The organism is Lentzea roselyniae (assembly GCF_039537795.1).
In the GTDB taxonomy this organism is placed as follows: Bacteria; Actinomycetota; Actinomycetes; order Mycobacteriales; family Pseudonocardiaceae; genus Lentzea; species Lentzea atacamensis.
The window spans coordinates 113822-170580 of sequence record NZ_BAABBE010000007.1 but is presented as its reverse complement, the minus strand read 5'-3'; the positions used below and the strand labels follow the sequence as shown (position 1 = coordinate 170580).

56 protein-coding genes (2 of these 56 running past the window's edge) are annotated in these 56759 nt (G+C 68.8%); 29 read left to right on the top strand and 27 right to left on the bottom strand.

The features are described from left to right. Nucleotides 1–210: the 3' portion of a nickel/cobalt transporter gene (locus ABFX45_RS14790; protein WP_346130362.1), read on the top strand. 1254 nt of this gene lie to the left of the window's left edge; the window shows 210 of its 1464 coding nt (coding positions 1255–1464); its start codon lies off the left edge, out of view; the stop codon is at nt 208–210. A 62-nt stretch (nt 211–272) separates the two neighbouring features. Here ABFX45_RS14790 and ABFX45_RS14785 read toward each other — a convergent pair whose 3' ends face one another. Together ABFX45_RS14785 and ABFX45_RS14780 are read right to left on the bottom strand one after the other, a co-directional pair. Further along, nucleotides 273–1037, bottom strand: a complete 765-nt coding sequence (locus ABFX45_RS14785) for an anti-sigma factor family protein (protein ID WP_109635946.1) — start codon at nt 1035–1037, stop codon at nt 273–275. A gap of 206 nt (nt 1038–1243) precedes the next feature. Continuing rightward, the gene (locus tag ABFX45_RS14780) at nt 1244–1996 is read right to left on the bottom strand and encodes a TetR/AcrR family transcriptional regulator (protein ID WP_170154890.1); all 753 of its coding nucleotides are present in this window, start codon (nt 1994–1996) and stop codon (nt 1244–1246) included. A 101-nt stretch (nt 1997–2097) separates the two neighbouring features. Here ABFX45_RS14780 and ABFX45_RS14775 point away from each other — a divergent pair, with 101 nt between their 5' ends. Both ABFX45_RS14775 and ABFX45_RS14770 read left to right on the top strand, forming a co-directional pair. Continuing rightward, nucleotides 2098–3036 carry an ATP-binding cassette domain-containing protein gene (locus ABFX45_RS14775; RefSeq protein WP_346130359.1) on the top strand — a complete coding sequence of 313 codons (939 nt, stop codon included), beginning with the start codon at nt 2098–2100 and terminating at the stop codon, nt 3034–3036. Beyond that, nucleotides 3033–3821 carry an ABC transporter permease gene (locus ABFX45_RS14770; RefSeq protein ID WP_109635937.1) on the top strand — a complete coding sequence of 263 codons (789 nt, stop codon included), beginning with the start codon at nt 3033–3035 and terminating at the stop codon, nt 3819–3821. Before ABFX45_RS14775 ends, ABFX45_RS14770 begins: the two co-directional genes overlap by 4 nt. Here ABFX45_RS14770 and ABFX45_RS14765 read toward each other — a convergent pair. Next, nucleotides 3738–4478, bottom strand: coding sequence for a lipopolysaccharide core heptose(II) kinase RfaY (locus ABFX45_RS14765; protein WP_170154889.1), 741 nt, complete (start codon nt 4476–4478; stop codon nt 3738–3740). The two genes, ABFX45_RS14770 and ABFX45_RS14765, sit on opposite strands and share 84 nt — an antisense overlap. A 169-nt stretch (nt 4479–4647) precedes the next feature. On the opposite strand from ABFX45_RS14765, the gene ABFX45_RS14760 reads away from it, so the two are divergent. After that, entirely contained in the window at nt 4648–6096 is a 1449-nt protein-coding gene (locus ABFX45_RS14760) for a M28 family metallopeptidase (RefSeq protein WP_346130356.1), read from the top strand. Here the strand turns inward: ABFX45_RS14760 and ABFX45_RS14755 are convergent. Together ABFX45_RS14755 and ABFX45_RS14750 are read right to left on the bottom strand one after the other, a co-directional pair. Next, the gene (locus tag ABFX45_RS14755; RefSeq protein ID WP_346130354.1) at nt 6093–7535 is read right to left on the bottom strand and encodes a carboxylesterase/lipase family protein; all 1443 of its coding nucleotides are present in this window, start codon (nt 7533–7535) and stop codon (nt 6093–6095) included. The genes ABFX45_RS14760 and ABFX45_RS14755 overlap by 4 nt on opposite strands. 34 nt (nt 7536–7569) lie before the next feature. Then, on the bottom strand, nt 7570–8436 hold the full coding sequence (locus ABFX45_RS14750; RefSeq protein ID WP_233439442.1) for a bile acid:sodium symporter family protein: 867 nt from the start codon (nt 8434–8436) through the stop codon (nt 7570–7572). 324 nt (nt 8437–8760) lie between these two features. On the opposite strand from ABFX45_RS14750, the gene ABFX45_RS14745 reads away from it, so the two are divergent. Both ABFX45_RS14745 and ABFX45_RS14740 read left to right on the top strand, forming a co-directional pair. After that, nucleotides 8761–9870, top strand: coding sequence for an MFS transporter (locus tag ABFX45_RS14745; protein ID WP_346130352.1), 1110 nt, complete (start codon nt 8761–8763; stop codon nt 9868–9870). Nucleotides 9871–9874: 4 nt separating this feature from the next. Next, the gene (locus tag ABFX45_RS14740) at nt 9875–10576 is read left to right on the top strand and encodes an LLM class flavin-dependent oxidoreductase (RefSeq protein ID WP_346130350.1); all 702 of its coding nucleotides are present in this window, start codon (nt 9875–9877) and stop codon (nt 10574–10576) included. Here the strand turns inward: ABFX45_RS14740 and ABFX45_RS14735 are convergent. From ABFX45_RS14735 to ABFX45_RS14695, 9 genes are all read right to left on the bottom strand, one after another. Further along, the gene (locus tag ABFX45_RS14735) at nt 10495–11523 is read right to left on the bottom strand and encodes an MFS transporter (protein ID WP_325051043.1); all 1029 of its coding nucleotides are present in this window, start codon (nt 11521–11523) and stop codon (nt 10495–10497) included. The two genes, ABFX45_RS14740 and ABFX45_RS14735, sit on opposite strands and share 82 nt — an antisense overlap. Nucleotides 11524–11659: 136 nt before the next feature. Then, complete coding sequence (locus ABFX45_RS14730) at nt 11660–12991, bottom strand: cellulose binding domain-containing protein (protein ID WP_346130348.1); 1332 nt, start codon at nt 12989–12991, stop codon at nt 11660–11662. A 123-nt stretch (nt 12992–13114) separates the two neighbouring features. Then, the gene (locus ABFX45_RS14725) at nt 13115–13423 is read right to left on the bottom strand and encodes a hypothetical protein (protein ID WP_109635920.1); all 309 of its coding nucleotides are present in this window, start codon (nt 13421–13423) and stop codon (nt 13115–13117) included. A gap of 4 nt (nt 13424–13427) precedes the next feature. Further along, a complete protein-coding gene (locus tag ABFX45_RS14720) occupies nt 13428–14684 on the bottom strand; it encodes a choice-of-anchor P family protein (protein ID WP_346130346.1) in 1257 nt (418 codons plus the stop codon). Then, complete coding sequence (locus tag ABFX45_RS14715) at nt 14681–15334, bottom strand: ABC transporter ATP-binding protein (RefSeq protein WP_346130344.1); 654 nt, start codon at nt 15332–15334, stop codon at nt 14681–14683. The genes ABFX45_RS14720 and ABFX45_RS14715 overlap by 4 nt, the downstream gene beginning before the upstream one ends. After that, entirely contained in the window at nt 15331–16023 is a 693-nt protein-coding gene (locus tag ABFX45_RS14710; protein WP_346130341.1) for an ABC transporter ATP-binding protein, read from the bottom strand. Before ABFX45_RS14710 ends, ABFX45_RS14715 begins: the two co-directional genes overlap by 4 nt. Beyond that, nucleotides 16020–17837: an ABC transporter permease gene (locus tag ABFX45_RS14705; protein WP_346130339.1), complete on the bottom strand. Its 1818-nt coding sequence runs from the start codon at nt 17835–17837 to the stop codon at nt 16020–16022. The genes ABFX45_RS14710 and ABFX45_RS14705 overlap by 4 nt, the downstream gene beginning before the upstream one ends. Further along, a complete protein-coding gene (locus ABFX45_RS14700; protein WP_346130337.1) occupies nt 17834–19237 on the bottom strand; it encodes an ABC transporter substrate-binding protein in 1404 nt (467 codons plus the stop codon). Before ABFX45_RS14700 ends, ABFX45_RS14705 begins: the two co-directional genes overlap by 4 nt. Before the next feature lie 175 nt (nt 19238–19412). Then, a complete protein-coding gene (locus ABFX45_RS14695; protein ID WP_346130335.1) occupies nt 19413–20171 on the bottom strand; it encodes an SGNH/GDSL hydrolase family protein in 759 nt (252 codons plus the stop codon). Nucleotides 20172–20298: 127 nt separating this feature from the next. On the opposite strand from ABFX45_RS14695, the gene ABFX45_RS14690 reads away from it, so the two are divergent. The 5 genes from ABFX45_RS14690 (at nt 20299) to ilvD (ending at nt 26800) form a co-directional block, all read left to right on the top strand. Continuing rightward, nucleotides 20299–21198 (top strand): DUF4142 domain-containing protein, encoded by a 900-nt coding sequence (locus tag ABFX45_RS14690; protein WP_109635902.1) that lies wholly within the window; start codon nt 20299–20301, stop codon nt 21196–21198. A gap of 85 nt (nt 21199–21283) precedes the next feature. Then, on the top strand, nt 21284–22744 hold the full coding sequence (locus ABFX45_RS14685) for a DUF1996 domain-containing protein (RefSeq protein ID WP_346130333.1): 1461 nt from the start codon (nt 21284–21286) through the stop codon (nt 22742–22744). 98 nt (nt 22745–22842) lie between these two features. Further along, nucleotides 22843–23892 carry a DUF7638 domain-containing protein gene (locus ABFX45_RS14680; protein WP_346130331.1) on the top strand — a complete coding sequence of 350 codons (1050 nt, stop codon included), beginning with the start codon at nt 22843–22845 and terminating at the stop codon, nt 23890–23892. Between the two features lie 36 nt (nt 23893–23928). Then, complete coding sequence (locus ABFX45_RS14675; protein ID WP_346130329.1) at nt 23929–25101, top strand: alginate lyase family protein; 1173 nt, start codon at nt 23929–23931, stop codon at nt 25099–25101. A gap of 19 nt (nt 25102–25120) precedes the next feature. Beyond that, nucleotides 25121–26800 carry a dihydroxy-acid dehydratase gene (gene ilvD, locus ABFX45_RS14670; RefSeq protein WP_109635894.1) on the top strand — a complete coding sequence of 560 codons (1680 nt, stop codon included), beginning with the start codon at nt 25121–25123 and terminating at the stop codon, nt 26798–26800. On the opposite strand, the gene ABFX45_RS14665 is transcribed toward ilvD, so the two are convergent. Beyond that, on the bottom strand, nt 26777–27640 hold the full coding sequence (locus tag ABFX45_RS14665; RefSeq protein ID WP_112226012.1) for a LysR family transcriptional regulator: 864 nt from the start codon (nt 27638–27640) through the stop codon (nt 26777–26779). The two genes, ilvD and ABFX45_RS14665, sit on opposite strands and share 24 nt — an antisense overlap. Before the next feature lie 93 nt (nt 27641–27733). Here ABFX45_RS14665 and ABFX45_RS14660 point away from each other — a divergent pair, with 93 nt between their 5' ends. Both ABFX45_RS14660 and ABFX45_RS14655 read left to right on the top strand, forming a co-directional pair. Continuing rightward, a complete protein-coding gene (locus ABFX45_RS14660; RefSeq protein WP_346130327.1) occupies nt 27734–28450 on the top strand; it encodes an SDR family oxidoreductase in 717 nt (238 codons plus the stop codon). Nucleotides 28451–28578: 128 nt separating this feature from the next. Beyond that, the gene (locus ABFX45_RS14655; RefSeq protein WP_346130325.1) at nt 28579–29310 is read left to right on the top strand and encodes a DUF2382 domain-containing protein; all 732 of its coding nucleotides are present in this window, start codon (nt 28579–28581) and stop codon (nt 29308–29310) included. 47 nt (nt 29311–29357) lie between these two features. On the opposite strand, the gene ABFX45_RS14650 is transcribed toward ABFX45_RS14655, so the two are convergent. Further along, nucleotides 29358–30953, bottom strand: coding sequence for an AMP-dependent synthetase/ligase (locus ABFX45_RS14650; RefSeq protein ID WP_346130323.1), 1596 nt, complete (start codon nt 30951–30953; stop codon nt 29358–29360). Nucleotides 30954–31002: 49 nt separating this feature from the next. On the opposite strand from ABFX45_RS14650, the gene ABFX45_RS14645 reads away from it, so the two are divergent. Next, entirely contained in the window at nt 31003–31542 is a 540-nt protein-coding gene (locus ABFX45_RS14645) for a TetR/AcrR family transcriptional regulator (RefSeq protein WP_346130321.1), read from the top strand. On the opposite strand, the gene ABFX45_RS14640 is transcribed toward ABFX45_RS14645, so the two are convergent. Further along, complete coding sequence (locus tag ABFX45_RS14640; RefSeq protein WP_170154887.1) at nt 31539–31709, bottom strand: hypothetical protein; 171 nt, start codon at nt 31707–31709, stop codon at nt 31539–31541. The genes ABFX45_RS14645 and ABFX45_RS14640 overlap by 4 nt on opposite strands. A 66-nt stretch (nt 31710–31775) precedes the next feature. Here ABFX45_RS14640 and ABFX45_RS14635 point away from each other — a divergent pair, with 66 nt between their 5' ends. Beyond that, the gene (locus ABFX45_RS14635; RefSeq protein WP_346130318.1) at nt 31776–32384 is read left to right on the top strand and encodes an alpha-ketoglutarate-dependent dioxygenase AlkB; all 609 of its coding nucleotides are present in this window, start codon (nt 31776–31778) and stop codon (nt 32382–32384) included. Here the strand turns inward: ABFX45_RS14635 and ABFX45_RS14630 are convergent. Next, nucleotides 32381–33982: a PHP domain-containing protein gene (locus tag ABFX45_RS14630; protein ID WP_346130316.1), complete on the bottom strand. Its 1602-nt coding sequence runs from the start codon at nt 33980–33982 to the stop codon at nt 32381–32383. The genes ABFX45_RS14635 and ABFX45_RS14630 overlap by 4 nt on opposite strands. A gap of 72 nt (nt 33983–34054) precedes the next feature. Beyond that, nucleotides 34055–35440: a PP2C family protein-serine/threonine phosphatase gene (locus ABFX45_RS14625; protein ID WP_346130314.1), complete on the bottom strand. Its 1386-nt coding sequence runs from the start codon at nt 35438–35440 to the stop codon at nt 34055–34057. 137 nt (nt 35441–35577) lie between these two features. On the opposite strand from ABFX45_RS14625, the gene ABFX45_RS14620 reads away from it, so the two are divergent. Next, nucleotides 35578–39726: a hybrid sensor histidine kinase/response regulator gene (locus ABFX45_RS14620; RefSeq protein ID WP_109635870.1), complete on the top strand. Its 4149-nt coding sequence runs from the start codon at nt 35578–35580 to the stop codon at nt 39724–39726. A gap of 335 nt (nt 39727–40061) precedes the next feature. On the opposite strand, the gene ABFX45_RS14615 is transcribed toward ABFX45_RS14620, so the two are convergent. Beyond that, on the bottom strand, nt 40062–40430 hold the full coding sequence (locus ABFX45_RS14615) for an STAS domain-containing protein (RefSeq protein WP_233439440.1): 369 nt from the start codon (nt 40428–40430) through the stop codon (nt 40062–40064). 95 nt (nt 40431–40525) lie between these two features. Here ABFX45_RS14615 and ABFX45_RS14610 point away from each other — a divergent pair, with 95 nt between their 5' ends. Both ABFX45_RS14610 and ABFX45_RS14605 read left to right on the top strand, forming a co-directional pair. Further along, entirely contained in the window at nt 40526–40921 is a 396-nt protein-coding gene (locus ABFX45_RS14610) for an ATP-binding protein (RefSeq protein ID WP_109635868.1), read from the top strand. Nucleotides 40922–40940: 19 nt separating this feature from the next. Beyond that, nucleotides 40941–41171 carry a DUF6480 family protein gene (locus ABFX45_RS14605; RefSeq protein WP_109635865.1) on the top strand — a complete coding sequence of 77 codons (231 nt, stop codon included), beginning with the start codon at nt 40941–40943 and terminating at the stop codon, nt 41169–41171. Between the two features lie 4 nt (nt 41172–41175). Here ABFX45_RS14605 and ABFX45_RS14600 read toward each other — a convergent pair whose 3' ends face one another. After that, nucleotides 41176–41406 carry a hypothetical protein gene (locus ABFX45_RS14600; RefSeq protein WP_109635862.1) on the bottom strand — a complete coding sequence of 77 codons (231 nt, stop codon included), beginning with the start codon at nt 41404–41406 and terminating at the stop codon, nt 41176–41178. 126 nt (nt 41407–41532) lie between these two features. On the opposite strand from ABFX45_RS14600, the gene ABFX45_RS14595 reads away from it, so the two are divergent. Then, entirely contained in the window at nt 41533–41883 is a 351-nt protein-coding gene (locus tag ABFX45_RS14595; RefSeq protein WP_109635859.1) for an STAS domain-containing protein, read from the top strand. Here the strand turns inward: ABFX45_RS14595 and ABFX45_RS14590 are convergent. Continuing rightward, complete coding sequence (locus tag ABFX45_RS14590) at nt 41880–42764, bottom strand: Ppx/GppA phosphatase family protein (RefSeq protein ID WP_346130310.1); 885 nt, start codon at nt 42762–42764, stop codon at nt 41880–41882. The two genes, ABFX45_RS14595 and ABFX45_RS14590, sit on opposite strands and share 4 nt — an antisense overlap. 112 nt (nt 42765–42876) lie before the next feature. Between ABFX45_RS14590 and ABFX45_RS14585 the strand changes: the two genes are divergently transcribed. Next, entirely contained in the window at nt 42877–43854 is a 978-nt protein-coding gene (locus ABFX45_RS14585; protein WP_346130308.1) for an alkaline phosphatase family protein, read from the top strand. Nucleotides 43855–44022: 168 nt separating this feature from the next. Then, nucleotides 44023–45228, top strand: a complete 1206-nt coding sequence (locus ABFX45_RS14580; protein ID WP_346130306.1) for an AGE family epimerase/isomerase — start codon at nt 44023–44025, stop codon at nt 45226–45228. A 61-nt stretch (nt 45229–45289) separates the two neighbouring features. Here ABFX45_RS14580 and ABFX45_RS14575 read toward each other — a convergent pair whose 3' ends face one another. Continuing rightward, on the bottom strand, nt 45290–45469 hold the full coding sequence (locus tag ABFX45_RS14575; protein WP_346130304.1) for a hypothetical protein: 180 nt from the start codon (nt 45467–45469) through the stop codon (nt 45290–45292). A gap of 145 nt (nt 45470–45614) precedes the next feature. On the opposite strand from ABFX45_RS14575, the gene ABFX45_RS14570 reads away from it, so the two are divergent. From ABFX45_RS14570 to ABFX45_RS14540, 7 genes are all read left to right on the top strand, one after another. Further along, nucleotides 45615–45863, top strand: coding sequence for a hypothetical protein (locus ABFX45_RS14570; RefSeq protein WP_109635847.1), 249 nt, complete (start codon nt 45615–45617; stop codon nt 45861–45863). A gap of 6 nt (nt 45864–45869) precedes the next feature. After that, nucleotides 45870–46535, top strand: a complete 666-nt coding sequence (locus tag ABFX45_RS14565; protein WP_109635844.1) for a response regulator transcription factor — start codon at nt 45870–45872, stop codon at nt 46533–46535. Beyond that, nucleotides 46532–47815, top strand: coding sequence for a HAMP domain-containing sensor histidine kinase (locus tag ABFX45_RS14560; protein ID WP_346130301.1), 1284 nt, complete (start codon nt 46532–46534; stop codon nt 47813–47815). Before ABFX45_RS14565 ends, ABFX45_RS14560 begins: the two co-directional genes overlap by 4 nt. A gap of 424 nt (nt 47816–48239) precedes the next feature. Then, nucleotides 48240–48863, top strand: coding sequence for a DUF4360 domain-containing protein (locus tag ABFX45_RS14555; RefSeq protein WP_109635839.1), 624 nt, complete (start codon nt 48240–48242; stop codon nt 48861–48863). Between the two features lie 201 nt (nt 48864–49064). Beyond that, nucleotides 49065–49577: an ATP-binding protein gene (locus tag ABFX45_RS14550; protein WP_301325422.1), complete on the top strand. Its 513-nt coding sequence runs from the start codon at nt 49065–49067 to the stop codon at nt 49575–49577. 413 nt (nt 49578–49990) lie between these two features. Continuing rightward, nucleotides 49991–50620, top strand: coding sequence for a DUF4360 domain-containing protein (locus ABFX45_RS14545; protein WP_346130298.1), 630 nt, complete (start codon nt 49991–49993; stop codon nt 50618–50620). Between the two features lie 340 nt (nt 50621–50960). Continuing rightward, nucleotides 50961–51521, top strand: a complete 561-nt coding sequence (locus tag ABFX45_RS14540; protein WP_346130296.1) for an HAD-IA family hydrolase — start codon at nt 50961–50963, stop codon at nt 51519–51521. Here ABFX45_RS14540 and ABFX45_RS14535 read toward each other — a convergent pair. From ABFX45_RS14535 to ABFX45_RS14520, 4 genes are all read right to left on the bottom strand, one after another. Next, nucleotides 51480–52307, bottom strand: coding sequence for an extensin family protein (locus ABFX45_RS14535; protein ID WP_346130294.1), 828 nt, complete (start codon nt 52305–52307; stop codon nt 51480–51482). The two genes, ABFX45_RS14540 and ABFX45_RS14535, sit on opposite strands and share 42 nt — an antisense overlap. A 129-nt stretch (nt 52308–52436) precedes the next feature. After that, complete coding sequence (locus tag ABFX45_RS14530) at nt 52437–53339, bottom strand: SRPBCC family protein (RefSeq protein WP_346130292.1); 903 nt, start codon at nt 53337–53339, stop codon at nt 52437–52439. A gap of 25 nt (nt 53340–53364) precedes the next feature. After that, nucleotides 53365–53625 carry a winged helix-turn-helix domain-containing protein gene (locus ABFX45_RS14525; RefSeq protein ID WP_346130290.1) on the bottom strand — a complete coding sequence of 87 codons (261 nt, stop codon included), beginning with the start codon at nt 53623–53625 and terminating at the stop codon, nt 53365–53367. Between the two features lie 408 nt (nt 53626–54033). Further along, a complete protein-coding gene (locus tag ABFX45_RS14520; protein WP_346130288.1) occupies nt 54034–55296 on the bottom strand; it encodes an NAD(P)/FAD-dependent oxidoreductase in 1263 nt (420 codons plus the stop codon). Between the two features lie 58 nt (nt 55297–55354). Between ABFX45_RS14520 and ABFX45_RS14515 the strand changes: the two genes are divergently transcribed. After that, nucleotides 55355–56759, top strand: the 5' portion of a protein-coding gene (locus tag ABFX45_RS14515) for an FAD-dependent oxidoreductase (RefSeq protein ID WP_346130286.1). The gene runs 74 nt beyond the window's last position; only the first 1405 of its 1479 coding nucleotides appear in the window; the start codon lies at nt 55355–55357; its stop codon lies off the right edge, out of view.

Below are 56759 nucleotides of genomic sequence, written 5' to 3'. Positions count from 1 at the left end.
ACGTGGTTCGGCGTCCTGCTGGTCCTCGGTTACGGATTCGGCATGGCCGCGACTCTCACGGCTGTCGGATTGCTGCTGGTGAAAGCCCGTGAGCGCATCGAGAAAGTCCTGGACGGCCGTGCCACCCGCGTGCTCTCGCATTACGCACCCGTCGGCACAGCCGCGATGGTGATCGTGGTGGGAGCATGGCTCACATTGCAGGCGGTCTGAATTACACCAATGTAAGAAGGGCCCGGATTCCACTGGAATCCGGGCCCTTGTCCGTTCTGCCCCTACTTCTGCAGGTTCGCCGCCACGAACGTCTTGCCCTCGGCGTTCTCGACCACGACCGACTTCACCTGGTCGGGCGGCACACTCACCAGACCCGACACCTTGGCACCCTCGACCCTGCCCTTCTCGGACGAGGTCCAGACGTGAGCCTCGGTCTTCGTGCCGTCCGTCCCGACCACGATCAGCTTGCACCTCTGCGCGGCCGGCAGGCCGTTGATCTCGGCCTTGACCAGGTAGCGGTCCTGCGACGACTGCGTCATCTCCGCCACCAGCCTGATCCCGCCGGCCGCTGTCGCCTCGCCCGTGTAGGACGCGGCGGTGCTCGATCCAGGTGACTGGTTCTGCATGAACACAGCACCACCCCCGAACGCGACCACCGCGGCGACAGCCGCGGCGGCGAGGTAGCCCGGCCAGCGCCGGGGCTTGGCGTGCTGCGGTTCGGGTAGTTCCTCCACCGGCCGCGGACTGGCTCTGGGACGAGACTCCGCGACCCGCTGCTGCGGGACGGCGGACTCGTTCCTGATCTGCCGCAGCGCACGCTGCAGCACCAGGTCCGACGGCTTGGGCAGGTCGGCTTCGAGCTCGTGCAGAAATGCCTCACGAGGCACCTCGTCGAGCACCTTGCGGATCCGATGGAAGTCGGCGACCTGCGCACGGCAGGACGGACAGCCCCTCAGATGCTGCTCCACGCCAAGACTCTCGTGCGCGTCCAGAACGCCGAGCGCGTAGCAGCCAAGGGTGACCGCGTCGTGCGCGCCAGCTGTCATACGACCTCCTCGTCGTCCCGATTCGACCCCCGCGGCGAAACGGTGTCACAAGGGAAAACGCGGAGATAGGAGTGGTTGGTTCAGGTCGCGAACGAGTTCATTCCGATTGCTCATAACAATGGCATTACGTAACCGCGCCACTACGGTTCATGGGCTGTCTGAGCTGCGCATTTCACTCGATCGGCGGCTCAAGTCGTCTCGAATGGCTACAGGCACGTCTCTCGACGAACCAGCGGTCGATCCTCTGACTCGATGAACACCGCGAGCCCGTCCAGCACCCGCGCGAGACCGAACTCGAACTCGTCCAGCGGCCGTTCGAACCCACCCGTGGTCCAAATGTGCGTCATCATCGGCAGCCGTTCGGGGGTGAAGTGCGCCCACAGCGCGTCCTGGCCGTCCCACCAGGCCTCCTCGGTCATGCCGGTCTCCCGCTCGGCCTTCACCCGGTCCGCCATCGTCCGGCCGACGCCGTCGACGAAATGACCGACGGCGGTCACCACCGCGACCATCTCCTCCGCCGTCAACCCCAGCTCGGAGACCACCGCGAGAGCCGCGTCGAAGCTCGCCATCGTGCGCGGGCCCGGGGTTCGCCGCGAGTGCGGGAGCTGCAGGATCCACGGGTGTGCGCGGTACATCTGCCACATCTGACGTGCGTAGAACTCCAGCCCCTCGCGCCACGGCCCCTTCGGCACGCAGGCGGTCTCGCCCCACGCCGCGTCGACCATCAGGTCCAGCAGCTCGGACTTGCCCGGCACGTGCCGGTACAGCGACATCGTGGTGAAGCCCAGCGTCTCGGCGACCCGGCGCATGGTCAGCGCCTCGACACCCTCGGCGTCGGCCACCTTCATGGCCGCCTCGACCACGCGCGACTGACTGAGCGCGGCCTTGGGTCCCCTGGTCGGCTCGGGCGGCGGCTCCCACAGGAGTCGGACCGCCCGGTCCCGGTCGCTCTGCTTCAACCAAGCCCCCTCTGCGCCACTCGCTTGCATGTGAATCCTAAAACCGTGTACAACGTACACCCAGTGTACGACGTAAGCAGTTAAGCCACGGGGGTGAAGTCGTGGGACACGCGGTGCTCGCGGAAGGCCTGCGGAAGAGATACGACAAGAAGGCGGCGCTGGACGGGTTCGACCTGGCCGTACCGGCCGGAACGGTGTGCGGGCTCCTCGGCCCGAACGGCGCGGGCAAGACGACCGCGGTGCGCATCCTGGCCACGTTGCTGCGCCTGGACGGCGGCCGCGCGGAGGTGGCGGGCTTCGACGTGGCGCGGGAGGCGCCGCAGGTGCGCAGGCAGGTGGCGTTGAACGGTCAGCAGTCGACGGTCGACGACGTGCTGACCGGCAAGGAGAACCTGGTGATGTGGGGGCGGCTCTACCACCTCTCGCGGCGCCAGGCGGAGTCGCGTGCGGACGAGCTGCTGGAGCAGTTCGGCCTCACCGACGCGGCGGACAAGCGGGCCAAGCACTACTCGGGCGGCATGCGGCGTCGCCTCGACCTGGCGTCGAGCTTCATCATGCGGCCGTCGGTGCTGTTCCTCGACGAACCGACGACCGGCCTCGACCCGCGCAACCGCGGCGAGGTGTGGCGGGAGGTGAAGCGGGTCGTCGCCGAGGGGACGACGGTGCTGCTCACCACCCAGTACCTGGACGAGGCCGACCAGCTGGCGGACCAGATCGTCGTGCTCGACACCGGCCGGGTGGTCGCGCAGGGAACTCTGGACCAGCTCAAGTCCAAGCTCGGCGGTGACCGGATCGAGGTCGTCGTGCGGACTTCCGAGGAGCTGCCGGTCGTCCGGGACGTGCTCGGGCCGGACGCCGAAGTCGATCCCGACGGGTTCCGGGTCAGCGCGGCGGTGGCCGACCGGGTGGCGGCGCTGACGCGGATCACGTCGGCACTGGCGGCCAAGGGTGTGGAAGCGGAGGACATCGCACTGCGGCGACCAACCCTGGACGAGGTTTTCCTTGCCATCACCGGACACAAAGCAGAGGAGCGGGCGTGAGCGCGGTCAGGTTTGCCGTGGTGGACTCGTGGGTGGTCGCCAAGCGCGACCTGATCCACTGGCTGCGCGAACCGGTCAGGGTGTTCGCGAACCTGGCCTACCCGATCATCTCGGTGCTGATCTTCGGGCTGGTGTTCGGCAGCGCGATGAACGTCTTCGGCGGCGGTGACTACATCGAGTTCCTGCTGCCGGGCATGTTCGGCCAGACCATCGCGTTCGGCGTCGGCACCACGCTGATGATGGTGTCGATGGACGCCGATCGCGGCGTGACCGACCGGTTCCGCGCCTCGCCGATGTCGCAGACCGGCGTGGTGGCCGGGCGCAGCATCGCCGACCTGGTCAACTCCTCGCTGGAGCTGCTGGTGCTGGCGTTGTGCGGCCTGGTGATCGGCTGGTCGTTCCACGACGGGCTGTTCAACGCGCTGCTGGCGTTCGCGCTGTTCCTGTGGCTGCGGTTCGCGCTGGTGTGGATCGGCATCTACCTCGGTCTGCTGGTCAAGCCCGAGGCCGCGCAGGCGTCGTGGATGTTCCTGTTCCCGCTGACGATGTTCGCGAACACGTTCGTCTCGCCGGAGCTCATGCCGGGCTGGCTGCGCGTGGTGGCCGAGTGGAACCCGCTGTCGTCGACGGTGGCGGCGGCGCGGGAGCTGTTCGGCAACCCCGGTGTCGGCGGCGACTCGTGGGCGGCCCAGCACTCGCTGCTACTGGCCGTGCTGTGGCCCGCGCTGTTCGTGGCGATCTTCTGGCCGCTTTCCGTGCTGAAGTACCGCAACCTCAGCCGTTAGGAGGTCGGTCCGGAGCTGGTCGGCCAGCCACTGCGCGAGCAGCTTCCGCCAGTTCCGGACCCTCTCCAGCAGTTCCGGCCGCAGCGACCGGTCGTCCTCCCACTCGCGCCAGTCCTCGCTCGCGAGCCATCCGATGCAGCCCGCGATCCGGTGCACGCGCAACAGGTTCAGGTCCGGGGTGTGGCCGTAGCCGGCCCAGAAGGCCTGTGGCAGCACGGTTCCGTGCAGGTAGAGGTGTTCCTCGAACGCCGCGAGCTCGTCGAGCGGGTTGCCCTGACCCGGGTTGTCCCAGTCGATCAGCGTGGCCCGGTGCTCGCTGACGATGATGTTGTAGAGGTTCACGTCGTTGTGCAGCAGGCCGGCCCGGTGGACCTTCCGGAACGCCTCGCCGATGCTCCGCCAGACCTCGTCGGACACCGGCAGCGCGTCCGCCAGCGTCACGCCCTCGACGTACTCGACGAGCACGTCGCCGCGACCGTTGTGCGCGAGGACCTCCGGCGCGCCGGGCACCACGAACTTCGGCAGGTCGCGCGCGATCTTCGGTTGCCGCAGCACGGCCTTGCGCCCGTCGGCCAGCGTCACGAGGTGCAGGACGTTGGTGAGACCGTCTCCTTTCAGGGGTTCGATGCGGATGGCGGTCTCCAGCAACCGGAACAAACACCCACCTCCAGTAGCAAAGGTGTAACACAGGACACATCGGACGACGAGAAACCTCAGGGGATGCATTCGGCGGCGATGTACGCATGGAGGCAGACCGATGGTTCAACGAACTCGGCGCAGATGTCTCGCGCTCCTCTCGACAGTGGCCCTGGTACTGCCACTCGCCGTGACCAGCCAAGCACTCGCTGATCCCAACAACAACTCACCGGCCAAGATTGCCAAGGCCGTCACGCTGAACAACGTGCTCCGGCACCTCGACGCGTTCCAGGCGATCGCCGACACCCACGGCGACCGTGCGGCCGGACGTCCTGGATACCAGGCGTCGGTGAACTACGTGGTCAACCGGCTCAACGCCGCCGGCTACACACCGACGGTGCAGGAGTTCCAGTTCGAATACCTCGAGGACAACTCGGTGCTCGACGTACTGGCGCCGACCCCGATCTCGTACCGCCAGGACCTCGACTTCACCTACACCGGCTTCGTACCCAGGGCGGAAGGGGACGTCACCGGGCCTCTCCAGGCGGTCGACCTGGTCCTGCCTCCCGGCCCGGCGGCCAACACGAGCTCGAGCGGCTGCGAGGCGGCCGACTTCGCCGGGTTCGCGGCCGGCAGCATCGCGCTGATCCAGCGCGGCAGCTGCAACTTCACCGTCAAGGCGCTCAACGCCCAGGCTGCGGGGGCGTCGGCGGTCGTGCTGTTCAACGAGGGACAGCCCGGCCGCACCGGGCTCGTCTTCCCGACCGGTGACGCGACGGGCCTGACGATTCCGGTCGTGTCGGCGACGTTCGCCGTCGGCGAGCAGCTCGCCTCGATGCCGTTCGCCACGGTCCGCGTGAAGGTCGACGTCAACACGGACACGCGCACCGCGTGGAACGTGTTCGCGGAGTCGCGGCACGGCGACGCGAACAACGTCGTGATGGCGGGCGCGCACCTCGACAGCGTCCAGAACGGACCCGGCATCAACGACAACGGCAGCGGTTCGGGCGCGTTGCTGGAGACCGCGATCCAGATGTCGAAGGTCAAGACCAACGCCAAGGTCCGCTTCGCGTGGTGGGGTGCCGAGGAGCTGGGCCTGCTCGGGTCCGAGCACTACATCGCCACGCTGTCGCAGGAGGAGCAGGACAAGATCGCGCTGTACCTGAACTTCGACATGGTCGGCTCGCCGAACCACTTCTTCGGCATCTACGACGGTGACGACTCGAGCGGCACCGCGCCGGTCCCGATTCCGCCGGGTTCGGCGGAGATCGAGGACGTGTTCGAGAAGTTCTACGCCGACCGCGGCCTGCCGTCCGAGGACACGGAGTTCTCCGGGCGTTCGGACTACGGCCCGTTCATCGCCGTCGACATCCCCGCCGGCGGCCTGTTCACCGGCGCGGAAGGCGTGAAGACGCCCGAGCAGCAGGCCCGCTACGGCGGTACCGCGGGCATCGCCTACGACCCGTGCTACCACCAGCCGTGCGACGACAGGTCGAACCTGAACCTGTTCGCCCTCGACACGAACTCCGACGCCATCGCGGTCGCGGTGATCACGTTCGCGTTCGACACGTCGACGGTGAACGGCGTGCGCGCGCCCGGCAAGTCGCACGGACGCGCGCCGCGAGGCGTGCTGTCCTAGGAGGACCAGAGGTCGCACCGGTGGTCCGCCGGTGCGACCTGCTCGGTCGCGAACAGCCGGACGTCCTGGCGTGACCAGCCGGGATGTCCGGTCCTCGCGAACCGCGTCCACGCCCTGACCATCTCGTCGGACAGCTTCCGCTGCCCGGCGTCGAGCGTTGCGCCGCCGTACCTCAGCAGGAACGGCAGCTCCGAGCCGTGGTAGGCGCCGTACGGGAACTCCGGCATGCCGGGGAAGATCATCGGCGGCTCCGGCTCCGCGAACTCATAACCGAACGCGTTGGTCTGGCTCCTGAGCTCGTCGGTCGTGCACGCCGACGTCATCGCGGTGAGCGCCTTCGAGAGCTGCACCCGCTCGTCGCCGCCCTTCGGCGGGTAGTGCTCCACGATCCGCTTCGCCTTGGCCGCCCCGAAGCCTTCGACGAGGGCTAGTTCGTACCCGCCGGCGTCGAGCCGCGGGTAGTACATCGCCACGAACACCGTCAGCTCATCGCGCGTGGTGCCGGTGAGGACGGGGATCCGGTGGAAGCGACCTTGTCGTAGCGCCGTGATCGGGTTGTCCGGCAACGCTTCCGTGTCGTACGCGGGCGCGGAGAACAACGGTGTCAGCGCCTTGACCTGCTGGACGCTCAGCTGCCGCAGACACGCGATGTCCGTGCAGCCGTGCGATGCCTTCGCGCCGGCCTGTTCGACGTCCGCGCGTGCGGCCCACGTGTGGTGGACCTGGTTCTCCCCCGCCGGAATCCCCAGCTGGCACGGTCCACTCTGGATGATCGCCCGGTGGAACAGGCCGCGCGTCCTGGGCGATGTCAGCTGCGCGCACGTCGACAGCCCGCCCGCCGACGCCCCGAAGAGCGTGACGTTGCGCGGGTTGCCGCCGAACTGCCTGATGTTGCGCTGGACCCACTCGAGGGCCTTCTGCTGGTCCTTCAGCCCGAACGCACCGGATCCCGCCAGGCCCGGGAACCCGAAGTACCCGAACGCGCCGAGCCGGTAGTTGATGGTGACGACGACAGAACCGTTGCGCACCAACTGGTCCACGCCGTAGTCGGACCCGGCCCCGCTGGTGAAGCTGCCGCCGTGGATCCAGACCATGACCGGCCGGTTCACGGCGTTGGGCGGTGTGGTGACGTTGAGGTACAGGCAGTCCTCGGCGTCGCTGGCCGGGCTGCCGAGCCCTTCGTCCTGCGCGCAACGCGGCCCTGGCCGCGTGGCTTGGCGGACGCCCTGCCAGGGCTTCGCGGGCTGCGGATCGCGCCAGCGGTTCTCACCGGTGGGCGGCGCGGCGAACGGGACGCCCTGGAAGGTGCGCTGGGCGTTGGTGATGGTTCCCGACACGAATCCGGTGTCGGTGCGGACGGTGGTTCCCGCGGCATGGGCGGGAACGGCGCTTGCGGCAACGAAGACGGCCGCTGTCAAAAGGGTTGTGGTTGAACGCATGTCGCTGATCAACCTAACTGCATGCGCAACCGCTTTAGACAGCCAGCTTCTTCCGGGACAACAAACGCGCCGCCACAGCCGCCGGCAGGTACATCAGCACACCGTAGACCGCGGGCGGAATCGCCATCGTCTCGTCGTTGAGCACCGTCAGCGCCAACGTGATCGCGATCGTGGCGTTGTGGATGCCGATCTCCATCGCCGACGCGATGGCCTCCTTCTCGTTGACCCGGAACGCCCGCGGCACGTAGTACCCGATGAGCAGGCTGAGGATCGACAACAGCAACGCCACCGGCCCCAGCGTCCCGATGTTGTCGACCAGCTGCTGGAACGCCGACGCGATCGCCGCCAGGATCACCAGCACCAGCACCACGACCGACGCGATCCGCACGGCCCGCTCCATCTTGAGCGCCCACGCCTCGAACCGCCGGCGCACCCACATGCCGATCGCCACCGGCACCAGCACGATCGCGAACACCTGCACGAACTTCGCCGGCTGCAGCCCGACCGCACCCTCGTCACCCATGAAGTGCGCCATCGACAGCCCCACCACGACCGGCAGCGTGAACACCGCGAGCACCGAGTTGATCGCCGTGAGCGTGATGTTGAGCGCCACGTCCCCGCCCGCGAGGTGACTGAAGAGGTTCGCCGACGTCCCGCCAGGCGAGGCGACCAGCAGCATCATGCCGACCGCCAGCACCCCCTTCAGCCCGAACGCGAGCACGAGGCCGAGGCAGATCGCCGGCAGCACGACGACCTGGCAGACCAGCGCGATCACCGCGGCCTTCGGGTACTTCGCGACCCTGGCGAAGTCGGCGACGGTGAGCGTCAGACCGAGCCCGAACATGACCAGGGCCAATGCCAGCGGAAGGAAGATCTGGGCGACGACCACGGCGGCCTCCACGAAATGTCCGGCTTGTGGACTTTGATCTGATCGGAAGATCCTGGCGTTACTCCCCCGCCGGTGGAATCGGCCAGGTGGAGGCAACCGTTCGCCGCCGTCGAGGTGTTCGTACTCCTCGCGGGCCGAGGGTATTCGACTGGTGGGTTGTGCGGCGGCACGGCAGCCGGGTCGTGCGGCAGCCAGGTCGTGGACAGCCGAGCCACCCACCGCACCGCCGCCGGCTCACACCACCACACAACCACCGAGCCACGCCTCCGCACCTCACCCACGCGTGCGGACCGGCGCTGCCGAGCGGAATCCCCGAACCGGGCGCACCCTGTTCCGATGGCGCGCCTCCTGACCCCGCGCTTCGCCCTCCTCACCGCCGCCGACCTGGGCTACTTCACCGCGATGGGCATCGCGGTGTACGCCCTGCCCCTCTACGTCACCGGCCCGCTGCACAGCACCAACGCCGCCGCAGGCCTCGCGTTCGGCGCCTTCGCCATCTCTGCCCTCCTGCTCCGCCCGTTCGCCGGCCGCCTGACCGACCGCATCGGCCGCAGACCGCTCCTGCTGGGCGGCACCGCGCTGGCCGCCACCAGCCTCGCCCTCACCGCGCTGGCCACCGACCTCCCGACGATCATCGCCCTGCGGCTCCTGCTGGGCGTGGCCGAAGCCGCCTTCTTCGTGGCCGCGTTCGCCGCCCTGGTCGACATCGCCCCGCCGGACCGCCTCGGCGAGGCGTTGAGCCTCAACTCGCTGGGCCTCTACCTGGGCCTGGCCGCGGGCCCGCCACTGGGCGAGGTCCTCACGCAACGGTCGTTCCCCACGGCCTGGATGACAGCGGCAGTCCTCTGCCTGGCGGCCACCGCGGCCTCGGCGTTCATCGGCGAAACCGGTACACCCACCACCACGAACACCAAGCTGATCCACCGCCCCGCCATCGCGCCGAGCATCGCGCTCTGCACCTCGCTCGCTGCGGCCGGCGGTTTCCTGGCGTTCGCGGCACTGCGCGCCCAGGAGGAGGGGCTGGAGAACACCAGCCTCCCGCTCTTCCTCTACGGCGCCACGGTCGTCGTGTCCAGGGCGGCGTTCGCCAAGATCCCGGACCGCCTGCCGCCGCTGAGACTCGGCGCTATCGCCCTGGCCGTCATCGCGGCCGGACTGGTCCTCACCGCCACCCCGCACACGCTCATCGCGGGCAGCGTCGTGCTGGGTCTCGGCGTCACGTTCAGCACCCCGGCGTTCTTCGCCGCCGTCTTCGCCACCGCCGAACCGCACCAGCGGGGCGCCGCCTCCGGGACCGCCAGCGCGTTCATCGACATCGGGCTCGGCGGCGGCCCGATCCTGCTCGGTCTCGTCGCGAACGCGAGCATCCCGGCGGCGCTCGCCACCGGTGGCGCGCTGGCCGCGGCCGGCTGTCTGTGGACGCTGAAGCTGCACCGAGCACACTGAACGAGTGCAGATCGGCGTCTTCACCGCGGGCGACCTGGAACCCGCCGAGATAGTCGCGCTGGCGGTCGCGGCCGAGGAAGCGGGCTTCGACGTCTTCGCGGTCGGCGAGCACCACAACCCGCCCTACAACTCGTCGTCCCCCACCACGCTGCTGGCGTACATCGCGGCGAAGACCAGCACCATCCTGCTCTCCACCGCCACGACGCTCATCACCACGAACGACCCCGCGAGAATCGCCGCCGACTACGCGACCCTGCACCACCTCGCGCCGGGCAGAACCGACCTCGTGCTGGGACGCGGCAACACGGCGAAGGTGTTCGGCTGGTTCGGCAAGGAGATCGAGTACAGCCTCCCGCTGACGATCGAGAACTACGGCGTGCTGCGCGAGTTGTGGCGCGACAGGCCGTACATCTGGCACGCCTGCACCCGCTCCCCCGAGATCGCCGACATTGCGGCGGAACACGACGACGGGCTTTTCGTGTTCGCCGGTCAGACCGAGCACGTCGCCAGGTACCGCGAAAGGGCCGGAAACCCGAAACTCGGCGTGCTGGCCAACGACGACGACCTCGGCGAAGCGCTGGACATCAAACCCGACCGGCTGCTGATCCACGCGAAGAGCCCCGATCACCTCCGCCAGATCACCAGGGCCACCACCAGGATCAGCACACCGACCGCCACCGCGGACCCGAGCACCCACAGCCCGTAGACCGCGAACGCCACGAACTCCGATCCGATGGCGGCGACGGAGGTGACCGTGGCACGGGCGTCGGACTCGATCCGGTGCTGCAACTCGGTCTCGATCTGCACCAGCACGAACCGGTACAGCCCGTAGAACAGTCCCAGCAGGACGATCGCCATCGGCACGGCGAGCACGGCGGCCGCGATCAGCGCCACGCCCGAGGCGAACAGCACCCAGCCGCGGAACGGCAGCCGCCCGCCGAGCGACGCACCGGCCGCGCCCAGCAACGGCACCCCGATCGTCGCGAGCGGCACCCACACCGTCGGCACCTGCCAGTCCTGCGCCAGCAGCGTGAAGTACTCCTCGAACGCGTCGATCGCGTACACCAGGGCCACCGCGATCACGGCTCGCTTGATGGGCACGGACGCCCGCAGACCGGCGCGCAACGTCGCGAAGTAGCTCTCGTGCTCCTCTGACTCACGCGGAGGCTCCGGGAACCGCAGCGCGATCACCGACGAAAGCAGGCACATCACGACGGAAACCCAGCCGGCCAGCTCGTAGCCGCCGTACGAGAACAACGCGGTGGCCATGACCGCGACGGGAACCTGCGAGATCAGCTCGATGGTGTCGACCCGCGCGTTGAGCCGGCCGTACTGCTCCTCGTCGCCGTTGGCCGCCAGCCCGTCGTACAGCAGGGCCTCGAACGCTCCTGAGGTCAGCGTTCCGCCGAGTCCCCACAGCACGAAACCGACGGCGAAACCCCAGAACGACGGGAACAGCACCCACGCCGCGTGGGCGACGGCTTGCAGCACACCGGCGGCGACGAGCGAGCTCCGTCGCGAGAACCGGTCGGCGATGGCACCGGACGGCACCTCGAACACGACCGCGGTGAACGACCAGATCGCGAGCAGCACGGAGATGGAGGCGTCCGACAGCCCGCTGTCGGCGAAGAGCAACGCGTACAGCGCGTAGATCGGGACGAGGTGCGAACACCACGCGAACGCTGTCGCGGTTCGGGACAGATCAGTTGAAGATCAATGTCGTCGTCGCATGGCACAAGGTTAAGCCGTCAGCGCCACCGATTAAATGGCGCTGACGGCTCGTAGTCGCTCAGAAACCGGCGGTGATGCGGGTGAACGCGAGGTCGGACTGCTGGATGCCGGAGCAGTGCGCGGCCACCTGGCCGTCGCAGCCACCGCGGTCGCGGTTCACCGACCAGAACGCGAGACGCCCGAGGCCGTTGGCCTTCGACCAGTCGCGGATCGCGGTCCAGTCGTCCACGGTGGTCAGCTCGCGCTGGTCGGACAGCCCGTTCATGCCGGAGATGCCGACGTGCCTGAACGCCTCGGCGTCACTCCAGCCGAAGGTCGACTTGAGCTTGTTCTTCAGCCCCGTGGCCGCGCCGATGGTGTCGGTGCGGATGTTGGAGCTGCCGAAGTCGAACGGCATGATCGTGAACACGTCGATGTTCGCGTTGAGCGCCTTGGCCTGGTCGATCAGCCGCGCGCCGTAGAAGTTCGGCCCGGTGGTGCCGGTGCCGAACGTGACGATCGTCTGGATGCCCGGGTTGTTCTGCTTGACGATCCGCAGCGCGGTGATGATCCGGTCCTGGACGGTCGTGTTCTCGAACTCGTCGGAGTTCTCGATGTCGATGTCGATGGCCTTCAACCCGTAGGCGTTGATCACCTGCTGGTACGCGGCGGCCAGGGCCTCCGGCGTCGAGCAGTTCGGGCCGAGCTTGTTGCCGCTCCAGCCGCCGAACGACGGCACGATGTCACCGCCGGCCGCGCGGATGGCGTTGATCGTCTGCTGGTCGACGCCACCGGTGAGCGGACGCTGGCTGTCCCACGACGGCGTGCACCCGCCGCCGGACAGGACGAACGCGAGCGTGAACCACTTGACGCCGGTCGAGCTCATGACCTGCGTGGCGCTCTGCGGGTTGCCCCAGCCCAGGTACAGGTAGGGCGCACCGCGGCCGGTGCCGGGCACCGGCGGGTTCGACGTGGTCGTCGTCGTGGTGGTCGTGGTCGCCGGCGGCTGCCCGGTGCCGTCGCACGCTGCCCCGTTGATCTTGCAGCCGGTCGGGCTGCCACCGGAACCGCTCACGGTGAAGCCGAAGCTCGCCGTGCCGCCGACGGGCACGTTGCCGTTCCACGTGTTGCGGACCGTGATGTGCTGCCCGCTGGCAGTGCGGCTGCCGTCCCAGAGAGACCCGATCGACTGTCCGCTCGGGAGCGTGAACTCGACGGTCCACGACGTGAGCGCGGACGGGCCGCCGTTGGAGATCGTGTACTTGGCCTCGTAGCCGCCGCCCCAGTCCGACGTCTTGGTGAACGCCGCCGTCACGCCCGTCGCGCCGCTCGCGGGAGCGGCGAGAACGCCTCCGACCACGGCCGATATCGCCAGACCGATGGTCAGGAACTGCCAGCGGAACCTCTTCATGGTGCTCCATTCACGTGCAGGGGGAACGTGATGGCGAGCACGCTAACTGGTCTGGACCACCGGTTCAAGGGTGTGAACAAGACGCATCGGCCTGCGGTTTTGTGGGAGCGCTCCCCTATGGCGCTACAACTGATCCACCCGCTCCGCGTCGCGCTCCTCCAGCAGCTGCAGCAACGCGTACGTGGTCTGCCGTTGCTCTTCGAGCAGCTTGACCAGCCAGGATCCGAAGTACAGAAATCCGCCGACCCCGATCAGCCCGACGCCGAGGATCCCGCCGGAGACCACGTACGGGATCTGCTCCCACACGTAACCCGTGTGCGCGACACCCCACCAGGCGAAGAGGATCGCCGCGATCCCCGCCGTCATCAGCATGGTGCCGACGAACCCGAGCCCGCTCTGCATCCGTGCGCGGCGCCGATCCTGCATGGTCATCGCTTCACCCGTTGCGCAGGTCTGGGACACCGGTCGGGTGTCCGGAGGGACAGGGAGCGCCGCCCAGCAGGAACGTGCCGAACGACTTCATGCCGAACGCGCCCGCCGCGGCGACACCGAGCCCGGCGAGGACCAGAAGTGCCGGCACACCGGGAAAGTCGAGCAGCGACCGGGGTTTCGCGCGCGCGGTCGCCACCGGTGTCACGGCCTTGGGCGGCGTCACCCCGGCAACCGGCGGTGAACCGGGCAGCGGGGGCGAAGCACCATCGGCGGCCGGTGGCGGCGGCACGAGAGGTGCTTGCGGCGCAGGCGCATCAGGCGGTGTGAGCGGCGCGGCGGCGGAAGCGTTCGCGGCCGCCTCGGTGTCGCCGACTATCACGACCATCTTGCGCAACGGGTTCAGCAGCGGCACGAGCTCCTTGGGCAGCAACGGCGCCAGCACGCCGTCCAGGATTCCGCCGAGGCCCAGCTTGTTGCGCAACGCCAGCACGTCGACCGTCAGCGTCAGACCGGTGCTCTTGGACGTCGCGGCGGTGCCTTCGAGCTTCGTCGCGGACGTCGGCCACGTCAGCGTGATACCCAGTGGTTCCAACGCCTTCAGCAGACCGTCCGGCGGCGCGTCCGGTGCCTTGACCGGGAACTTCTGGCCGAGCACCGTGAACTCGGCGACCGAGAACGTGCTCGTGCCGCTCCCCTTGCTGCCGTCGCTGACCGCGACCGACTCGAAGCGCACGCCCGACAGCACGACCAGGCCGGCGAGCAGCGAGAGCGTTTGCGCGGACGACACGGCGGTGGACCGCGCCTCGGAACCCGACACCGAACTAACGCTGCTCGACGCGAGACCGTCCGCGGTGAGCAGGAACGGCACCTCCTGCTTCGCACCCGCCGACGACTCGGTCTTCGCGGCACCCGCGGTGGCGCGCATGCCCGACTTCGACTCGTCCGCGGGACCACCGGGATGCGACGCGTTGGCCTGCACCGGGTACGCGAAACCCAGCAGCTGCGGCAGTCCGGTACCGACCGCCGCGCCCGGCCACAGCGAGCTCGCCAGTGACCGGCCGATCGGGCCCGAACCCAGCTCGGTCTGCGTGTACGACAGGTGCACCTCGCCCTGCGGTTCCGCGGGCACCGGGATCAGATCGGTGTGCAGCAGCACCGAGACGGGTGCGGCGCGGGCGGAGAGCGTGAACCCGCCGATGTCGGCGGCCTGCGCAGGGGCCGGGGACAGCAGCAGAAGCAGCAGTACCAGCGCGTACCTCACGATGTCCCTCCGAAGTAGACGGTGGCCAGGTCGCTGTCGGCGCTGATCTCGCCGTGCGCCATCACCACGACCTGGTCTGCCACGGCCGACGCGGTCTCCGCGAACTGCTCCACGATCAGCATCGTGACGCCGGACGAGGCCAGCTCCTTGACGACCTCGTACAGCTCGGCGACGATCACCGGCGCGAGTCCCATCGACAGCTCGTCGATCACGAGCACGGCCGGGTCGGTGATCAACGCGCGGGAGAATGCGAGCATCTGCTGCTCGCCACCGGACATCGAGCCCGCGAGCTGCTTCTGCCGCGCCTTGAGCTTCGGGAACCGTTCGTAGACCACGGCGGGATCGCCGCGCATCAGGCGCAGGTTCTCCGCGACCGTGAGGTTCGGGAAGATCGCGCGGCCCTCCGGGATCGTGCACAGGCCCGCGCGCGCCAGCTCGTCGGGAGCGGCGTCGTTGACGTGCACCCCGCCCAGGTGGACGTGCCCGCTGGAGGCGCGCAGCTGTCCACTGAGGACTTTGACCAGTGTCGACTTGCCCGCTCCGTTCGGGCCGAGCAGCGCCGTGACCGTGCCGCGCGGCACGTTGAGCGTGACCTCGCGCAGCACCTCGATCCTGCCGTACCCGGCGTGGACGTCCATCAGGTCGATCATCCGATGTACGCCTCCCGGACGCCTTCGTGCGAGCGGATCTCGGAGGGGGTGCCGGACGTCAGGAGCTGCCCGAGGTTCAGCACGTGCACGTGGTCGCAGTAGCCCATCACGAGGTCCATGTCGTGCTCGACCAGCACGACGGCGCGTCCTTCCGCGCTCAGCTCGCGCAGCAGCTCACCGAACGCGTCGGTCTCGGCGCGGTCCAGCCCGGACGACGGTTCGTCGAGCAGCAGCAGGTGGGGATCGGTCGCCAGCGCGCGAGCGAGTTCCAGCAGCCGCGCGGCACCGGTCGGCACGGTGTCGGCCTGGGCGTCGGCGAACTCGGCGATCCCGACCCGTGCCAGCAGCTCCGCGGCCAGCTTGGCCGGGCGGCGGCGGCTTTCCAGTGCCACCACCACGTTCTCCCAGACGGTCAGCGACCCGAAGACCTCGAGCCGCTGGAACGTCCGCGCCACTCCCAGTCTGGACCGCTGGTGCGGCCCCTTCGAGGTGATGTCCGCGTCGTCGAGCAGCACCCGGCCGGACGACGGCTTGCGCAGCCCGCTGATCACGTCGAACAACGTCGTCTTGCCGGCGCCGTTGGGGCCGATCAGCCCGGTGACGCCGGGATCGGCCGACAGCGTCACGTCGTTGACCGCGGTCACCTCGCCGAAGCGGACCGTCACGCCCTCCACCCTCAGCCTGCTCATGCGCGCCGCCAGGACCAAGCCCGGAAGAACCAGCTGACCAGACCGTTGGGATCACGCGAGAGCCCGGCCGCCGCCACTCCGAGCAGCACGACCGCGACCCCGGCGAACGCGGGAAACCCGCTCTGCAGCACCGGAAGCAGCATCAGCAGCATCCCGCCCAGCGCCGCGCCGGACACCGACGTCACACCGGCGATCACCGCGAACAGCAGCAGCGGCAGGTTGTTGAACAGCTGGAAGTCGCTCGCCGCCACGGTTTCCCGCAGCTGCGCGAACAAGCCTCCCGCGAGCCCGGCGATCGCCGCCGACAGCGAGAACACCCAGACCCGGATCCAGCGCACGTTCATGCCGAGCGTCGCGCACGCGGCCGAACTGTCCTTCACCGCGATCATGCGCCGCCCCAGCCGGCCGCGCCGCACCGCCAGCACACCGGCCCCGACCAGCGCGAACACCCCGGCGGCCAGGAGCAGCTGCGCCGTGGCGGACTCGAAGAGACGCGGCACCTGCAGGCTGCCCCGCACCCCGAACGCGATCGGCGACTGCAGCACGAGCTTGTCCATCAGCTGCGCGAACCCCAGCGTGGCCAACGCCAGGTACAGCCCGCTCACCCGCAACGCCGTCAACGCGATCAGCGCACCGATCGCGGCGGCGACCACCGCGCCGACCACCAACGCCAGCGGCGAGGAGCTCTCCAGCCACGCCACCGTCACCGCGCCCACGCCGACGAACGTGAACTGCCCCAGCGACACCACCCCGCCGTACCCGGTGAGCAGGACCATCGACAGCAGCACGATCCCGAACACCAGCCCCAGCGCGAGCTGCCCGGCCACCACGCCGTCCACGAGCAACGCCAGCGCGACCACGACCCCCATGAACAACGCCATCCCGACCCCGGTGGCGAGCCCGCCCGGCACCGCCACCCCGCGCGATCCCCGCACGCCACCGATGCGCAGCGGTGACTGGGGCATCGCGAGCAGCACGACGAACAGCAGCAGTGCCGGAATCGCCGCCCGGAACGCGATCCAGAACGGCGAAGACGGCAGGTACGCCACCGCGTAGGACTGCACCAGGCCGAGGCCGAGGGCACCCACGAACGTCCACGGCAGACTGCGCAACCGCCCGACCAGCGCGGCGGTGTAGGCGGTGATCACGAGCAGCGTCATCGTCACGTAGTCGAGCTGCACGACCGGGGTGAGCAGGATGCCGCCCAGCGCCGCCAGCGCCGACCCGATGGCCCAGCTCAGCGCGGACAGCCGGTGGGGACGCGTCCCGTACAACGCGGCCAGCTCCGGGGCGTCGACGCACGCCCGCATCGCGAGCCCGGTCCGCGTCCGGTTCAGCAGCAGGTAGAGCCCGCCCGCGACCAGCACCGCGCAGGCCAGCGTGACGAGGTCGTGGCCGCTGACGAACGACTGTCCGATGTGGATGCCGTACTGGTCGAGGAACGGCCGCACGGGCCGGGCCTGCGGAGGCCAGATCACGTGGGCCGCACCGATCAGCCCGACCAGCACGCCGACGCCGGCGACGAGCGTGATGCCGACCGGCGCGCCCGCGAGCCTGCGCATCACGAACCGTTCGATCACCAGCCCGAACAGCGGCGCGCAGCCGCCGACGACGATCAGCAGGGCGAGCCACTGCGGCAGGCCGCGGTTCTCGGCGAGCTCCCAGTAGAGGAACGCCATGACCATGCCGATCGCGCCGTGACCGACGTTGAACACCTTGGAGGTGCTGTAGGTCAGCACGAGACCGCCGGCGACGACGGCGTAGGCCCCGCCGGTGACGAGGCCGAAGACGGTGTAGGCCAGGAGGGCGGTCATCCACCCACCCCGGTGTCGATCAACGGGCCGCACGAGTACCCGGACGCGGGCGCCAGCCGGGTCCACGTCCCGCCCTTCAGCTTGATCAGGGACATGCACGCCGACGTCCGCTTACCTCCGACGTCCTGCGGCGCGACCATCCCCTCGGCGGTGAAGTCGTGCACCCCGCGGACCTGCTCCAGCATCGCCTTGCGCGTCAGCTGCGGTCCGATCTTCGCGGCGAGCTGGACGAACAACCGCGCGGCCGCCCACGCGAACATCCCGAAGTACGAGGGTGCCGCACCGGGCGCCACCCGCCCCAGCCACTGCTTGTACAGCGCTACCTGGGCGTTGTTCTCCTCGAACATCGCGCCGTTCGTGTAGACGACGGTGCCGTCGACCGCTGCCCCGCCCTGCCGCACGTACTGCGCGTCGTACGCGCTCGGGTCCGTGATGAACGCTTCCGGCGTGTACCCCTGCTGCCGCATGGCCTGCTGCAGCCGGACCGCGTACTGCGCCGACCCCATCCAGTACACGATCTTCGCGCCCGTCTCCTTGAGCTTGGCGACGTACGGCGCGTAGTTGACGTCCGCGATGTCGATCGCCTGCGTGTAGACGAACTTCAGTCCGCGCTGCTCCGCGGCTTTCTGCATGCTGCGCGCGTTCTGCGAGCTCGCGTCGACGTTGAGGTAGAGGAACGACGCGGCGCTCGCGGCGTTCGGAAAGCTCGACTTGACCAGGTCCGGGTACGCCGAGGACACCAGGTTCACCACGTTGGACGCGACGCCGAAGCTCACCGGGGTGCGCTGCCGCTGCACCGTGACCGTCGAGGCCCGCAGGTCCGGGATGCCGCACCCGGTGGCGGCCGGTCCACCGCCCTGGTCGAACCCCGACATCGAGCCGACGAGCGCGAACGCCTGCTCGCACGCCTGGGAGGTGGCCTGCTGGTCGCCGCCGCTGTCCGTCCGGGAGTCGAACGACACGAGCTTGAGCTTGCGGCCGCAGATCGCGCCCTGGGTGGCGTTGAAGTACTCGACGAACGCCTTCGTCCCCTGCTGCGCCGCCTGGAAGAGACCGGGCACAGGGCCGCTGATGTCCGAGATGTTGGCGATGGTGATCTCGCCGGCGGTGACGCCCTTGTCCGTGGCGCCACCGGTGCCCTGGCAGCCTCCCGCGATGCTGCCGGGCGGGTTCGGCTGCTTGTTCGGCTGCTGCGGGTTGTTGGCACCCGGCTGCCCCGCGGTGCCGTCGGTGCCGGCCACCCCGCCGTACTCGCCGCCCGGCACGGTGCCCTGCTGGGTCTCCGCTCCGCCGCCCAGAGGCACGGCGAGTGCCGCGCGTTGCTCGTCGGTGAGCCTGCTCCCGCACCCCGCGACCAACGCGCAGACCACTAACGCGATCAGCGCAACCCTGCGATGCATGCGGACGAACGCTAGGCCACTGCATCAATCCAGACCAGGCCGCTCACCAGCGATTTCACCCATGTGGCCGACACGATTTCTAGAACAAGTTCTATTGGCAAAGGAATGCGGCTAACACCGTCACCAAACCGAAGTTACGTCGTTAGACCACCTCGGGCCAAAGAACACGTTCTAGCTAGGACGGCGGCAGCAGCTCTGGCCGGCGCGGGCGGATCACGTCGCCCGACGACTCACCGCGCAGCCGTCGCATCACCCACGGCACGACGTGTTCGCGCGCCCACCTCCAGTCCTCCGCCCGCCGGATCTTCCGGTCGACCAGCGGAGCCCTGCCGAGCACCGTCCGCTCCAGGGAGTGCGCAACCCCGAGACCGTCGAGCACGGAGATGGCGACCTCGTGGTGACCCAGCTCGTTCAGGTGCAGCCGGTCCGGAGACCACATACGACGGTCACGCAGCTGCCGCATCGCCCACATGTCGACCAGCACGCACGAGTGCTCTGCAGCGATCGCGCGCACGTGCTCGTTGTAGATGGCCACGCGACCACGCATCTTGCGGAACACCGGGTCGTCGGCCCCGTCGACACCCGTGAAGAGGATGACGCGCGCGCCGGCCTCGACCGTGCGCGCCACCGCGTCGCGGTAACGGCGCATCAACGCGTCGATGTTCACCTTCGGCCGCATGAGGTCGTTGCCGCCCGCGTAGAGCGAGACGAGATCCGGGTTCATCGCGAGAGCGCGCTCAAGCTGCTCACCCAGGATCTGCGGCAGCAACCGGCCGCGCACAGCCAGGTTGGCGTAGGTGAACTCCGGGTCGGCGGCACCCAGGACGTCGGCGACGCGGTCGGCCCATCCGCGCACACCGTTCGGACGGCCAGCGTCTTCGTCGCCCACTCCTTCGGTGAACGAGTCCCCCAACGCCACAAAACGCTTGCTCATGCTCAGGACTTTAGGTCGCGCGTCATGACCGAGGTTGCGCGGGGCTGGATAACGTTTCGATAACGCCAGGGTCTCGAACTGAGGCGGGCTCCCGCTTTCGGCCGTAGTCCCGATCGTGCGACTCCCCATGAACTTGGCAACGCCGACGCGACTTCTCGTCGCGCTGGCCGGCTGTGCGCTGGCCGTGCTGCTCAACACCGGGATCGCGATCGGCCAGCCCCCCAATCCCTCGACCCCCATCTCGACCCCGCCGCCCGGAAGTGGCGGAACGGGCGACGAGGTCGTGCAGACCCAGTGGGGCCCGCTCGGACCCGCCGACCGGGACTTCATGAACCGGGTCAAGCAGGCCGGGCTGTGGGAGAAACCCGCGGGCGACAAGGGCAGGGCCAAGCGGCCGGACCAGCCCAAGATCCTGGAAGCCTGCAAGCACCTCATCGAGGGCCACACGCTGCTGGACAACGTGGTGAACCGGGCGGGCGTCCTGCTCGGGCACACGCTGCCCACGGAAGCCTCCGACGAGCAAAAGGGCTGGCTGGCCGAAATGGACGCGGCGAACGGCGACGAGTTCGACGCCGTCTTCGCCAACCGGCTCCGGGCGGCGCACGGCAAGGTCTACGCCTATGCCGCGCAGATCCGGGCGGGCACCAAGAACGAACTCATCCGCATCCTGTCCACACAGGCGATGATCACCGTCTTCGACCACATGAAGGTGCTCGAGGACACCGGTCGTGTCGACTTCGCCGGTCTGGAGTCCCCGCAGCCGCTCGCACCACCGACGGCTGCCGCCGGGGCACCGGAACCCACGGGCGAGAACGGCAACAGCGCGGACGCTTCCACGAACCCGACCGACGGTGTGATCCCGACCGTGCCGGAGGGCACCAGGTTCACCCGCACCGCCGAGCAAGGCGTGTTCGGTGACAACAACGGCGTCTTCTTCGGCGCCATAGCGGTGCTCGCGCTCGCGCTGGTGGGGATGCGCATGATCTCCCGATCCAAGAAGACAAGACGTAAATCTCGTTCGTTCTGAAAACGCACACCCGTTCAACCGAAGACAGCGGCTCACCGCCGTCAGCTTCAGCATGCCGTTTTATCGGACTACCACGAGGTGGCAAATGGCTTTTCACCGTAGGAAATCCACGATCTGGCTGACGGCCGCAGCAGCGGCGATGGCCCTGGTCGCTGGCGGTGCCGCGGTGGTGGCCATCAGTTCTTCTGATGGCGCCGCGCTCGCCGACGGGGCTGACAAATCGCAGTTCGTCGACATCACCAAGGTGAAGCCGAACGTCAAGAAACCAAAACCGGAGAACGACGCCACCACGGGTACGTTCACCGTGGACTGCGGCCGGAACGAGAACGGGCACTTCAACCCGGACAACTTCATCGCGCAGCCCGGTGTCCGCAACGGTGCCCAGCACCTGCACGACTACGTCGGCAACCTGTCCACCAACGCGGACTCCAACAACAAGTCGCTCCAGGCGGCCGGCACCACCTGCAAGAACGGTGACAAGTCCGCCTACTTCTGGCCCGTCGTGCGCATCAACGACGGTGCGGAGGAAGGCGAGGGCCAGGAGCAGCAGCCGCCGAAGAAGGACGACAAGGCGCAGCAGGAGAAGGACAAGGCCGCCAAGGACGCGGCCCGCCTCGAGTGCCCCGACGTCGCCTCCCGGCTCCCCGAGGACGTGCCGAACGGCGCCCAGGCGGAGATCGACAGGGAGCTCGCGAACATCGAGAAGGTCACCGACGAGGCCGAGAAGAAGCTCGAGCAGACCAAGGCCCAGGACGTCAACAACGTCATCGTCGGCCCGACGCGGGAGAAGCGCGCCGCGATCCTGAACCGGATGATGCTCGCGTTCAGCCGCCAGGGTCAGCAGGCTCCCGACCTGAACCCGGCCGCCGCCTGCGCGGTCAAGGAGCAGGGCGAGGCCGCCGCTCTCGACAACGGCGCCGAGAACAACAACGAAGCCCAGGCCGAGGGCCTCGAGAACAAGAAGAACCAGAACAACCCCGAGGAGAACGCGAACAACGAGCTCCCGGGCAACGAGGGCGAGATCCAGCGTCCCGAGGTCGTCGACCTGACCTTCCGCGGTTCCCCGACCGGCAAGGTCGTCGCGATGCCGAAGTTCCTCCGCGTCCTCTACGGCGACGCCAAGGTCTCGACCAACGGCACCAAGAACGCCAAGGACTCGTGGACCTGCACGGGCTTCGAGGACAAGGTGCTGATGAACAAGTACCCGATCTGCCCGCAGGGCTCGAAGGTCAAGCGCATCCACGACTTCCCGAGCTGCTGGGACGGCAAGAACATCGACTCGGCCAACCACCGCGACCACATCGTGTTCCCGGACCAGAACGGCAAGTGCAAGAAGGGCTTCAAGGCCGTTCCCCAGCTGCGTATCTCGCTGACCTACAACATCCCCAGGGAGATCCAGCAGCAGGGCCGGTACGCGGTCGACGCGTTCCCGGAGGAGGAACACAACCCGTTCTCCGACCACGACGACTTCGCGAACGTGATGTCGCAGCAGATCATGAACCGCCTGGTCAACTGCGTGAACACCGGCAAGAAGTGCCGCGAGTGACGCGCTGACCGTCTGACCGAAGTCCCCCGGTGCACCTCCCGCGCACCGGGGGATTCTCGTTGTCCCGCTGAGAGATTCCCGCGGCTAACCTGGCGCGCATGATGGCGAGATCACGGCGGACCTGGCGCGATGTGGACGGCGAGCGGATCGAGGGGACCTGGCGGCACGCCTTCGTCCGCAACGGGGACAGGCACTACCTCACCGACCTGTTCATCTACGCCGACGGGCTGGTCGACTGCTGGGGACTGGTCTCACTCGACGAGTTCGCCGCCAAGCTCGCCTCGGGGTGGGTGGCGACCGAGCTCCCCGACGGCGCCGAGGCGTCGGCGTTCCACGTCGCCACGTGGAAGTTCGCCGAACCGCAGGCCGCGCTGACCGCCGACATGCTCTACGGCGAGGTCCTCGACGAGATCGACCGGCTCAACGACAGGCCGGACTCCACGGCGCGCTGCCTCGCGGCGGTCGACGTCTTCCTCGACCGGCAGGACGAGGACAGCCGGGCGGCCGTGCGCGCGGCGTACCACACCATCCCCGAGCACCTGCGGATCTACGCGCTCGGCGACATGGACCGCAGGGACTGGCCGTTGCGGGTGCTCGCGGCAGGGCCGGGCAACCCCTACTCCTGGCAGGACGAGGACAAGCTCGTCTCCAAGAAGGAACACGCCGCGGCGCTGCGCTACTTCGAAGGTCTCCGCAGGCAGCGCCGTGCGGCGCCAACGCCTGCAGAACCGGCCGAGACCAGCATCGTGATCAGCCACACCAACCACACCGTGCCGGGCGGATGGCCGGAGAATCCCGGAATCCTCGTGCTGCGCAACGAGTTCCCCACACCCGTCACCGTCGGCGCGCAGATCCACCCGAGCGTCGCCGACGCCTACGAGGCCGTCGCGGCGAACGTGCCGGCGCAGGCGCGGACGGCGGTCATGGCGGAGTTGCTGCGCCTCAAGTTCGCCCAGCACCCCGAGCTCGCCGAGACGCTGACGGCCACCGGCACCGCACGGCTGGTCTACGCCGACTCGTCGGCGTTCTGGGGGCAGCACGGCACTGAGGGCCGGAACTGGCTCGGACGGCTGCTGGAGCTGGTCCGGTCCGAACTGTCTGTTCGTGACCACGACCTGTTCACCAGCCTGAACCTTGTTCCGGAATGATTGACCGCAAAGGTATAGACCACTGACACTGGCGGAATGGTCACCCGTTCCTGCGCGGTGCTGATCGCACTGCTGGCAACGCTGCTAGTACCGGTCACCGGCCCGTCCGCCACGGCGGCACCGGCGACGTTCGTGCACCCCGGAGTAGGGGTCTCCCGTCCGCAGCTCGACTTCATCCGCGCCAAGGTCCAGGCCGGCGCCCAGCCGTGGAAGCTCGCCTACGACCGCATGATGGCGAGCTCGTACGCCTCCCTGTCCCGCGTCCCGAAGCCGAGAGCGATCGTGGAGTGCGGCCCCTACACGAACCCGAACCACGGCTGCACCGACGAGCGCCAGGACGCGCTCGCCGCGTACACGCTCTCGCTGGCCTGGTACATCACCCGCGACAACCGGTACGCGACCAAGGCCATCGAGATCATGGACGCCTGGTCGGCCACCATCCAGGACCACACCAACTCCAACGCCCCGCTGCAGACCGCGTGGTCGGCTTCCTCGTGGCCCAAAGCCGCCGAGATCATCAAGCACGTCCACGGGAACTGGCCCAACAGCGGCCGGTTCGGCACCATGCTGCGCAACGTCTACCTGCCGGAGATCGCGAACGGCCGCGCGAACACCAACGGCAACTGGGAACTCAGCATGATGGAGGCCTCGCTGGGCATCGCGGTGTTCCTGGAGGACAGGGCCGCCTACGACAAGGCCGTCGGCATCTTCCGCACCCGGATCCAGGCCTACATCTACCTCACGACCGACGGAGCGTTGCCGAAGACGCCGCCGGGCAGCGGGATCGACACCAGGGCCGAGATCATCTCGTACTGGCACAACCAGTCCACGTTCGTCGACGGGCTGACCCAGGAGACCTGCCGGGACTTCGCGCACACCGGGTACGGGCTCGCGGCCGCCGCGCACTTCGCCGAGACCGCGCGGCACCAGGGGCAGGACATCTGGGGGGAGATCAGGGAGCGCATGCGGCACGCGTGGGGCCTGCACACCAAGTACCAGAACGGCACGCCGGTGCCGTCGTGGCTGTGCGGCGGCTCGTACAGCCGCGAGCTCGGGCCCACCCCGGAGGTGTCGTTCAACGCGCTGCACACGCGGCTGGGCATCGCGATGTCGAACACCCAGCTCTACACCGAGTCACATCGTCCACACGGGACCGACAACCTGTTCATCGCCTGGGAGACCCTCACCCACGCGGCGAACCCGGCCTGACAAGGGCTAACGTGCCCGCATGACAGACGTGAAGCCACGCAGCCGGGACGTCACCGACGGCCTGGAGCGCACCGCCGCGCGCGGGATGCTCCGGGCCGTCGGCATGGGTGACGAGGACTGGGAGAAGCCGCAGATCGGTGTTGCCTCGTCGTGGAACGAGATCACGCCGTGCAACCTGTCGCTGGACCGCCTCGCCAAGGCGTCGAAGGACGGGGTGCACGCGGCGGGCGGGTACCCGCTGGAGTTCGGCACGATCTCGGTGTCGGACGGCATCTCGATGGGCCACGAGGGCATGCACTTCTCGCTGGTCTCGCGGGAGGTGATCGCCGACAGCGTCGAGACGGTGATGCAGGCCGAGCGGCTCGACGGCTCGGTGCTGCTGGCCGGGTGCGACAAGTCGTTGCCCGGCATGCTGATGGCCGCGGCCCGGCTCGACCTGGCGAGCGTGTTCCTCTACGCCGGGTCGATCCTGCCGGGCCGGGTCACGCTGACCGACGGCACCGAGAAGGAAGTCACGATCATCGACGCCTTCGAGGCGGTCGGGGCCTGCGCTCGCGGGCTCATGAGCCGCGAGGACGTCGACCTGATCGAACGCGCGATCTGCCCCGGCGAGGGCGCCTGCGGCGGCATGTACACGGCGAACACGATGGCCAGCGCGGCCGAAGCGCTGGGCATGTCGCTGCCCGGCAGCGCCGCTCCCCCGGCCACCGACCGGCGGCGGGACGGGTTCGCGCGCAGGTCCGGACAGGCCGTGGTCGAAATGCTCCGCAAGGGCATCACCGCGCGGCAGATCATGACGCGCGAGGCGTTCGAGAACGCGATCGCCGTCGTGATGGCGTTCGGCGGCTCCACCAACGCGGTGCTGCACCTGCTCGCGATCGCGCACGAGGCCGGGGTCGAGCTCACCCTGGACGACTTCAGCCGCATCGGCTCGCGCGTGCCGCACCTGGCCGACGTGAAGCCGTTCGGGCGGCACGTGATGACCGACGTCGACCGCATCGGCGGCGTGCCCGTGGTGATGAAGGCGCTGCTGGACGCCGGTCTGCTGCACGGCGACTGCCTCACCGTCACCGGCCGCACCGTCGCCGAGAACCTCGCCGACATCGCCCCGCCCGACCCCGACGGCCTCGTCCTGCGAGCTCTCGACAAGCCCATCCACCACACCGGCGGCATCACGATCCTGAAGGGCTCGCTGGCGCCGGAAGGTGCCGTGGTCAAGTCGGCCGGCTTCGACTCGGACGTCTTCACCGGCACCGCGCGGGTGTTCGACCGCGAACGCGCCGCGATGGACGCGCTCGAGGACGGCACGATCACCGCGGGCGACGTCGTGGTGATCCGCTACGAGGGCCCCAAGGGCGGGCCGGGCATGCGCGAGATGCTCGCCATCACCGCGGCGATCAAGGGCGCGGGCCTCGGCAAGGACGTCCTGCTGCTCACCGACGGCCGCTTCTCCGGCGGCACCACGGGTCTGTGCGTCGGCCACGTGGCACCGGAGGCGGTCGACGGCGGCCCCATCGCGTTCGTGCGCGACGGCGACCAGATCACGCTCAACGTCGCCGAGGGCACGCTCGACGTCCACGCCGACCTGGAGAGCCGGCGCGAAGGCTGGGCGCCGCTGCCCCCGCGCTACGAACGCGGCGTGCTCGCCAAGTACGCGAAGCTGGTGGGCTCGGCTTCACGCGGGGCGGTCTGCGACTAGGGCCGCCGACCGCACGAGTGCGGCGACCGCCGGGGAGTGACTGCTCCGCTGCCAGGCGAGCACCGTGGTGACGTCGGGCGCGTCGACGACGGGCACCGCGACGTGTTCCGGCCACTGCCAGGCGCGGCTCGAAGCGGGGATGACGAGCAGGCACTTGCCCAGCGCCACGAGCTGAGCGAGCTGCGACTGGGTGCGGACCTCCGGCCCCGGCCCGTCGGGATACGTCCCGTCGAGCCGGGGCCAGCGGGCGATCGGCAGGCCCGGCACGTCGCTGACCTCCGCCAGCGTGAGCTGATCGCGGGCCGCCAGCGGATGCGCCGCCGGCAGGATCACGACCTGGCCCTCGACGCGGAGGTCCGCGGTGTCGAACCCGGCGAGATCGTCGTAGGGGCGATGCATGAGCGCCACGTCGGCCTGCCCGTCGCGCAGCCGGTGTGCCTGCTCGCCGACCTCGCACAGCAGCACCTCGACCGGTGGCGCACCGGGTTCGCCCGCCAGCGCGTCGAGGAGCCGCCGCAGCAGCTCGTGGGACGCCCCCGCCTTCGTGACGAGCACCAGCGGTCGCTTCGGATCACCGGCCCGGCGCGTCCGGCGCTCAGCGGCCGCGACGGCGTCCAGTGCGGCTCTGGCCTCGCGCAGCAGCACCCGGCCGGCGTCGGTGAGCGCCGCTCCCCTGCGGTCCCGGTCCAGGAGCTGGACCCCGAGCCGGCGCTCCAGCAGGCGAATCGCGCGTGAGAGCGGCGGCTGGGCGATCCCGAGCCGGTCGGCGGCACGTCCGAAGTGCAGTTCCTCCGCGACCGCGACGAAATACCTGAGCTCGCGGGTCTCGAGATCGGCCACCGGACCCAGCCTACGCTCTGATACCCGCTGAGTATCAGAGCGTACTGAACCGATCTTGGACAGTGAACGTGCTCCGCGCCGAGCATTGATCAGGTGAAGGACACGAAGATCGCGCTGGTCACCGGCGCGAACAAGGGAATCGGTTTCGCCATCGCGCAGGGCCTCGGAGCGCTCGGTTTCACGGTCGCGGTGGGCGCACGCGACGACGTCCGGTGCAAGGAAGCTGTCGAACGGCTGCGCGCCACGGGCATCGACGCCTTCGGAGTCGCCCTCGACGTCACCTCCGACGACAGCGTCACCGCGGCAGCAACCGCCATCGAACAGACGACCGGACGGCTCGACGTGCTCGTCAACAACGCGGGCATCGGCGGCCGGACCGACGGCGGCGCACAGGACCCGGCGACGCTCGATCTCGACGTCGTCCGCACGGTCCTCGACACGAACGTCCTCGGTGTCGTCCGGGTGACGTACGCGCTGCTCCCGCTGCTCCGCCGCGCGACATCGCCCCGCATCGTCAACGTCTCGAGCAACATGGGCTCGCTGACACTGCGGACCGGTCCGATCATGGCCGCGTATGCGCCGTCGAAGTCGATGCTCAACAGCCTCACGGTTCAGTACGCGCGCGCATTCGCGGACACCGGCATCATCGTGAACGCCTGCTGCCCCGGCTACGTCGCGACCGACTTCACCGGGTTCGCCGGTCTGCGGACACCCGAGCAGGGTGCCGCGATCGCGATCCGGCTCGCCACCCTCCCGGACGACGGCCCGCGCGGCGGGTTCTTCGATGACGAGGGCGTCGTCCCCTGGTGAACGGGGTCACTCACTCGACTGAATTGCCGTGCGGGCACGGTCACCTCATCGGAGGGCGCCGGCGACCGCCCCGCGGCGGCGGGTACCTCGCGATGGCAAGCCGACGGCCAACGCGGAAGGACAGCGCGATGATCGATCAGACGCAAGTTGAGACTCTGTACGACTGCGACGTGATCGACAACAAGGGCGAGAAGATCGGTTCGGTCAAGCAGGTGTGGCTCGAGGACGGCACCGGCACACCGATGTGGGCCGAGGTCCACACCGGACTGTTCGGCATGAAGGAGAGCTTCGTCCCGATTCAGCAGGGACAGGTGGCGGGTGGCGCGATCACCGTCCCCATCGCCAAGGAGCAGGTGAAGGACGCGCCGAGCGTGCACACCTCGGGCAACCACATGTCGGACGAGGAGCAGGAGGCGCTCTGCCGGCACTACGGGTTGATCCCGAAGGCGAAGACCGGTGAGCACGACCGGCTCGACGGCAGGCGCGGCAGGGGTGACGCGGCCGAGGTGACGCGCTCGGAGGAGAAGCTCGACGTCGGCACCCGCAAGGTCGAGGCAGGCCGGGTGCGGCTGGTCAAACACACGGTCACCGAACAGCGCAACGTCACCGTGCCGGTGACGCACGAGGAAGTCCGGGTGGGCCGTGAGCCCGCGCAGGGCGGCACGGGCAGGGCGTTCGCCGACGAACAGGCGGAGGTCACGCTGCACCGCGAGGAACCGGTGGTGCGCAAGCACACGGCGGCCGTGGAACGGGTCCGGCTGGAGAAGGACGCGGTCACCGAACAGAAGAGCGTCAAGGGCGAGGTCCGCAAGGAACGCGTCGAGGTCGAGCGCGACGACGAACCGCGCGGCCGTCGCTGAAGTGACGCCGAGCGAGCCGCCCACCACTTCCGCCGGTGGGCGGCTCGCTAGTACAAGCTGTCCAGCACGTCGGCGTAGCGCTTCTCGATCTCGCGCCGGCGCGGCTTCAGCGACGCGGTCAGCAGCCCGTCCTCGACGCTGAAGTCCTGTTCCAGCACGGCGAACCGCTTGATCGTCTCGTGCCTGGCCAGCTGTGCGTTGACGACCTTCACCGCGTTCTCGACCTCTGCCCGCGCGTCGGACAGCCCCGACGCGGTGTCCGGGTCGATCGTCACCAGTGCCACGCAGTACTTGCGGCGGTCGCCGTGCACGATCACGTTGCTGATGTACGGCGACGCGGCCTTGAGCAGGCTCTCGATCGGCGCGGGCGCCACGTACTTGCCGCCCGAGGTCTTGATCAGCTCCTTCTTGCGGTCGGTGATCTTCAACCGGCCCGCGTCGTCGAGCTCGCCGACGTCACCGGTGTGCAGCCAGCCGTCGACCAGCGTCTCGGCGGTCGCGTCGGGACGGTTGTGGTAGCCGCGCATGACTCCGGGCCCCCTGAGCAGGACCTCACCATCGTCCGCGATCTTCACCTCCATGCCGGGGATCGGCGGCCCGACCGTGCCGATCCTGATCATGCCCGGCCGGTTGAAGAACGTCGCCGCGGACGACTCGGTGAGCCCGTAGCCCTCCAGGATCGTGATGCCGGCGCGCTCGAAGAACTCCGCGATCTCCCCCGCCAGCGGCGCCGAGCCCGACACGAAGTACCGGATGCGCCCGCCCACACGATCACGCAACTTGCGGTACACCAGGCGATCCGCGAGCCAGCGCGTCGCGGGACCGTGGTCGCGGTCGGCCCAGGTGAAGATCTTCTCGGTGAGCCCGCCCTTCTCACGCGCCCCCGCGACGATCCGGCCGTGGATCTTCTCGAAGATGCGCGGTGCGGCGGCCACGATCGACGGTCGCAGCTCGCCGAGGTTGTCCACGATCCGCTCGACACTGCCGTCGACGGCGGTCGGCACGCCCGCGGCGATCATCGCCATCGTCAGCACCTTGCCGAACGCGTGCGACAGCGGGAGCCACAGGAAGTGCAGGTCCGTGGGCTGCAGAATGCCAAGGGACGCAATGGCTTCCGACGTCGTCAGCCAGTTGTTGTGAGTGAGCTCGACGCCTTTCGGCGTGCCGGTCGTGCCGGACGTGTAGATCAACGTGGCGAGATCGTCGGGTCCGAGCTCGTCGATCAGCGTGTCGTAGTCGCCGTCCGCCTCGGGGATGGCGCCGAACCGCAGCACCTCGACGTCGGGCATCAGTGCCGCGTGCTCGTCCGTCTCGACGACCACCATGCGGCTGCCGGAGTCGGTGACGATGTGCGCGACCTCGCCCCTCGTGCTGTTCGGGTAGATCGTGGCGGTGGCGCCACCGGCGGCGAGCACCGCGAGGTCGGTGATGATCCACTCGATGCTGGTGCCGCCCATCAGCGCGACCCTGTCGCCCTTGGCGAGCCCCTTCGCGCGCAGCCCGAACGCCTGCTTCGCGACACGTTCCTGCAGCTGCGCCCACGTGAGCGAGGCCCAGCCACCGTGGTCGCGGTACCGCATCGCCTCGGCGTCGGGCGTGCGGGCGACCCGGTCGCGCAGCAGGCCGGGAATCGACAGCGCCATTGCTCTCCCCTTCTCTGGAGCGTCGCTCCAGAGCGGTACTCTAACCCGCATGGCTGACCGAAGACAGTCCCTCCTGGACGCGGCGCTGAAGCTCGTCGAAGAGGGCGGCCTGGACGCCGTGACGATCGCAGCACTGACCGAGCGATCCGGCATGTCGAACGGCAGCATCTACCACCACTTCGGCAGCCGCGCGGGCGTGTTCGCACAGCTCTACGCCGACAGCTACGCCCGCTGCGTCGCCGCGATGCTGCCCGCGCTGGACTCGCGCCCCGCCTGTCCCGCCGTGCGCGACCTGACGTTGCACTACCTCGACTGGGTGGCCGCGAACCCGAGCCGCGCCCGGTTCCTGTACGCCGCGCCGGGCCACGCAGACCCGTCGGTCAAGCAGGCGGAGTTCGCCCCCGTGATGTCGTGGTTCCTCGACCGCATGGCTTCCGGCGAAATGCGCTCGGTGCCGCCATGGGCGCTCGAACCCGTGGTGATGGGCCCTGCGCACGAGTCGGTGCGCCGGTTCCTGCTGGGGGTGTTCGACCTGAACGAGGCCCGCGAGATCATCGCGGACGCCGTCTGGGCCGTGCTGAAGCCCTAGTCCTCTTTCGGCGCTCGCCCGCGAATGACGATGCCGCCGTCGAACGAGAGGTCGCCGTCGACCCGGCCCAGCTGCACCACGGTCCCGGACACCTTGCCCCGCACGACGTTGGTGACGTCCTCGTCGGTCTGCACGATCTCGAACTCGTCCGCTTCATCCCCAGTCATACGTGCAATATCACCCCAGACCGCAGTTCGTTAGCTATAGAACACACGTTCGATTATGCTGCTGGTATGCGCCAGGGATCACTGTTCGACCTGGAGGCGGAGCCCGCACTGGCCCCGCTTGCCCCACGCCGCACCGAACTGGGCCACGGCGCGTGGATCGACGTCCAGCCGGGCTGGCTCGCCGGCGCCGACGCCCTCTTCGACCAGCTCGTCGCCGAGGTGCCGTGGCGCGCCGAACGCCGCCAGATGTACGACAACGTGGTCGACGTGCCGCGCCTGCTCTGCTTCTACAGCGGCGCGCTGCCGTTCGACGTGCTCACCACCGCTCGTGACGTGCTTTCTTCTTACTACTTGCCCGAGCTGAAGGAACCGTTCACCACTGCGGGCCTTTGCTACTACCGCGACGGGCGCGACAGCGTGGCCTGGCACGGCGACACGATCGGCCGGGGGCAGACCGAGGACACGATGGTCGCGATCCTCTCCGTGGGCACACCGCGGGCGTTGTTGCTGCGACCGCGTGGGGGCGGTGAGACTCACAAGTACGCGCTGGGGCACGGCGATCTGCTCGTGATGGGTGGGTCGTGCCAGCGGACGTGGGAGCACGCCGTCCCCAAGACCGCGAAAGCCGTAGGACCGAGGATCAGCGTGCAGTTCCGTCCGCGCGGGGTCCGCTAGATCACGTCGACGAACACCGGATTGGCGTAGAACCAGAGATCGGCCCACGGGTCCGAGTTCGCGATCTCGTCGATCATCGGGTCGCCCGACGACGTCAGGCGCTTGCCGTCGCTCCCCCGCAGCCGCAGGTAGAACGCCCGCTCGACACCCGCGAACGTGTGCGTGAACCGGATCTTGCCCCGACGCGGCACCTCGAACGTCTTCACGACCGACGTCTCCGGCGCCACGAAGAGATCGCGGTCGGACGAAGGACCGGTCACCGGGCCCGAGATCAGGTCGACCTTGGCCAGGACGGGCGTGGCACCCGAGAAGTTCGGCCCGGCGGCGCGGTCGATCTCGATCGTCACCTCGACGTCGCCGCCGCGGCGCACGAACGTCCGCCCGCCCAGCGTCACGCCGCGCAGGTCCTCACGTGAGCGCACGCGCAGCGAAAGGCCGTCGATCAGCCTGCCGTGCACCGTCAGGACCTTGCCCGACTGCAGACCGCGCATGACGTCCACATAGGACTTCGACCGCGCGCCCACCACGTTCGCGCCGTACTGGCCGGGGAAGAAGTCGCCGTAGCCGGTCTGCCGGACACCGGAGTCGATCGGCGCGCCCTTCGAACCCGTTGTGGCGTAGTCCTGTTTGCCGGGCGTCAGCGTGTCGCCGAGGACCTGGTGGACGTCCGAGTTCGCGGTGATCCACCACGGCCTGCCCTCGGCCAGCAGCGCGTCCCACAGGCCGCCGACGCGAGCGGTCATCCAGTCGAAGCCGCCGTGCGTGCGGTAGGACTCCATCGGGTAGCCGGGGAAGGAGTCCGCCAGCGGCGCCGCGAGGTCGTAGTAGCCCCGCGCCCTGCCGGGGCCGCCCGCCGCCTTCGAGATGCCCGCCGCCTGATGGCCGGGCGCGCCCTCCATGCCCACGGCGACGGACGGGGCCGCGTCCCGCCAGCCGCGCAGCTCGTGCGGGCTGTCGAGGCCGCGCCGGGCCGGGTGGTTCGCGAACATCAGCGCGATCTCGGTCCGTCCGGAGAGGACCTGCGCCTCCAGGTACCGCAGCGCCGCCAGCGCGAGCGGCTCGGTGTTGCCGGCGATGCGGCCGTCGTAGGAGAGCTCGAACGCCTTGAGGATGTCGGTGGTGTGCCTGCCGGGCGGCAGGAACACCGTGGCGTGCTCCGCGCCGGGGATGTTCCACTCGAGGCCCTGGTAGACCAGCACGTCGCGCTGCGCACGACGCGCGCGTTCGATGTCCGGCGCGACCTGGTCGATGGAGAACTTCTGATGCGCGGGACCGCCGTGGTCGGTGATCACGACCCAGTCGAGCCCGAACTCGCGGGCCTTCCGCACCTGGTGCTCGATCGGATACTGACCGTCGTCGGAGTACTGCGTGTGGATGTGGTGGTCGCCCGCGTACCAGCCCTCACCGCCGCCCCACGGGTTGACCGGGACGTGAGCCTCGGCCGTGCCCGAACCGGCGACGACGGCACCGGCCGCGATGCCCAGTCCGGCGAGGAACTTGCGGCGCTCGACCGACGAGGGACGGTCGTCCTCGGGGGCGAGCCAGCTGCCCTCGGCCGGCTCGACGTCGTGGTGGTGATGATCGTGTGAGTGGGACATGTGCAAGATCTCAACCGGTGAACCTGCCACCACCGATGAACGGCGAATGAACCTTGGTACCGGGAAATTCGTTCACACGGCCTGAACGGCCAGCAGCGCCAGGTCGTCGTGATCGTCGCGGTCGAGCCACTTGAGCACGGCTTCCTCGCAGCGCCGCGCGATCTCCTCGGCCGACTGGCCCTTGCACTCCTTCAGCACGGCCCGCAGCCGCTGCTCGCCGAACAGTTCGGTGCGGTCGGTGTGCGCGCGGGCTTCGGTGAAGCCGTCGGAGTACAGCACCAGCGTGTCGCCGGGTGCCAGCGTCACCTGCTCGCCGTGGAACCGGACGTCGGACAGGATGCCGACGATCGCGCCGGGCGCGCTGACGTCCTGCACGGTGCCGTCCGCGCGCAGGATCAACGGCGCCGGGTGCCCGCCGGAGGCGAGCGAGAGCCGCACTCCCCCTGACGACAACGGCACGAGCTCGCCCACGACGATCGTGGTGAAGAGCTTGGAACCGGTGGCGCGCAACGAGGTGTTCAGCAGGTGCAGCAGCCGCACCGGGTTCGTCTCGACGAGCGACAGCGCCTGCAGCGACTGCCGCACACGTCCACTGTGGACCGCCGCCTCCAGGCCGTGGCCGCAGACGTCGCCGAGAGCGAGCGTCGCCGTGCCGTCCGTGCGCGGGTGGACGTCGTAGAAGTCGCCGCCGACCAGCGCGCGCTGGTGGGCCGGGATGAACACCGACCCCATCGACACGCCATGCACCTCGGGCAGCGGCAACGGCAGCAACGCCGAGCGAAGCACGTCGATCGTCCGCTGCTGCTCGGTCAGCCTCGACGCGGACTCGAGCGCCACGGCCGCGTGCTTGCCGAACAGCCGGACGCGTTCGATGTCGTTGGGGGCGAATTCACCCTGTCGCAGTACGACCAGAGCGCCACCGACACCCAGAGGCACGGCGAGGGCGCAGCCGAAGTCGTCCGGCACGCCCCAGCTACCTTCACCCAATGAGGTGATCCTGGTGAGCGTCGAGGTGCCCGTCAGCACCTCCGTCAGCACGCTGGCCCGGCGCGGCGTCCGGGAGACCGTGGGTTCGCCGCCGCCGCAGCGCCACCACTCCAGACGGTCGCGTGTGGCCGGCACGACGGCGACGCAGTGCTCCCCCAGCAGCTCCGCGGCGAGCTGCACGATGGTCCTCAGCGTGTCCTGCCGGGAACTGCCGCTCGCGAGCCGCAGATGGGCGTGGTCGAGCGTGGAGTCGGTGAAGTACCAGGCGCTCCAGCCCTCGCCGAGGTCGTGCTGACGGCCCGCGACGTGCACGTCGAAGTGCTCGCCCAGGCACAGCCGGGGGAACCGGTCGGCGGCCGCGGCGTTGCGCACGCGCACCACTCCGGCGGGGTCCACGACGAAGACGGCTTCGCGGAGCCCGTCCACCAGGCGCTGCCAGCCGTCGAGGTCGATGCCCACGGCGCTGCTCATCCGCTTTTGTCCAGCGCACTCGGCCGAATCATCACGGCCTCCTGCGGGTAGTTGGCGTGCATCGCGGCATCAAGTTACCTCGCTCCCAACCTAACGTGGCAGGCTTGGCTGCGACCACCGAGGCACGGAGGCTTGGAGTGACCACGGCCAACGAAGAGACGGACGCAACCCTCGAACGGGTTCTCGCCGCGATGAGAGACCTGCGTGACGGCAACTTCCGCCGCAGGTTGGTGGTGCCGGGAAACGGGGCGTTGTCGGCGCTCGCGGACGTGTTCAACGAGATCGCGGAGCGCAACCAGTGGCTGGCCGGTGAGCTGGGCCGCGTCCGGCAGGCCGTCGGCCAGGAGGGCAGGCTCACCGAACGGGTGGCGCCCGCGGGCACCGCCGGTGGCTGGTCGCTGATGGCCGACTCGGTGAACGGCCTGGTGGAGGACCTCGTGCGGCCGACGTCGGAGCTGAGCCGGGTGCTCGCCGCCGTCGCCGAGGGTGACCTCACCAAGCGCATGTCGGACCAGACGCTGCGTGGTGAGTTCGCCACGCTCGGTTCGACCGTGAACGGCCTGGTGGACCAGCTGTCGTCCTTCGCGGACGAGGTCACGCGTGTCGCCCGCGAGGTCGGCACCGACGGCCGCCTGGGTGGTCAGGCGAAGGTGCCGGGTGTGGCCGGTACCTGGCGCGACCTGACCGACAACGTCAACTCGATGGCGAACAACCTGACCAACCAGGTCCGCAACATCGCCCAGGTCGCGACCGCGGTGGCCAACGGCGACCTGACCCAGAAGATCACGGTGGACGTCTCCGGCGAGATGCTGGAGCTGAAGAACACGCTGAACACGATGGTCGACCAGCTCTCGTCCTTCGCCGACGAGGTCACGCGTGTCGCGCGTGAGGTCGGCACGGACGGCAAGCTCGGTGGTCAGGCGAAGGTGCCCGGCGTCGGCGGCACGTGGCGCGACCTGACCGACAACGTCAACTTCATGGCGGAGAACCTGACCACTCAGGTCCGCAACATCGCCCAGGTCACCACCGCCGTGGCGCAGGGCGACCTGACCCAGAAGATCACCGTCGACGCGCGCGGCGAGATCCTCGAGCTCAAGTCCACGATCAACACGATGGTCGACCAGCTCTCGTCCTTCGCCGACGAGGTCACCCGCGTCGCCCGCGAGGTCGGCTCGGACGGCCGCCTGGGCGGCCAGGCGCAGGTGCCGGGCGTCGCCGGCACGTGGCGCGACCTGACCGACTCGGTGAACGTCATGGCGAACAACCTGACGACCCAGGTCCGCAACATCGCCCAGGTCACGACCGCCATCGCGCGCGGCGACCTGACCCAGAAGATCACGATCGACGCCCGCGGCGAGATCCTCGAGCTGAAGACCACGATCAACACGATGGTCGACCAGCTCTCGTCCTTCGCCGACGAGGCGACGCGTGTCGCCCGCGAGGTCGGCACCGAGGGCCGTCTCGGCGGTCAGGCCCAGGTTCCCGGCGTCGCCGGCACGTGGCGCGACCTGACCGACAACGTCAACTTCATGGCGAACAACCTGACCAACCAGGTCCGCAACATCGCCCACGTCGCGACGGCCGTGGCCAACGGCGACCTGTCGCAGAAGATCACCGTCGACGCGCGCGGCGAGATCCTCGAGCTCAAGTCCACTTTGAACACGATGGTCGACCAGCTCTCGTCGTTCGCGGAGGAGGTCACCCGCGTCGCCCGCGAGGTCGGCACCGACGGCCGCCTGGGCGGTCAGGCCCGTGTGCAGGGCGTCGCCGGCACGTGGAAGGACCTCACCGACAACGTCAACCTGATGGCGGACAACCTGACCAACCAGGTCCGCAACATCGCCGCCGTCGCCACCGCGGTCGCGAACGGCGACCTCTCGAAGAAGATCACCGTCGAGGCGAAGGGTGAGGTCGCGGCCCTCGCCGAGACCCTGAACGGCATGGTCGACACGCTGCGCGCGTTCGGTGACGAGGTCACCCGTGTCGCCCGCGAGGTCGGCACCGAGGGCATCCTCGGTGGTCAGGCGCGCGTGTCCGGCGTGGCGGGAACGTGGAAGGACCTCACCGACTCGGTGAACTTCATGGCGGACAACCTGACCAACCAGGTCCGCAACATCGCCCAGGTCACCACCGCCGTCGCGCAGGGCGACCTGACGAAGAAGATCGACGTCTCGGCCCGCGGCGAGATCCTGGAGCTCAAGACCACGATCAACACGATGGTCGACCAGCTCTCGTCCTTCGCCGACGAGGTCACCCGTGTCGCCCGCGAGGTCGGCACCGAGGGCAAGCTCGGTGGTCAGGCCGAGGTCGACGGCGTGGCCGGCACGTGGTCGAAGCTGACCGACAACGTGAACCAGCTCGCCTCGAACCTGACCACCCAGGTCCGCGCCATCGCCGCCGTCGCCACCGCCGTGACCGCGGGCGACCTGACCAGGCAGATCACCGTCGACGCGTCCGGAGAGCTCGCCGAGCTCAAGGACAACGTCAACCAGATGATCGCCAACCTCAAGGAAACGACCCGCGCCAACCGCGAGCAGTACTGGCTCAAGACCAACCTGGCCCGCCTGTCGGGCCTGATGCAGGGCCACCGCGACCTGCGCGCCCTGGCCTCGTTGATCATGAGCGAGCTGACGCCGCTGGTCAGCGCCCACCACGGCGCGTTCTTCCAGATCCAGGAGGACGACGACTCCAAGCAGACCCTGGAGCTCACCGCCTCCTACGGCTTCCGCCTGGACGCCGCCCGCGCGACCCGTGTCGCGCTGGGCGAGTCGCTGGTCGGCCAGTCCGCGCTGGAGAAGAAGACGATCCTGGTCACCGAGGTGCCCCCGGGCTACCTGACCGTGTCGTCGTCGCTGGGTGAGTCCGCCCCGGTCAACCTGGTGATCCTGCCGATCCTGTTCCAGGGCGAGACCCTGGGCGTGATCGAGCTGGCGTCCCTGAACGTCTTCACCGACGTCCACCTCGACCTCCTGGACCAGCTCAAAGAGGCCATCGGCGTCAACGTCAACACGATGCTCGCCAACTCCCGCACCGACGCCCTGCTGGTCGAGTCCCAGCGCCTCACCGCCGAGCTCCGCGCCGGCTCCGAGGAGCTCGAAGACCGGGCCCGCCAGCTCCAGACGGCCTCGAAGTACAAGTCCGAGTTCATGGCCAACATGTCCCACGAGCTGCGGACCCCGCTGAACTCCCTCCTGATCCTGGCGAAGCTCCTCGCCGACAACCTCGACGGCAACCTCAACGCCAAGCAGGTGGAGTTCGCCCGCACGATCCACTCGTCCGGCTCGGACCTGCTGCAGCTCATCAACGACATCCTCGACCTCACCAAGGTCGAGGCGGGCCACATGACCCTGCACGAGGACCCGGTCCGCGTGGACGAGCTGGTCCGCTACGTCGAGACGTTGTGTTTGCCGCTGACCGCCGAGAAGAACCTCGAGTTCTCCGTCCGCGTCGACCCGAACGTCCCGGAAACGCTCCGGACCGACGAACACCGCCTCCAGCAGATCCTGCGCAACCTGCTCTCCAACGCCGTCAAGTTCACCCACGACGGCGGCATCCGCCTGCACGTCCGCATGGACGATCCGTCCACAGTGGCCTTCGACGTGCACGACACGGGCATCGGCATCCCTGCCGAGAAGCTCGCCGTCATCTTCGAAGCCTTCCAACAGGCCGACGGCACCACGTCCCGCAAGTACGGCGGCACGGGCCTGGGCCTGTCCATCAGCCGAGAACTGGCCCAACTGCTGAACGGCGCCCTGCGCGTGCGCTCCGAGCCGGGCATCGGCTCGACGTTCACCCTCTGCCTCCCCCTGGGCAAGGTCGCCACCGACGCCGTGGTCCTGCCGGAGCCCACCCCGATCGTGGCCCCCGACCCGGTGCTGGCCGCGTCCGGCTCGATCCGCTTCCACGGCGAAAAGGTCCTGGTCGTCGATGACGACCTGCGCAACGTCTTCGCGCTGACGAGCGTGTTGGAGTTGCACGGCCTGGAGGCGATCTACGCCGACAACGGCATCACGGGCGTACGTGCTTTGGAACAGTACGACGACGTGGCCATCGTCCTGATGGACATCATGATGCCCGAGCTGGACGGCAACGCCACGATCTCCGCCATCCGGGCCATGGAGCGCTACGCGGACCTGCCGGTCATCGCCGTCACCGCGAAGGCGATGAAGGGTGACCGGGAGAAGTCGCTGGCGTCGGGTGCGACCGACTACGTGACGAAGCCGGTGGACACCGAGCACCTGATCAGGCTGATCGCTTACTACCTCGGGGTGTCCGCAGAAGCCTGAGGACGCTTGAGCCGGGTACCGGCAGGGTGCAGAGGCGAAGCCGAGCCGGACAGGGCGATGCACCGCCGTGCAAACGGTGATGACGTGAGCCGACGGTGCCAACGTGCCCACGTACGCAGGCGCTTGGGGCTTGGCTTTGGGTGCGAGGTGCTAGCGTGTTCGGATCGGCCGGGCGCTTCTGTGCCCGGCTTTCTCAGGCCGATGAGCGCCTCGCAAGGGCCCCGAAGTCAAGCCCCGATCGCAATCGTCGCGGAGCGGCGATGACGCAATCAACGCTCGGTATCGGCCCGCGCGCCCACCACCGCAAGGTGACCACCCCGGGCCACCCCCAATCCTCAGTGAGCCGTGTCCACCGACTCCTGAACAGCCGCGTCCACCGTCTCGTGCAAGCTCAGCACCTGGGCCACATCCGCCAGCTCGAACAACCGCCGAACCGGCGCCTGAGTGGCAGCGATCCGCAGCTGCCCGCCGGCCTCGCCCAGCCGCCGGTGCCAGTCGAGCACCAGCGCCAGCCCGGTCGAGTCCATGAACTGCAACCCGGCGAGGTCCAGCACGGCGTGTGCCCCGGTCACGTCCGCATCCAGCCGTGCGGCAAGCACAGGGACGGTGTCGATGTCCAGCTCGCCGGCGACGGCGAGCACTCGCCATCCCCGCTGGACCTCGCTGCCGACGTTGAGCTCCATCGTCGCCGTTCCTTCCGCCACGCCCGACTCGTGCGACCCAAATCGTGCAGCACGACGTCAAGGCATGCGACCACCGGGGGGCTGAAAGATCCGAACGGGGCGCCGGATGTGCGACGATGCGCCTTGTGCTGAACGACCCACTGGCTGAGGTGCGGGTGATTCTGACCGCCGAGGGTGGATCGTGCGCTCGTGCACGTCAGGTGGTCCGCGACGCCGCTGTCTCGTGGGGGTTGTCGGAGGACCTGACGGACGACGCGCAGCTCGTCGTCACCGAACTCGTGTCGAACGGGATCGACCACGGTGAGGGGCTGATCACACTCACTGTAAGCCGAAGAGACAGTGGCATGCTCGTCGAAGTGCACGACGAGTCGTCCCAGCAGCCTCAGGTGCGGCCGGTCGACACCAGTTCGGCGCGGGGGCGCGGGATGCAGCTCGTGAAGGCGCTCAGCGTGCGCTGGGGTACTACTCCGGACGCGCGGGGAAAAGTCGTGTGGGCCGAGTTGGAGTCCTGAGAACGGGTACTAAGCCCGTATGACTGCCACACCACCCGATCCTGATCCGCAGCGCACGCCTGGGCTGGAGCCCGGTGGCGGGGTGCGACCAGGAGACACCCCGCCTGAATCCGGACAAACCTCAGGTCTTTCGCATCGCGAGCCGACGCCGCCGAAAGCGACCACCGGGCGCGTCGTGATCGCGCTCATCATGGTGCTCGTCGTGCTCGTGGCCGCGATGCTGCTGACCCAGGCGTTCCTGCTCAGCTGACGATTCAGCCGGACAGACGCGAGGCGAGCAGGCGCTTGCCCTGCTCGGCGCCCTTGCGGCTGTCGGTCTGCGCCTTCTTGAAGAACTCCGCCAGTTCACGGTCGCCTTCGCGTTCCGCGTCCTGAATGAAGGTCTCGAGCCGCAGCGCGTTGTCGAGGCACGCCTCGGTGAACCACAGGATGTTGTAATCCTTGTCCTTCGTACCCGTGACGTGACCGGTTTCCGTGGTCGACACGGTCCCTCCTCATCTATCAGGGAATTAGCGGTCACTCGGCGTGTACCCGCCATGGCCTGGTGAAAACCGTCTCGGCTTGTGGTCGTCACCGGAAGGCGCGTACGGTCGGTCCGGACGGGAGTCCTTATGAACCAGCTTCGCCAGAGAACGACCTACGTCCAGTCCATTCCGATCGTCGCCGTCACGGGCGAGATCGACATGATGTCGTCCGCCCCGGTGACCAGCAGGCTCGCCGAGCTGCTCGACCGCAAGCCGCCCGCACTCGTGATCGACCTGCGGGAAGTTCGGTTCTTCGGGTCCGAGGGGATCCGCGCGCTCGTGGAGACGCAGCACCAGGCCGACGAGCTCGGTGTCAAGTTCGGCGTCGTCAGCGACACCAGAGTTGTGTTGCGCCCCTTGGAAATGACGGCCGTCGACCAGCTGCTGCTCTTGTTCAACGACGTCGACGACGCCGTCACGGCGCTGAGCGCCTGCTAGGCGGCTGACTCTCGCCGGTTGCGAGAGCGCTCCACCAGGTCGAGCAGCAGGCCTTCCTTGGTGGACCACGGCGAGATGTCCACGACCTCGTGTCCCGAGACCCGCATCAACGCTTCCGCGACCACCGCGCCCGCCAGCGACTGCTGGGCCCGGTGCCGCGAGATCCCCGGTAGCGCCGCCCGTTCGCGCACCGACAGCTTCGCGAGCCGCGGGATCCACTTCTCCAAGTCCTTGAGCCACAACTGACGTGGCACGTACGTGCCCGTGCGCGCTCCGGCGAGCCTGGCCAGCTGCTCGAACACCTTCGAACAGCCAACGGCGCGAGCGCTCTCATCGCGCGGGAAAGCTTTCGCGATCCGTTCTTGAACTTCAGCGCGCATGTCCTGCACGGTCAGGCCGGCTCGCGTCAAAGTCCGCGCCCCCAAGGGCAGTGACACCGCGCGATCCGGTTCCGCCCCGGATCCCGCGGCCAGTTCCACCGTGCCGCCACCGACGTCCAGCACGACCATCGGACCGGCGCTCCAGCCGAACCAGTGCCGTGCCGCGGTGTACGACAGACGTGCTTCTTCCTTGCCCGACAACACCTTCAGCTCGACGCCGGTGCGTCTGTGCACCTTGCGCATCACGGCATCGGCGTTCGTGCTGTCGCGGACGGAGGACGTCGCGAACGGGAGGAAGGGCGTGTCACCGGCCTTCTTGCAGGCGGCCAGCACCGCGGCGCACAACGACTCGACGCCGTCGCGGCTGATGGCCCCCTCCGAGTTGATCTCGCGGTCCAGGCGCAGCCTGACCTTGTGGGACACCAGCGGACGCATCAAGTCGCGTTCCACGATCACCAGGTGCGCGCTGAAGCACCCGACGTCCAGAACACCGACCGACATCCGCCAACCTTCCTTCTTCTACCAAGTTCCATTTACCTCATCGGCACCCATTGTGGGAGTCTTGGCACCCGAACAGGGCATCTTCGGGGATGAGATGCGTTACAGTGCCCCGATGTCCTTGGCAGAGATCCCTTCCCGGCTCGAAGACGCCCTGAAATCGGCAAATCGCGGCGTCATCGTCCTGGCAGTGGACGGCCTGTCCTCGGACGTGGCCGAACAATCCTGGCTGTCGGCCTCCCTCTCCACGCTCACCTCCACCGTGCCGTCCACCTCCGCGACGGCCTGGCTGACCGCGCTGACCGGTGTTCCGGCGGACGTGCACCGCGTGCCGGGAACGGTGTACCGCAACGGATCCGGTCTCGTGCACGCCATCAACGGCACGCCCGCGATCCCGGAGCTGCCGACCGTTCTCGAACGGCACGGCGCCACCGTCCTGGCCCGCGAGCTCGACCTGCTCGAAGGCACCTGGGCCCACGCCCTGCTGCGAGGCTGCACCCGGATACCCGCACCCCCTCGGCACAAACTCACCGCCCAGGCGGAGGACCCGCCGCTGCTCGTCGCGAACGTCGTGGCGGATCTCGACAAGGCGCTGCCGGACGCCCGGCTCCTCTGGACGTACGTGAACATCGACGACCACGTGCACCGCAACGGTTACGACGAGTCGGTGCACGAGGCCATGCTCCGGCTCGACGCGCATGCGTCCCGTTGGGCGGCGCAGGGCTGGACCGTTGTGGCGCACTCCGACCACGGCCAGGTTCCCGTCGAGCCGGACCCCGCTCTCGTGGAGGCCTGGGACGCGATCGTGCGCGAGGACTGCGTGATCCCGTCCGGTGGCGCCGGGCGGCTGCGCTGGCTCTACCCGAAAGCGGACCGCGTGGAGGCCGTGTTCGACCGCGTGGCAACGGCTCTGGGCGCCGCGGCGACCGTGCACCACGCCACCGACCTCGGACTGCCGCAGCCGGAGGCGGGTCCTGTCGTGGCCGTGGCGGCGTCGCCGGCGTTCCCGGTGGCGGATCCGTCCGCCAAGTTCGAGCACGGTGGCCTGAGCCGGGACGAGATCGACGTGCCCTTCGCGGTCTGGCAAGCGTAGCGACCATTTGTCGGGCGCCGAACCGTTCATCCTTGTGAACAATTCCCGTTACAACGTGGGAATCCCGGAACAACGGAAAGAATCGTTTTTGACTTCTCTTTACAGACCTTGATCGGATCTGGCAGGGTGTCGCCGGGCGCAAGGACATGAAAGGGACTGGACGGTCTCGTGAATCTGTCTCGACGCACCCTTCTGGCTTCTGCCGCGGCCACTCCCCTGCTCACCGGAGCCGGAGCAGCGTTCGGTGCGGGGGAAGCCTCGGCCTCCCCCGCCAAGCTCCGCGGCGCTCTCGACTACGGCCTGACCAAGCTGAAGGCGGTCGCACCGGGCATCACGTCGTTCCCGGAGATCACCCGGTTCGAGAAGTGGACGTACGTCGCCGACGGCGGCTGGATCGGCGGTTTCTGGCCGGGCACGCTCTGGCTCGCGCACCTCGACAGCGGTGACGCGCAGTTCCGCGCGCTGGCCGAGGCCGCGAACGACAGGCTGGCGCCGCGCCGGCTCGAACCCCGCGACCACGACCTGGGCTTCCTGTTCTACCCGTCGTGGGTCACCGCGTACCGGCTCACCGGCGCCACCAAGTGGCGTGACGGCGCGGTCGACGCCGCGAACACGCTGATCCAGCGCTGGAACCCCACCGGCAGGTACATCCGCGCGTGGGGCAGGCTCGGCACACCGGGCAACGCCGGCCGCGTCATCATCGACACGATGATGAACCTGGACCTGCTCGCGTTCGCTACCGAGCAGACCGGCGACCGCAAGTTCATCGACATCGCGATCGCCCACGCCAGAACGACTCAGACGCACTTCATCCGGCCGGACGGCTCGACCCCGCACGTGTTCGACTTCAACCCGGACACCGGCGCGGTGATCGGCCCGAACACCGTGCAGGGCTACAGTCCGACGTCGTGCTGGTCGCGCGGCCAGTCGTGGGGCATCTACGGCTTCACGACGATGTACCGCCGCACGGGCCTGCGCGAGTTCCGCGACACGGCCCGCAAGATGGCCGACTTCGCGCTGAGCGCCATCACGCCGGACCACGTGCCGGTGTGGGACTACCGCTCCCCGTTGGGCGCCAACGACATCAAGGACTCGTCGGCGGGCGCGATCCTGGCGTGCGGCCTGCTCGACCTGGCCGCGGTCACCGGCAACGGCCGCTACCGCGAGCGGGCGCTGAAGATCCTCGACGGCCTGGTCGGCACCTGCCTCACCACGAGGTCGGCCCGCGCCGAGGCGATCATGGCCCGCGGCACCCGCAACCGGCCCTCGGAAGACGGTGTGGAGGTCTCGCTCCCCTACGGCGACTACTACCTGTTCGAGGCGATCCTGCGGGTGCTCAAGCCCGCGCAGATCGCCAAGGCCATCGGCCTGTGATCTTGGCGTCTGCAAGTACCACCGTCCCCAGGTCGGTGGTACTTGCAGGCGCCGTTACCAGCTACTTCTCGATCACGCGCGCCGTCGGGCCGTTCGACCACGTGGCCTCCAAACGGGACAGGCGGCCCTCGGCGTTGCGGAAGTTCACCACCAGCGGCCCACCCGGCTGTTCGACGGCCACCGACCACCCGTCGGTCGGCGTGGCCGACAGCGCTTCCACCCCCGACGGGCGGTACCGCACGACCACGTCACCGCCGCGCAGGTGGAACGCGTGGACGTACGAACCGTCCGGCTGCCATTCCCCCTCGGGAAGTTGAGCCGAGGAGGGACGTCCATCCGTACTACTGGGAGGAGCCGGAACAGACGAGCTGATCGCAGGAGGCCTGGTGGACGACGAGGGCGTGACGGGTGACGAACTGGCAGAGGTGCCGGTCGCGGGCACCGCGACGGTGATCGACGTGACGGTCGGCATCGGCAGCACCCCTGGACCCGCCGTGGAGCCCACCGCCGCCACCGGCGCCGGCTCCATCGCCGAACGGATCCCGAACCAGGACAGGCCGACGGCGACCGCGGTCACCACCGCCCAGGCGACCAGGTATCCGACCGACCGTCTCACTGCGACGACCCTCCTGTAGCGACTCATGGCATCAGTACTGCTGGTCGAGGACGACCCGGTGGTGCGAGCGGCGATCACACGCGCTCTCACCGGCCAGGGCCACATGGTGCACGGTGTCGCGCTCGCGATCGAGGCTTTGCGCGAAGTCACCGCCAACAACTACGACGTCGTGGTGCTCGACCTCGGGCTGCCCGACCTCGACGGCGGTGACGCGCTGCGGATGATCCGGGGTGTCACGAACACCCCCGTGGTGATCGCTACCGCCCGCGACGACGAGCAGGAGATCATCCGGCTGCTCAACGCGGGTGCGGACGACTACCTCGTCAAGCCGTTCTCCAGCGAGCACCTCGGTGCCCGCGTGCAGGCGGTGCTCAGAAGGGCCCGCGACAGCAAGCAGCTCGTCGTCGGCGGGCTGGAGATCGACGTGGACCACCGCAAGGCCACTGTGGACGGACGGGAGCTGTCGTTGACGCACAAGGAGTTCGAGCTGCTCTCGTATCTCGCCGCACGCTCCGGCGAGGTCGTCCCGCGCGCCGAGATCCTCGCCAGCCTGTGGCCGTCCACTCGCGACGACCAGACGCTCGACGTCCACCTGTCGTGGTTGCGCCGCAAGCTCGGTGAACGGGCCGCGCAGCCGCGTTATCTGCACACCGTGCGCGGCGTCGGCGTGCGTCTGGTCGCACCGAGATGAGGCGGTCACTGGTGCTGGTCGCTCTCGCGGCGACCAGCATGGTGGCGTTGGCGTTCCTCATCCCGCTCGCCATCGTCACCAAGAAAGCCGCGTACGACAGCGCGATCAGCGAGGCCGAGAAGCAGGCCGCCGCCCTCACGCCGGCGCTGCTGATCACCACGAAGGCGCCCGAGATCCGCCAGGCGATCAGGAGCACCCGCTACGGCGGTCAGCAGCGGCTGGCCGTGCACATCAGCACACCGGCCCCCAACACCTACGGCACCTCGCACATCACCGCGGCCAACCTGCAGGACGCGCAGAACCTCGCGAGGGCGTCCACCCTCGAACGCCCGGACGGCGTCGCCTACCTGCAACCGCTGGCCACCAGCGCCAACGGCATCGTGATCGTCGAGGCGTTCGTGCCACGCGAACAGCTCACGCACGGCGTCATAGGCACGTGGTGGGCGCTGGCGGGGGTCGCTGTCGGACTCGTCGCCGGTTCGGTGTTCGTCGCAGACCGGCTGGGTGCGCGGGCGGTGAAGGCGACCCGCACGCTGGCCGAAGGTGCACGGAGGATGGGTCAGGGCGACCTCTCCGTCCGCGTGCCGGTCAAGGGACCGTCCGAGCTCAAGGAGGTCGGCCAGGCGTTCAACGCCATGGCCGAACGCGTCCGGCACCTGCTCGCCGCCGAGCGCGAGGTGGTCGCCGATCTCTCCCACCGCCTCAGAACGCCTCTCACCGCGCTCCTGCTGGACGCGGACACCCTCGGGAGGGGTCCAGGCGCGGATCGGGTCCGCGAGGCCGTCCAAGGACTGGAGAGGGAGGTCGACGAGATCATCAAGGCGGCCCGGTCCGGTCTGGAGCCCGGCAACACGGCCGTGGACGTGGCCGGGGTCGTGCGCGACCGGCTGGTGTTCTGGTCCGCGCTCGCCGACGACCAGGAACGGCCGTGGACGATCCGCGGCGCCGACCGGCCCGCACACGTGCCGCTCGCCCGCACCGACCTCACGGCCGCGCTGGACGCGTTGCTGGGCAACGTCTTCCGCTACACGCCGGAGGGCACGAGGTTCGCCGTGACGCTGGTGCACCAGGCCGACCTGGTCGCTCTCGTCGTCGAGGACGCGGGGCCGGGCATTGCGGACGTGGAGCGCGCGCTGCAACGCGGCGCCAGCGGCGGTGGATCCACCGGGCTGGGGCTCGACATCGCCCGCCGCGCCGCGGAGAGCACGGGTGGTTCTCTCCGCGTCGACCGCGGGCCGCTGGGTGGGGCACGCGTGCAATTGAGGCTCCGGAGGCTCTAGGGCCCTGGTCAGGGCCGGAAAAGAACACCGCCGGCGGCGCGGACCGTGGGACGGGTCCGACGCCGCCGGCGGGCACCGGCCGGCTGCGCTGCACCGCTGCCGCACCACCGAGTTCCGAGCAGGAGGGTGGAACCCGATGAGCAGTGCGCGCTTGCCATCCCACACCGGTGTTACGAGGTGGATCTCAGCCGGGGCTCTCGGCGCCAGGTGTGGGGACCGGCGTATTCAAGGAGGTCTGTGTGATCGTTTTTCGTGATCTGACACGAAGTTAGCCGACGGCCCGCCGTCGCCAATCCACCGTTCAGACGATTAATCCGTTTTAAATATATTTAAGTTCGCCCGGTCGGCTGTCCTCGCCTTAAGTCTATTTAAGATAACGTCGCTGCCACGCCGCCATCCCATCCCCCGAAATGAAAGGCGCCTCATGCTCAGTGTGATGGCAGCTACGAGTTTGGCACTGTCGCTCCTCGTCGCCCCCGAGGCGCCGAGTGCCGCCGATGTCGTTCCTCCCGGCAAAATCACCGTCGACGTCGTCACGGTCAACGGTTCCGGCTGCCCCGCGGGAACAGCGGCGGTAGCGGTCGCGGACGACAACACGGCATTCACGGTCACTTACAGCGACTACACCGCGCAGGCCGGCTCCGGATCGGCCCCGACCGACTTCCGGAAGAACTGCCAGCTGAACCTGCGCGTGCACTACCCGCAGGGCTTCACGTACGGGATCGCGAAGGCCGACTACCGCGGGTTCGCGCACTTACCCAGAGGCGCGAAGGGCATGCAACGCGCCAGTTACTACTTCTCCGGCCAGTCGTCGACCGGTACGAGCACGCACAACATCGCCGGCCCCAAGACCGACAACTGGCAGTTCACCGACACGACCGACGTCGCGGAGATCGTCTTCGCGCCGTGCGGCGCGGTGCGGCACCTCAACGTGAACACCGAGGTCCGCGCGTTCACGAACTCCTCCAACCAGGCGGCGTTCGTGTCGATGGACTCGACCGACGGCAGCGTCAACACCCGCTACCAGTTCGCCTGGAAGCGATGCTGAGCGAATTTGATCACGGAGTGCCCCCGGTGTTCGACCCAGAGTGAGCGCCGGGGGCTCTCGCCGTGACCCGCACGTGACTTTTGACGGGCGAGTCAACCAGGCCATTGCTTCCCGCGTATACCCATGTAGATTCCCGACTCACCGCGACGGCCATTCGGGTGACCGTCGTTGGCTCGCGCGCCGCACGCGAACGGAGGCTGCATGCAGGTGAACGCCCAGACCGCACAGGTTGACGACCTGACACTCATCGCGTTGCCCACCGCGGTGAACTGCGCGGATCTGTTCGTGCGCTTCACACTCGGCGAGTGGCGGCTGCGCAACATGATCGACGACTGTTCCGCGGTGGCCTGCGCCCTGGTGGAGGCGGCCATCGAGTCCGCGGACCCCAAGACCTCGCGGCTGATCACCCTGCGACTGCGGCTGAGCGGCGACTACCTGGTCGTCGAGCTCGAGGCGGCCAGGTTCACGATGCCGCCGACCTCGCCCGATCTCCGCACCGGCGAGCTGCAGCTCGGTGGCGGCGTGAAGCTGATCTGGTGCGAGCTCCCGCTGCCGACCGGCGTGAACGCCAACGCGGTGCCGTTGCCACGGCGCGAACCCCGCCGCTCCCCCGCGGCCGAGGCGCTGGGCGACGAGCCGGACGTCGATCCCGAGCTCATCCAGCGGATCCTGTTCGGGCTCGGCGGCTCCATGGGCGGCGGTCCCCAGCGGTAGGGACCGGGGTAAACCGCTCTAGTTCAAGTTTCACCCACAAGGGCGCGTCCAACGGTGGACGCGCCCTTGTGGTGTCCGCGGGTTCACAACTGTGGACGCTTCACCAATTGGGTTCCGCATCTCAGACTGCGGTTACTCCGTTCGAGCCGTGTTACATTCGGCGCGGCGCGTGGACCATCAGGTTCCTGAATGGCGTTCTTTCGGTACGGATGGCAATTCACCGACGACGGCCCCGCCTCGCCCATTGGTGCGGTAACCGATCGACCACAAAAAGTGACAAATGGTCGATGCGCATTGACTTCGGCTAACGCCCGGCAATGTTGCTCTGGTTGGCGGAGGTTCGTTAACACCCTTTCCGATACGGTCTCGTATCACGCCGCCCGACATGTCCCGCACATTCGGAAAGGTGTCTCATGATTAGCACGTTGGCTGCGGCCGCTCTGGCTCTGTCCACCATCGTCATTCCCCCGGTCGCGGATCCGCCCCCGACGGGCCAGATCACCATCGACGTCGTCACGGTCAACGGCTCCGGCTGCCGCATCGGCACGGCCGCCATCGCCGTCTCCCCGGACAACAAGGCTTTCACGGTCACCTACAGCGAGTACATGGCCCAGGTCGGCCCGGACGCGCGGCCGACCGATTTCCGGAAGAACTGCCAGCTGAACCTCAGGGTCAACGTGCCGAGCGGATTCACCTACGGAATCGCGCAGGCCGACTACAGAGGCTTCGCCCACCTGGAGCGGGGAGCGAAGGGAACGCAGCGGGCGAGCTACTACTTCCAGGGAATGTCGGACAACGACCAGCGCACCAAGTCCTGGAACGGCGCGATGAGCGACGACTGGCAGGTGACGCACAAGACCGACGTCGCCTCCATCGTCTACCACCCGTGCGGCGCGAAGCGGAACTTCAACATCAACACCGAGCTCCGCGTGGACAAGGGCACGTCCGACCCGAAGAAGACCAGCTTCATGGCAATGGACTCGACGGACGGCTCCATCGAGACGATTTACCACTTCGCGTGGAAGAAGTGTCCGAAGGCGTGACCGAATAACCGAACAGCCTGGCCGCCGGGCCCCTTGGTCTCCCGCCACACGAGACCAAGGGGCCTTCCGCTGTGCCCGCGGCACTTCGACGGGAACGCCGATCTGCGGGCAACCAGGTGTTCCCCCAAGGGGCAAACCTGGGACAAGTAATGGCCAGACAGCCTTCCGCCGCGATGAAAACCTTTACGTGCAGAATCAGAGCGTTCCTCGGGCAACGCACAAAACACCGGAGCAGCCATGAAGGTGGACACCCGTCGTATTCGACCTGGACGGAACCGTGGTCGACACGCTTTCCGGGACCGCGCACGCCCTGAACATCGCTTTGCGCTAATACGTGCTGATGGAGTTCACCGACGACGAGACGCGAGAGCACATCGGCCTGGGCGACAACGCACTGGTGTGCGCGGCGCTGAGGAAGTCGGAGGCGTCGCCCGATCTGGCCGGGGAGGTCCAGGAGGCGTACCTGCGGGCGTACGCGGCGGATCCCGGCCATCTCGCGGTGGTGCACCCCGGCGCCGAGGTGCTGCTGAAACGCCTGCGAGCGCGTGGGGTGCGGCTTGCCTTGTGCACCAACAAGTCCAGCCGCATCACCGGCGGGATGCTGCGCGCGCTGGGGCTGGACGGGGCGTTCGACGCGGTGGTGAGCGGGGACGAACTCCCCCACCGCAAACCGGATCCGCGGCATCTGCTGGAAGCGGTCCGCCGCGCGGGCGGCACGGCGGCGCTGATGCTCGGTAGCAGCATCAGCGACATCCGTGCCGCCCGCGCGGCGGCGGTTCCCGTCGTCTGCGTGTCGTCCGGCTGCGGAACCGGTGGCCTGCAGCCGGACTCCTGGATCGACAGCTTCGACGACTTCGAATCAGATGTTCTGGTTCGCGAAGCCCTTGGTCGCGATCTTTGACAACATGCCCTGCCACACCGAGGAGCTGGTGTGCGGGTCACCCGTCACGCCGAGCGCCGACTTGAGGCCGTTGAACGCGTTCTGCGTGTTCGTGCCCCAGTCGCCGTCGATCACCAGGCCGGAGCCGCGGAAGTTGTTGCAGACGGCCTGGACGAACTTGGTGTCGGACTCGGAGTCCTTGAGCACGCGAACCGGCATGCCACCGAAGTCGGCGTGGATGTGGTCCGCGTGGTCGGCGTTGTACCAGCCGTCGAGCACATAGCGGAACCGGCGGCGGCACACGGCCTCCGTCGCGAGGTAGCGCTTGCGGATCGCCGCGTTGCTCGACGCGTGGTGCTTGTCGAGCGGCGAGATGGTGTTGCCGCCGGACCAGCGGACGTGGTCGAGGTCCATGGCGGTGCCGGCGCCGTGCTGGCCGGGCTTGTTGACGTAGAAACCGGCCGAGACGACGTAGCTGATCGAGCCGTAGCTCGACGAGAGCGAGCGCAGGTCCCGGATCCAGGCGACGAGCGCGTTGTAGAACGCGTCGGTGCACTGCCAGTTTCGCGCGGTGGTGTTGCCGCGGTTGGACCGCCAGTAGTAGACCGGCGTGCCGTCGATCTTCTGGAACGTCATCATCGCCAGCGCGCCGGCCTCGGCGGCCCGGATCTCGGCGTCGGTGTGCTGGTCGCCGATCTTCGGGTCGGCGCCCGCCAGTCCAGGAGCGATGGTGGACAGACCGGCGAGACCGGCGACGGCCGCCGCGCCCGTGACGAAGCCGCGCCTGGTGACGTTGTTTTCGAACACCCCAGTTCTCCCTCTGTGTCCTAGCCGGTGCGGACAGGAGGAAGGCCTGTCTCACGAACCGGCCCGAGGGAGTCTAGGGATCGTGTTCAGAACGGGGAATGCGGCCTGACCTGCGGTTTTCCTCTTCCTTTACCGCACTGAGCCGAGCGCGCGGATCAAGCTGCGCTCCGTGTCGTTGCCGAGTTTCTCCAGCGCCAGCTTCGCCACCGGCGCCCCGAGCTTCGCCAGCCCGTTGAACTCGAGGTGGGCGTGGTAGGCGATCTTGGTCGTGCCGGGAGCCGGTCCCGCGGTGATCGAGATGTCGTCGGTCGCGGTGGCGGTGTCGTTGCGGCCGACGAACTGCAGGCACTGCGGGTCGTCGCGGGTCAGCTCGTAGACGAGCTCGGTCTTGCGGCCGAGGAACGTAGACACGTTGTGCCAGCGCGAGCCGACCTCGACCGGGCCGTCGTCGATGCGCGTGCAGGTCACGGTGCCCGGATCCCACTGCTCGGTGCGGGAGAAGTCGCGCAGGTACTCGACGACACCTTCGGGTGAGGACGCCACGGTGAAGGTGCGCTCGACGTCGACGCCGGACGTGTGCGGCGCGTTGAACGCCTGTGGTGCGAGGCGAATCCGGTGCTGTTCCACGAGGGCCGCCTGGCTCTCCGCGCGGCGAAGCAGCCGGTCCAGTCGTTCGGCGTCGATTCCGGGGACGGTCTGCAGCGTGCGCCACATCGCGGCCTTGCTCTCGATGCCGACGCGCAACGTCTCCAGTTCGAGGACGTCGCTGAGCGGCGACCGGCCCAGCAGCCGTCCGTTGAGCTTCAGCCTGCCCGCCTTCTCGGTGAGCCAGCCGATGGCGGCCTTGTGCGGGCGCGGTTCGACGCCGAACGCCCTCATCACGTCGAGCAGCTCGTGCCGGTCCGCTTCCGCGTCGTCGGCCAGCACGCGCAGTTCGGGGTGCGTGCGGCTGACGCGGCGCGCGAGCTCGACGCCCGCGATCGTCCCGGCCAGGTGGTCGTTGAGGTAGATGTCCAGCAGCTCCGTGTTCACGCCGTGCGGGTACCCCGAACCAAGATCAGGGACTCGCCGGTCCGAGCTGATGTCCCTGATTCCACAAGGTTTTGATGACCAGGCCGAGCGGGGCGATCCGGCGCCGCAACCGCATGATGCGCAGGTGCAGCGCGTTGCTGGTGTCGCCGTCCTTCGTGGGCAGGCAGAGCAGCAGGTCCTCGCGCGAGGTCAGCGCGCGGAAACGCCGCAGCAGTTCGGCGACCAGCGCACGTTCGGTCGGTGACAGCACGACGGAACGCGAACGGAAGCGGAGGATGCCGGACATGTCCAGCTCCGGCACGGCATAGCGGGCCGCACGGGCACGCGGACCCAGTCCTCCCGCATGTCCGTGAGGACGGGCGCGGGCACGTTCTTCTCCAGCACCAGCAGGCACAACGTCCCGCTGCGCTGGCGCGCCTCCCGTGCCGCCGCGTCCACCGGCCACCGCACGACCTCGACGGGCAGACGGTTCACCAGGTTCGACATGCGTCCACTTCCCGAGCCTCCGGCTTGCGTGGACGCTGGTGGCGCGTCCCGGAACGTTGGCGAGGTGATTCACGCTCAGCGGGGCACGTCGCGGCACCGACCCCGCGCCCCCGTACAACCAGTACGACGACGCGGGGTCAGCACCACGATGCACCCGTCTGACCGCGAATTCCGCGGCAACCTTCCGGGCCACACCACTAGCCGCCGGTTATTTCCGCTCTATCGCGTGCATCGGCTCCAGGATGATCGGCTGCGCCCGGCGGCCCGTGACGAGGTTCCACGCCCACTGCGCCAGCACCGCGACGCGGTTGCGCCAGCCGACGAGGAACGCGATGTGCACGACCGCCCACGCCACCTTGCCGATGAGGCCCTTCAGCCGCAGCTTCTTGATGTCCGCGACGGCGTCACCAGGCGAAATCGTCGCCATCGTGCCGAGGTCGAGGTACTTGAACGGCTTGGTGGGGCGTCCCTCCAGGCGTGCCCTGATCACGCGGGCGACGTGGTGGCCCTCCTGGATCGCGGGCTCGGCGATGCCGGGCAGGTCGTTCAGGTTGACCATGTCACCGATCGCGTAGATGTCGCCGGTGACGCTGCAGTCCGAGGGATTCACCAGAATCCGGCCCTTGCGGTCGAACTCGGCCCCGGTGGCGTCGGCGAGCTTGCGGGCCAGCTGCGAGGCCTGCACACCGGCCGCCCAGATGATCGTCCGCGCCTCGACCCGGTCACCGTCCTTGGTGGTGAGGCCGGTGTCGTCGATCGACTCGACCATCGCGCCCGTCATGACCGTGACGCCGAGGCTCTCCAGCTTCTTCCTGGTGTGCTGACGCAGCGGTTCGGAGAACGGCGGCAGCACGTGCGGCACGGCGTCGAGCAGCGTGATCCGGATGTCGCGCGGGTCGATCTCGTGGAACTGCCCCTTCAACGCCCGGCGCGCCAGGTCGGCGAGCTGTCCGGCCAGCTCGACCCCGGTCGGCCCCGCCCCGACGATCGCGAACGACAGCCACTCCTTGGCGTTGTCGGCCGCCACCGCCGTCTCGAACGCCCGCAGCAGCTTCGACCGCAGGTCGACGGCCTGTTCCAGGGTCTTCATGGGCGGCGCGGACCGGGCCCACTCGTCGTGCCCGAAGTAGCTGTCCCGCGCTCCGGCCGCCACGACCAGCGTCTCGTAGCCGACCGTCCGCGAGGAACCGTCCGGCAGGTCCACGTGGACGCGTTTCTGCTCCGTGTCGAACCCGGTCACCTCCCCCAGCAGGACCCGCGCGTTGCGCTGCCTGCGCAGGATCGCCCGGAACGCCGGCGCGATGTCGCCCGCGGGCAGCAACGCGGTCGCCACCTGGTAGAGCAACGGCTGGAACAGGTGGTGGTTCGTGCGGTCGATCAGCGTGACCTCGACGTCCGCGCGCTTGAGCCCGCGCACGACGCCCAGCCCGCCGAACCCGCCACCGACGACGACTACCCGGTGCTTACCCATGGAGTTCGCATACCCGCTCCTCCCGGTTGCCATTCGCGTCGCTGGGTAACCGGATCTCATGACGACGACCGCTGACCAGTCGCTCTGGCTCTCCGCGCTGCCCGCCACGCCGCGCCCGCCCCTGACCGGCAAACACACCTTCGACGTGGCCGTGGTCGGCGGCGGCATCACCGGCCTCACCACCGCCCTGCTGCTCAAGCGCCGGGGGCTGCGCGTCGTGGTCCTCGAAGCCGGCCGCGTGGCCTCTGGCGTGTCCGGCAACAACACCGCCAAGGTGACCGCCCTCCAGTCCACTGTGTACTCGCAGATCATCAAGGCGCACGACCTGGCCGCGGCCACCGACTACGCCACCGCCTCGCTGGCGGCGGTGGCCCAGGTGGCCGACCTCGTCCAGCTGGAGAACATCTCCTGCGACCTGCGCCGCGCCCCCGCCGCCACCTACGCCTACACCGAGTCCGAGGCCCAGCAGGTCGACGACGAGCTGATCGCGGCACGCCGGGCCGGCCTGCCGGTGCGGTCGAGCGTCGACCTCGACCTGCCGTTCGAGGTGCACGCCGCGGTCCGGCTGGACGACCAGCTCACACTGCACCCGGTGAAGTACCTGCTGGGCCTGGCCGCCGCGATCGACGGCGACGGCAGCCAGGTCTGCGAAAACAGCCGCGTCCTGGACGTGAGCGGCACCCGTGTGTCCACAGCGGACGGTCAGGTCGACGCGGCGCACATCGTGATCGCCACGCACTTCCCGACGCTGGACCGCGGCCTGTACTTCGCCCGCATGGAGCTCACCCGCGCCTACTGCATCGCCGCCAGGGTTTCGTCGCCCCCGGAAGCGCTCGCGATCAGCACCGGCAGCCCGTCGTGGTCCATCGCTGCCCACGAGGACAAGCTGATCGTCGCAGGCCAGAGCCATCCGACCGGCAAGCAGGCGGTCGAACCGTTCCGCAGGCTGGAGGAGTTCGCCCGCAGGCACTGGCAGGTGGAGGAGATCACCCACCGCTGGTCAGCGCAGGACCCGACGGCCTACGACCACCTGCCGATGATCGGCACCTACCTGCCGGGCAACAACACGATGTTCACCGCGACCGGCTACATGAAGTGGGGCCTGACCAGCGGCACGTTCGCCGCCTCTCTTCTCGCGGACCTGGTGACCGGCAAGCCGAACGACCTGGCCGACCGTTTCAGCCCGCACCGGCTCTCGCTGAAGTCGTTGCCGGAACTGGTGAAGAAGAACGCCGAGGTCGCCGTGGAGTTCGTCGGCGACCGCGTCCTGCCCGCCGACGCCACCTCCAGCGAGAACCTGCCGCGCGACCACGCCCACGTGATCCGCGACGGGCTGGGCAAGACCGGCGTGTACCGCGACGCCGACGGCCAGTTGCACGCGGTGTCGATGCGCTGCACGCACCTCGGCTGCCTGGTGCGGTTCAACGCGGCGGAGCGCAGCTGGGACTGCCCGTGCCACGGGT

What these genes read in the sequence shown, in the direction of transcription:
- ABFX45_RS14755 (WP_346130354.1), bottom strand. Translation starts at nt 7,535, where the DNA reads ATGCGTTCAACCACAACCCTTTTGACAGCGGCCGTCTTCGTTGCCGCA.
- ABFX45_RS14655 (WP_346130325.1), top strand. Translation starts at nt 28,579, where the DNA reads ATGATCGATCAGACGCAAGTTGAGACTCTGTACGACTGCGACGTGATC.
- ABFX45_RS14700 (WP_346130337.1), bottom strand. Translation starts at nt 19,237, where the DNA reads ATGCATCGCAGGGTTGCGCTGATCGCGTTAGTGGTCTGCGCGTTGGTC.
- ABFX45_RS14520 (WP_346130288.1), bottom strand. Translation starts at nt 55,296, where the DNA reads ATGGGTAAGCACCGGGTAGTCGTCGTCGGTGGCGGGTTCGGCGGGCTG.
- ABFX45_RS14675 (WP_346130329.1), top strand. Translation starts at nt 23,929, where the DNA reads ATGGTCACCCGTTCCTGCGCGGTGCTGATCGCACTGCTGGCAACGCTG.
- ilvD (WP_109635894.1), top strand. Translation starts at nt 25,121, where the DNA reads ATGACAGACGTGAAGCCACGCAGCCGGGACGTCACCGACGGCCTGGAG.
- ABFX45_RS14625 (WP_346130314.1), bottom strand. Translation starts at nt 35,440, where the DNA reads ATGAGCAGCGCCGTGGGCATCGACCTCGACGGCTGGCAGCGCCTGGTG.
- ABFX45_RS14680 (WP_346130331.1), top strand. Translation starts at nt 22,843, where the DNA reads ATGATGGCGAGATCACGGCGGACCTGGCGCGATGTGGACGGCGAGCGG.
- ABFX45_RS14590 (WP_346130310.1), bottom strand. Translation starts at nt 42,764, where the DNA reads ATGTCGGTCGGTGTTCTGGACGTCGGGTGCTTCAGCGCGCACCTGGTG.
- ABFX45_RS14685 (WP_346130333.1), top strand. Translation starts at nt 21,284, where the DNA reads ATGGCTTTTCACCGTAGGAAATCCACGATCTGGCTGACGGCCGCAGCA.
- ABFX45_RS14715 (WP_346130344.1), bottom strand. Translation starts at nt 15,334, where the DNA reads ATGATCGACCTGATGGACGTCCACGCCGGGTACGGCAGGATCGAGGTG.
- ABFX45_RS14640 (WP_170154887.1), bottom strand. Translation starts at nt 31,709, where the DNA reads ATGACTGGGGATGAAGCGGACGAGTTCGAGATCGTGCAGACCGACGAG.
- ABFX45_RS14540 (WP_346130296.1), top strand. Translation starts at nt 50,961, where the DNA reads ATGGAGTTCACCGACGACGAGACGCGAGAGCACATCGGCCTGGGCGAC.
- ABFX45_RS14605 (WP_109635865.1), top strand. Translation starts at nt 40,941, where the DNA reads ATGACTGCCACACCACCCGATCCTGATCCGCAGCGCACGCCTGGGCTG.
- ABFX45_RS14525 (WP_346130290.1), bottom strand. Translation starts at nt 53,625, where the DNA reads ATGTCCGGCATCCTCCGCTTCCGTTCGCGTTCCGTCGTGCTGTCACCG.
- ABFX45_RS14565 (WP_109635844.1), top strand. Translation starts at nt 45,870, where the DNA reads ATGGCATCAGTACTGCTGGTCGAGGACGACCCGGTGGTGCGAGCGGCG.
- ABFX45_RS14555 (WP_109635839.1), top strand. Translation starts at nt 48,240, where the DNA reads ATGCTCAGTGTGATGGCAGCTACGAGTTTGGCACTGTCGCTCCTCGTC.
- ABFX45_RS14630 (WP_346130316.1), bottom strand. Translation starts at nt 33,982, where the DNA reads ATGTCCCACTCACACGATCATCACCACCACGACGTCGAGCCGGCCGAG.
- ABFX45_RS14710 (WP_346130341.1), bottom strand. Translation starts at nt 16,023, where the DNA reads ATGAGCAGGCTGAGGGTGGAGGGCGTGACGGTCCGCTTCGGCGAGGTG.
- ABFX45_RS14545 (WP_346130298.1), top strand. Translation starts at nt 49,991, where the DNA reads ATGATTAGCACGTTGGCTGCGGCCGCTCTGGCTCTGTCCACCATCGTC.
- ABFX45_RS14645 (WP_346130321.1), top strand. Translation starts at nt 31,003, where the DNA reads ATGGCTGACCGAAGACAGTCCCTCCTGGACGCGGCGCTGAAGCTCGTC.
- ABFX45_RS14595 (WP_109635859.1), top strand. Translation starts at nt 41,533, where the DNA reads ATGAACCAGCTTCGCCAGAGAACGACCTACGTCCAGTCCATTCCGATC.
- ABFX45_RS14635 (WP_346130318.1), top strand. Translation starts at nt 31,776, where the DNA reads ATGCGCCAGGGATCACTGTTCGACCTGGAGGCGGAGCCCGCACTGGCC.
- ABFX45_RS14725 (WP_109635920.1), bottom strand. Translation starts at nt 13,423, where the DNA reads ATGACCATGCAGGATCGGCGCCGCGCACGGATGCAGAGCGGGCTCGGG.
- ABFX45_RS14650 (WP_346130323.1), bottom strand. Translation starts at nt 30,953, where the DNA reads ATGGCGCTGTCGATTCCCGGCCTGCTGCGCGACCGGGTCGCCCGCACG.
- ABFX45_RS14560 (WP_346130301.1), top strand. Translation starts at nt 46,532, where the DNA reads ATGAGGCGGTCACTGGTGCTGGTCGCTCTCGCGGCGACCAGCATGGTG.
- ABFX45_RS14695 (WP_346130335.1), bottom strand. Translation starts at nt 20,171, where the DNA reads ATGAGCAAGCGTTTTGTGGCGTTGGGGGACTCGTTCACCGAAGGAGTG.
- ABFX45_RS14730 (WP_346130348.1), bottom strand. Translation starts at nt 12,991, where the DNA reads ATGAAGAGGTTCCGCTGGCAGTTCCTGACCATCGGTCTGGCGATATCG.
- ABFX45_RS14785 (WP_109635946.1), bottom strand. Translation starts at nt 1,037, where the DNA reads ATGACAGCTGGCGCGCACGACGCGGTCACCCTTGGCTGCTACGCGCTC.
- ABFX45_RS14585 (WP_346130308.1), top strand. Translation starts at nt 42,877, where the DNA reads ATGTCCTTGGCAGAGATCCCTTCCCGGCTCGAAGACGCCCTGAAATCG.
- ABFX45_RS14690 (WP_109635902.1), top strand. Translation starts at nt 20,299, where the DNA reads ATGAACTTGGCAACGCCGACGCGACTTCTCGTCGCGCTGGCCGGCTGT.
- ABFX45_RS14550 (WP_301325422.1), top strand. Translation starts at nt 49,065, where the DNA reads ATGCAGGTGAACGCCCAGACCGCACAGGTTGACGACCTGACACTCATC.
- ABFX45_RS14745 (WP_346130352.1), top strand. Translation starts at nt 8,761, where the DNA reads ATGGCGCGCCTCCTGACCCCGCGCTTCGCCCTCCTCACCGCCGCCGAC.
- ABFX45_RS14705 (WP_346130339.1), bottom strand. Translation starts at nt 17,837, where the DNA reads ATGACCGCCCTCCTGGCCTACACCGTCTTCGGCCTCGTCACCGGCGGG.
- ABFX45_RS14610 (WP_109635868.1), top strand. Translation starts at nt 40,526, where the DNA reads ATGCGCCTTGTGCTGAACGACCCACTGGCTGAGGTGCGGGTGATTCTG.